Origin of the sequence: Erythrobacter sp. HKB08, from assembly GCF_004114695.1 — a bacterium.
GTDB lineage: Bacteria > Pseudomonadota > Alphaproteobacteria > Sphingomonadales > Sphingomonadaceae > Parerythrobacter_A.
Genome location: NZ_CP035310.1, coordinates 222,700 through 280,370 on the forward strand (window position 1 = coordinate 222,700; position 57,671 = coordinate 280,370).

The window sequence follows — 57,671 nt, forward strand, 5'->3', positions numbered from 1 at the left end:
CGCCGCGCTCGGCCATCCGAAGATCTATCTCGAGATCGACGAGCACGGCTATGTCGACTGCGGCTATTGCGACCGCCGCTTCGTCCTCGAAGGTGGTCCTGCCGACGGTGTCGACCAGTCGAGCCTGCCGGACATCTCCGAAGGCGCCGACCCGGGGCACCGGTGATCCGTTCCGCCCGCTCCGCCGCGCTGTTGCTGGCGGGGCTGGCACTTCCCCTATCCGGCGCGAGCGGGCAGGACCTGACCGAGGACTGCCGCGCGCTTCAGTCGCTCGCCGACCCCGACAGCCGCCACCGTGCATCGCTCGAATTCCAGCGCGACGGGACCATCGACCTTTTGGTGCGCGGCAAGCGTTTCATCCGCGGCTTCACCAATTGCGAAATCTCCGGGCCGGAGAACTTCAACGCTATCGAATGCGAGCTGGAATTCGAGACCGGGGAAGAGGCGTCCGCCTATCTCTCGGACCTCGCCAGGCGCCTCGCCCCCTGCACACCGGAAGGGCTGACCGCGCGCGGCGAGAACGTCATTTCGGAAAACTACCGGATTATCGAGCAGCACAGCGCGAGCTTCCTCGACAAGGAAGGCGAGGATGTGATCGCGGATCTCAACATCCAGCGGACCGTAAGCAGCTACGGCCCGCGCACCACTTACGACGTGCAGTTCAAAGTCGAATACGACTAGGCGATTGGCAGCCGGGCGCGCGGCTGCCTATATCGGCTCCATGACCAGCACCGACCCCCGCGCGATCCTCTATGGCGACAGGCTTTCACCCGAGATTGCCCAGCGCGTTACCGCCGACGTCCTGTCCAGCTGCGACGACGGCGAGCTTTTCCTCCAGCATTCGGCGAGCGAGAGCTTCGTGTTCGACGACGGGCGACTGAAGACTGCCGATTACTCGCGCGATTCGGGCTTCGGCCTGCGCGGCGTATCGGGCGAAATGACCGGCTTCGCCCATGCCAACGAATTGTCGGAAAGCGCCATTCGCCGTGCGGGCGAGACGCTGCGACTGCTCGATCCGGCGAAGGGCGCGAAGGCCCCGCCGCCCAAGGGGAACAACCGGCACCTCTATACCGACGCGAGCCCGCTCGACCTCGTTCCTTTCGAGGAGAAGGTCGCACTGCTCGAGCGGATCGATGCGGTTGCGCGCGCGAAGGACCCGCGCGTCGCGCAGGTCTCCGCATCGCTTTCGGGTAGCTGGAGCGTGGTCGAGATCGTGCGACCCGACGGCTTCGTCGCGACCGATATCCGCCCGCTCGTGAGGCTCGACGTGTCGATCGTCGCCGAAGCCAACGGGCGGCGCGAGAACGGTCGCCACGGTTTCGGCGGGCGCTATCTCTACGACCGGCTGTTCGACGAGGGCGCGTGGAACGAGGCGGTCGACGAGGCGGTGCGGCAGGCACTGGTCAATCTCGAAAGCGTCGATGCCCCGGCGGGCGAAATGCCCGTGCTGCTCGGCCCCGGCTGGCCCGGCGTGCTGCTGCACGAAGCGGTCGGACACGGGCTCGAAGGCGATTTCAACCGCAAGGGCACCAGCGCCTTTTCCGGCCGCATCGGCCAGCGCGTCGCGGCGCCCGGCGTCACCGTGGTCGACGATGGCAGCATGGCGGACCGGCGCGGTTCGCTCAGCATCGACGACGAAGGCACACCGACTGCCGAGACCGTGCTGATCGAGGACGGTATCCTCAAGGGATACATGCAGGATCGCCTCAACGCCCGGCTGATGGGTGTCGAGCCGACCGGCAACGGTCGCCGCCAGAGCTACCAGCATGCGCCCATGCCCCGCATGACCAATACCTTCATGCGCGGAGGGAACGACGATCCGGCCGAACTGCTTTCGCGCATGAAGCGCGGCATTTTCGCCAAGAGCTTCGGCGGAGGGCAGGTCGATATAGTCTCGGGCCGCTTCACCTTCTCCTGCACCGAGGCCTACCTGGTCGAGGACGGCAAGCTCGGCGCGCCGATCAAGGGCGCGACGCTGATCGGCGACGGGCCGACCGTGCTGACCAAGGTCGAGGGCATCGGCAACGACATGGCGCTCGACGAAGGGATCGGCGTATGCGGCAAGGGCGGGCAGAGCGTGCCTGCGGGCGTCGGCCAGCCCACGCTGCTGGTCGGCGGTCTGACCGTGGGCGGGACCGCCTGAGCGCGAAGCACCTTCCAGGCAGGATCGGGCGCTGGTTCGCCTGGCCGTCGCGAACGCACTGGCTGAAATCGCTCCCCGTCTTCCTGGGCGGCGGAGGACTCCTCGCTGCAGCCGCCTGGACGACCGGGCTCACCCAGTGGGACCCGCAGCCGCTGACGCTGGCGACGCTTGGCATCATTGCCCTGCTCTTCTTCGTTCCTTCGCTGCTCGAAGAAATGCTGTTTCGCGGCGCGCTGCATCCCGCGCCCGATGCACCGCATCGCCCCTTGCGGATACTCGTCGCTGCCGCCCTGTTCGTGCTGTGGCACCCGCTGCAAGTCTGGAGCGGTATCGGGCCGGACTGGTCGGCGCTCTTCGTGACCCCCGCATTCCTCGCCTGCGCCACCATCGCCGCGCTCACGCTCGGCCTGCTGCGCGAAATATCGGGCTCGCTGTGGCCGCCGGTCCTGTTCCACTGGGCGATGGTCGCCGCGTGGAAACTCCTGCTCGGCGGGCCGTTCTAACCGAGTCAGGCGAAGTTCAGCCCGTTGTGGTAGGATGCATGAATGAGGAAAATCGAGACTCTCACCCTCGCCGCCGCGCTTTGCGCCGCCCCCGCCTATGCCGACAACCACGGTGACAAGGCGGACAAGGACAGCAAGGGCGAAGCCGAGCTTGCCGAACTGCTCGAAGGCTATGTCGCGGGCGAGCCTGTCGACTGCCTCAGCCGTCACGAGCGCGACCGGATGCAGATCATCGACCGCACCGCCATCGTCTATCGCGACGGGGACACGATCTATGTGAACCGTCCGCGCGGCGCAGGCTTCCTCGACAAGTGGGACGTGCCGGTCTTCCGGGTCTACGGAACCACCAAGATCTGCCGCAACGACCAGGTCGAACTGGTCGACCGCGCGACGCGCATGGCCGGCCCGGTCATCGTGCTCGGCGATTTCGTCCCCTACACCAAGCCTGACAACGAGGAGGGCTGACCATGTTCAAGACTGCCGCAACCCTGATTTCCGCCGCGACGATCGCACTTGGTGCGAGTGCCGCCATGGCCGATGACCACAAGGATGCGCCCAAGACCGAGGGCGAGATCAAGCTCGAGAAAATGCTCGAAGGCCGCGTGGCCGGCGAAGCGCAGAGCTGCATCCGCATGCTGCCGAGCACCGACCTCACCGTCATCGACGGCACCGCGCTTGTCTACAAGTCGGGCGGCACGCTTTACGTCAACGTGCCGCGCAATGCCGACCAGGTCGACGACCGCGACACGCTGATGACGCGCAAGAGTTCCAACCGCCTGTGCCGGACCGACATCGTCACCACGGTCGACCGGTTCCACGGCGGCTACACGGGCAATATCCTGCTCGGCGACTTCATCCCCTATCGCCGCGCGGAGGGCTGAGGCGGGACGCCGCTAGTCGCCGTTATCGGCGGCAGCCTTGCGGCGCTTCGCCTCCGCCTTTGCTGCCAGTTTCGCTTCGAGATAGGCGAGGCGGCCCGTGCCGTCCTCGACTTCGAGCGGATAGACATCCCAGCGCCGTGACTTGGACGGCTTTTCGAGCATGTAGGCAAGCACGACCTTGCGCCCGTCGGAACGCAGGTTGATCGAGCCGTAGACCGTCACATTGGTCTTCTTCTCCTCTTCCTCCAGCGCCGCGATTTCCGTTTCCATTTCCGCGCGCTTGTCCGGGTCGGTCTCCCCCGCAAGCTTTCCGCGCAATTCCGCCGCCTGGTACCAGGGCGTGTCGTCGCGCCGGGTGAACTCCTTGGTCGAGCGCGACAGCTCGGTCGAGAAGATCAGCGGCCGCACGCCGCGCCCGGACACGCCGATCGCGCCCAGCGTGTCGCAGCGCGGGTGGGCGTGGCTTTCCTCGTCCCCGCTCGAAATAACCGTCGCCGCCGGATTGATCGCGCCGAGGAACAGGTCGGTGAAATCCGCGCTGCCGTGGTGGCACGCCTTGGTCACATCCGCCCCGTAGATCGCATTGGCATCCTGCCGGACCTGCTCCAGCTCGGCTGCACTCAGCGCATCCACATCGACGAAGGCGCGGTTCGAGGCGCGAGACATGAGGAAAGTCTCGGCGGAGGAATTGAGGTCACCGCCGAACAGCAGGGTGAACTCGCGGTACTTCAGCGACAGCAGCACCGAATGACCGTTCTTGGTCTTGCCGCTATCCATCGAAACGGTCTTTTCCGCCGGCGTCTTGCCGAATACGCGCAGCCGCGGGGCCCCCGCATTGTCCGGCTCGACCACCGGCCCGACGATCTCGATCTCGCATTCGGTCGCATTGCCCGGACCGAAACCGGGGAGGTAGGACTTGCCGCCCGACAGCTCTCCATGCGCGGTCGAGAGCATCACGATATTGGGGAAGCGCCTGTTGCCGCCCTCGTCCACCGCAGTCTGTGCGGTCGCGAGGAGGTCGGGATACTTCTTCGCATTGCCGGTCGACTGCTTGATCCAGCGCTGCGGATCGCCGAGCAGCGTGGCGAGCGCGGCATCGTCCTCGACCAGTCCGACGAGGTAATCCTGCCCGCCCTCGGCCTTTCGTTCGCCGAGCAACAGGTCGCTGTCGGTATCCTGCGACCCGTCCGCCTTCTTGCCGAATTGCTCGACCAGCCCGTTGTGCCAGACGTTGCTCGCATGGACGGCCCCGTCTTCGACCAGCCGGCGGAAGCCTTCGTAATGGTCCATGTCGGGATGGGTGACGATCAGCCCGTCGAAATCGGTATGCGCGCTCTCGAACCCGCGGAAGCGCCAGCGAAGGTAGCGATACATGTTTTCGCCCTCGCCCGCGTCGATGACATATTTCTTGTCATTGGGCGTGACGAGCAGCGCGCCGTCGCCCTGCCCGACATCGACGAACACCACCTCGAGCAGCCGTTCGCGCTCGAGGTCCTCCGGTTTCATGTATCCCGAAACGCCGCGCACCCGCACCGGCACCAGCCCGTCCAGCTTCTCCCGGACAGTCGCATGTTCTTCCGGCTTCAGCGGCGGATCGAGCTTTGCGCCGTCGCCGCTTTCGATGAAGTCGTAATCGTCGACCTTGGTCCAGTCGCCCCAGAGCAGGTGCTTCGCCCGCGACAGCGTGATCTGCTTCTTCTTGTTGCGCGCAATGTTGAGGACATGCGCGGTCGGATAGCCGGCGTAGACGATATCGCCGGGCTGGAATGCATCGGGCATGGCAGTGCTCCTGCTGCCGTGATGTCCTCATCGGCAGCGAGGATAAACAGACACTTCGAGTCGCGCCAACCGCCCCTTCGGACGGCGGGGCGCGTCCGTCAGCCTGCCTGCATGGCGTTCATGCGTGCGATGATGTCGTCGGCCTCGCCCATGATGCGGTCGATCAGTTCCTGGCAGGTCGGGATGTCGTTGATGAGGCCAGCGACCATGCCGCAGCTCCAGGCGCCGGCATCCATGTCGCCTTCGGTCATGATGCGCGGGTAGACGCCCGCGACTTCCGGCAGGATGTCCTGGATGGTGATCGCGTCGCCCAGCTCCTTTTCCTTCTCGAGCAGGCGGTCGACCGCGTCGTTCTGCATCACGCGCTCGGTATTGCGCAGCGGGCGCATGACGAGACGCGTGTCGAGCTCGCTCGCTTCGACGATCGCGCGCTTCACGTTCTCGTGCACCGGCGCTTCCTTGGTCGCGATGAAACGCGTGCCCATATTCATGCCCTGCGCGCCCATTGCGAGGCTCGCGACGAGGCTGCGCCCGTCGGCCATGCCGCCGCTCGAGACGAAGGGGATTTCCAGCTCGTCCGCCGCACGCGGCAGGAGGATGAAGTTCGGCACGTCGTCCTCGCCCGGGTGGCCGCCGCATTCGAAACCGTCGACCGAAACCGCGTCGCAGCCGATCGCCTGCGCTTTCAGCGAGTGGCGCACGCTGGTGCATTTGTGGATCACCTTGATCCCGGCATCCTTCAGCGCAGGCAGTACTTCCTGCGGGTTGCGACCGGCGGTCTCGACCACCTTCACGCCGCCTTCGATGATGACCTTCACCAGCCCGGGATAATCCGGCGGGGTGAGCGAGGGGAGGAAGGTCAGGTTCACGCCGAACGGCTTGTCGGTCATGTCCTTGCAGCGCGCGATCTCGTTCGCGAGCTTTTCCGGCGTGCCCTGCGTCAGGCCGGTGATGATGCCGAGCCCGCCCGCATTGGAAACCGCCGCCGCCATTTCGGCAAAGCCGACGTAGTGCATGCCCCCCTGGATGATCGGGTGCTTGATGCCGAACATTTCGGTGATTGCGGTTTTCATGGATCTGTCCTCCTCTTCTTGGCGTTTTCGATACTCGCACCCGCCCCATTCGCCAAGGACGCTACGGCAGCAAAGGCGCGCTCAGGCGTTCGCTGCCGACTCGGCGTAGAATTCGCACAGCTGAGACACCGGGCAGCGGTCGCATTTGGGCGAGCGGCTGGTGCAGATGCGCTTGCCGAACTGGATGAGCCAGAAATGCCCGTCGCGCATCGCCCAGTCGGGGCTGCGCTCTTCGAGTTGCTGCGCGGTCCTGTCGGCCGTTTTTGCCTGCGTCAGGCCGATGCGGTTGCACACGCGGTGGACATGGGTGTCGACCGCTATGACATCCTTCCCGAAGGTGAAGCTCATCACGATGTCGGCGCATTTGCGGCCGATGCCGGGAAGCGAGAGCAGCCCCTCGCGCGTGTCGGGCACGACCCCGCCATGCTCCGCGATCAGCGCCTCGCAGAAGCGGCGGATGTTGCGCGTCTTCATGTTGTAGAGACCGCAGGGCTTGATCGCCTGTGCGATTTGCTCGTCGCCCAGCGCCAGCATCGCTTCGGGCGTGCGGGCGAGAGTGAACAGCGCGCGCGTCGCCTTTGCGGTATTGCTGTCGAGCGACTGGGCCGAGAGCATGCAGGAAATGCACGAGCGGAACGCGTCGGGCTGGCCTTTCGGTCCCTTGGCCCCGCGCGTGCGGCCGGGCATCGCCTCGCTCAGCCGGCGATAGACTTCCTCGACCTGCGCCTCGTTCAGCATTTCCCGGCAAGCTCCGGCGGCAGCAGGATGGCGAGCCCGTTGCGCTCCTGCCCCGGCCCCATTGCGGCAAGCGTTTCGACCGTGAAATCTGGCTTGCGATGGTCGCACCACAGCAGGCGGTATCCGGCGTCGAGGAAGGGCGCGACGATCTCGCCATTGGTCGAAGCGAAGGGCGCAAGCTTCTCCGGCGAATCGCATTCGAGCAGGATCGCGGCACCGCGCCGGACCAGTTCGTCTGTGGCGGGGGGAAGGAAGCGCGCCTGCCATCCCTCGCTGTCGATCTTGAGCACATCGAGCCGCCCGTCCGCCTCTGGAAGCACCTGCAAGAGCGTGCGCTGGTCGACCTGCGTATCGGCATAGCCTTCCGGCGCAGGCGCACCCTGCGGCAGGTAGCTGAAGTTGCGCTGCGCGAGGCTAGCGGCGCCCGTCCGGTCGGACAGGAGCGTGTTCACGACTTGCACCCGCTCCAGCCGGTTCATCCCGAACAGCGTTTCGCAATAAGTCGCCAGCGCCTGCGAGGCCTCGACCGCGATGACGGAAACATCTTCGAACAGCGCATCGGCGACGAGGCCGAAATAGCCATAGGCCGCGCCGATATCGACGAAACGCACGGGTCGCTCGCCTGCAATCCCGGTCAGCCGCGCAATCGCCGCGATCATGCCGGGTTCGTGCAGCGAAGCCTCATCATGGCGCAAGACATACCAGTCAGCCGGTTCGATCGGCGCGCCGGTTTCGAGCCAGGGGATGCGGTAGGTCCGGCCCGCAATAGCCAGCTCGCCGTAGTGGTCGTGCGAGGCGAAAACCGGCGCAGCGCCGGCGAGCGCATCGTGCAGGGCCTCGCTCGTCCAGGTCATGCGCGACCCGTGGCACAATCGCCGCGCACCGGACACCCCTCGCATTGCGGAGCGCGCGGTCGGCAGTGGGTCTGGCCGAGCTTCTTCAGCAGCAGGTGATGTTCGTCCATGTCGGCGGCGGACCATTCTTCCGGTACGATCGGCATCAGCGCGTCATAGGTCTTCGCCGTGTCCGCCTTGGCCGGGACTATTCCCATGCGCTGCATGATCCGGCGGTGATGGCCATCGATCACCATCGCTCTGCGGTCGAATGTGCTCGCATTCATCACGCCCGCGCTGTTCTTGCGCGCCACGCCGGGCAGCCGCTCGAGCCAGGCCATCGCATCGCCAAGTTCGAGATTGGACAGGTGCCGCAGATCGACCGCGCCGCGCTCCTCGATGATCGCATTGAGGCAATGTTTGAGGCGCTGCGCCGCCACGCTCGGGAAGGTCTGGCGCTGAAGCTGGGCCTCCAGTTCGTCGAGAGGCGCCGCCGCCACCTTCTCCCACGACCCGTATCGCGCGAGCAGCCCATCGGTCGAGGCATTGCTCGCCGCCGTCTTGGTTTGCGCGCCGATCACCCCGTGCACCAGCACCCACTCGGGCGAACGCCGCTTGTCGGAAGGCCGCACGATCCGCCCGAACCGCTCGACCAGCGCCGCTTGCATGCGCCGCAGGATATCGATGCGCGGATCGGAGCCGAGGGGGAGTTGGTCGGTCAAAGCCCTGAACGAAATGCCTCGAGCCTCACTCCCACTCGATCGTGCCCGGCGGCTTCGAGGTATAGTCGTAGACCACGCGGTTGATGCCCTGCACTTCGTTGACGATGCGCGTGGCACAGCCTGTCAGGAATGCGGCGTCGAAGGGGTAGACATCGGCGGTCATGCCGTCGGTCGAGGTCACGGCGCGAAGGCCGCAGACGCTGTCGTAGGTGCGATAATCGCCCATCACGCCTACCGTCTTGACCGGAAGCAGCACGGCGAAGGCCTGCCAGATCGCATCGTAGAGCCCGGCCTTGCGGATTTCGTCGAGATAGATCGCGTCGGCCTTGCGCAGGATGTCGCAGCGTTCCTTGGTGACCTCGCCCGGGATACGGATCGCAAGGCCTGGTCCGGGGAAGGGATGGCGGCCGACGAACATGTCGGGCAGGCCCAGCTCGCGGCCCAGTTCGCGCACCTCGTCCTTGAACAGTTCGCGCAGCGGCTCGACCAGCTGCATGTTCATGCGTTCGGGCAGGCCGCCGACATTGTGGTGGCTCTTGATCGTGACGCTCGGCCCGCCGGTAAAGCTGACGCTTTCGATGACGTCGGGATAGAGCGTGCCCTGCGCGAGGAAATCCGCGCCGCCGACCTTCTTCGCCTCGGCCTCGAACACGTCGATGAAGGTCTTGCCGATGAACTTGCGCTTGGCTTCCGGGTCGGTGACGCCGGCGAGGCCTTCCATGAACATCTCTTCGGCGTCCACCACGACCAGCGGGATGTTGTAATGGTCGCGGAACATGGTCTCGACCTGTTCGCGCTCGTTCAGGCGGAGCAGGCCGTGGTCGACGAACACGCAGGTCAGCTGGTCGCCGATCGCCTCGTGGATGAGGATCGCCGCAACCGAGCTGTCGACCCCGCCCGAGAGGCCGCAGATCACCTTGCCGTCGCCGACCTGCTCGCGGATTTCGCGCACCTTGGTTTCGCGATAGGCGGCCATGGTCCAGTCGCCTGCGAGGCCGCAGACGTGGCGCACGAAGTTGGCGATCAGCCTGCCGCCGTCGGGCGTATGGACCACTTCGGGGTGGAACTGCGTGCCGTAGAACTTGCGTTCCTCGTCGGCGATGACCGCGAAGGGCGCGCCGTCGGAGATCGCGACGATTTCGAAGCCGGGGGCGAACTTGGTCACCTTGTCGCCGTGGCTCATCCAGACCTGGTGCCGCTCGCCGACCTGCCACAGGCCGTCGAACAGCGCGCAGTCCTTGGTGACGGTGAGGTAGGCGCGGCCGAATTCACCGCCTTCGCCGGTTTCATGGCCCGGGCGGACCTCGCCGCCGAGCTGGTGGCTCATCACCTGCTGGCCGTAGCAGATGCCGAGGATCGGGATGCCCGCCTCGAACAGCATTTCCGGCGCGCGCGGGCTGCCTTCTTCGGGCACGCCAGCGGGCGAGCCCGACAGGATGATGCCCTTGGGCTTGAGACGATGGAACGCCTCCTCTGCCTGGCTGAAGGGTGCGATTTCGGAATAGACCCCCGCTTCGCGCACGCGGCGCGCGATCAGCTGGGTCACCTGGCTGCCGAAATCGACGATGAGGATGGAGTCGGGGAGAAGGCTAGCGTCCATGGCCGCGCGTTAAGCGGCGCGGCGAAAACTGGCAAGCGAGTGGAGGGGGTTTGCGCGCGGATTCCTGCCTTTCGGCAAGTTTGTTGCCGGCTCGTGCAACCTCCTTGCGGTGTTCGACGAAATGCAACCTGAAAACCGGGTCGAATTTGCGGTCCGGAGAAACAGGAGACTTATCATGCGCTTCATCCCCACGCGCCTGTTCGCCCTCGTATTTGCGGTATCCCTCAGCGGTGTTCTGCTGAGCCCGGCCATCGCCTAACCGGGGCTGAACAAGGTGTTGCGCTTTTCTCAACACACATGGATGTTTTCTCATTTGTGAAAAGTCACGCGCAAGATTATTACAGCACTCGAGCCGGCCGACAGGAACTCCTCCTCTCCCGCCTGTCCGCCGACCGATCAGGGAATTGCCCATGTGGTAATCGACCTGGCCAGTGACATACGACCCGGATTGCGACTCCCGGTCAGTCCTGGCGAAACAGCGAGGCGCGACCGCCCGGACTTTCAGTCCTCCCCCCCCAAACCGGGTGGTCGCGTCCCTCCCCCTTTCCAAGCGCCATCGCGCCGAGACCCAAGTGGTCCGGCACGGTGGCGCTTGTCGATTCCGGGATTGCCTATTCGGGCAGGCCGCGGCGTTCGGCCTCGGCGCGAAGCTCCGTCTTCAGCAGCTTGCCGATGTGGCTGCGCGGCATCTCGTCGATCGTGTGAAGCTGTGCGAGGCGCTGGGTCTTGCCGAGCCGTGCGTTCACCGCGCCGAGGATCGCGTCCGGATCGCCGCCCTCTTCCAGCCGCACGAAGCCGACCGGCGTTTCGCCCCACTTGCGGGAGGGCACGCCCACGACCGCGGCTTCCGCGACCGCATCTTCCTTTTCGAGTTCGGCTTCGAGGTCGCTCGGGAAGATGTTGAACCCGCCGGAAATGATCATGTCCTTCGCGCGGCCGACCAGCTCGACGAAGCCCTCGGCATCGACTCGCCCGATGTCGCCCATGCGCTGCCACGTCAGCCCGGTCGCCGGATCGGTCCAGTAACCCTCGCGCGTCTTGTCCGGCTGGTTCTTGTAGCCCGCCATCATCGTCTGGCTGAGGCCGACAAGGTTGCCCGGCGTGCCCGGCGGGACTTCGTTGTCCTCGTCGTCGAGCACTTTCAGCTCGCTGCCCGGCGCGGGCCGCCCGACCGTGTGCAGCTTGTCGGGAAATTCATGGCAGGCGAGCAGGCAGACCACGCCGCCTTCGGTCATCGAATAGATCTCTATCAGCCCGCCCGGCATGCGCCTCAGCACCTCGGCCTTGAGCTCGGCGGAGAAAGGCGCGGAGGTGCAGTATTTGAGCGCCAGCGAAGACAGGTCGAACTCGTCGAAGCGCGGCTCGTCCATCAGGCGCTGGTATTGCACCGGCACCAGCATGGTGATGGTGGTCTGGTCGGCTTGCGCGAATTCGAGCCAGCGCAGCACATCGAACTTGCCCATCACGCGCACCGTACCGCCCGCCAGCAGCGGCGGCAGGAATGCGACCATGGTGGTGTTCGAATAGAGCGGCGTCGAGGCGAGCGAGCGCACCGGCAGGCCCGCTTCGAGATAGGACAGCGCGGTCGCGGCGAACTGGCGCCAGCGCATCTGGTGCGAATGCACGATGCCCTTGGGAATGCCGGTCGTCCCGCTCGAATAGATGATGTTGAAATGGTCCTTCGGGGAGGGCTCGAACGGCGGCGCCCTGGTGCCTTCGGGCGCCATCCAGTCCGACAGCTCCTCCAGCTTCACATGGTCGAGCGAGGGGAGGAAATCCTCGCCCAGCTCGGCCCGCTTGGCGGCATCGATGAAGATGTGCCGCGCGCCCGAATCGCGCGCCATGCCTTCCAGCTGCTCGCGGCTCGCGCTGGTCGTCAGCGGCGCGGCAACGCCGCCTGCGCGGACGGCGGCAAGGAAAACGAGTGCATATTCGATCGAGGAATAGCCGAGGATCGCGACCGACTGGCCTTTCTCCAGCCCCGTCTCGACCAGCCGGGCCGCGGTCCGCTCGATCCGGTCGTCGAGCTGCGCCCAGGTCAGCTCGCCCCGCTCGTCGCGCAGCGCGGGCTTGTCGGGCTGCTGGGCTGCCCATCTCGACAGGATGGCGGAGTAGTTGCCGAACGGTTCGGCAAGGAGGGCTTTGGGATCGAATGTGCTCATGGCGCACAGTTCTATGGCAAAGAACCGGCTTGTCGAGCCTCAACCGCCAGCAAGCGATCCGAGGCCGAAGGCGAGGATCACGCCGAGCGATGTCGCAATACCTGCAAGGTGGCTGTCCTCCCGATAGGCCTTGGGGAACACTTCGGTCGCAAGGCTCGCGACGACGGCACCGGCAGCGAAGCAGCGGATGATGGCTAGCCAGTGCTCGTTCACCGTGTCGAGCGCGATGTTGCCCACGATCGCCGCGGCCGACAGCAACAGCGCGGTCAGGGCCCACAGGCCCATGACCTTCGCCTTCGACCGGTCGTTCTTCACCATTTCGCGCGCACCGCCCGCAGCCTCGGGCAGGTTCGACAGGAGTATCGAGCCGGCAAGCGCCGCGGTTTCCATCGGCCCTGCGCCAATCAGCGCGACACCCAGCGCGAGGTTCTCCGGAATACCGTCGAGCGTGATCGCGGCAAGCAGCCCGCCGCCCGATTCCCCGCCCCATTTCTCGTCGATCAGGTAATCGACGCCGGTGAAGGTAATCGCGCCGAGAGCTACGCCGATCATCGCGGTGGCGACCGAGCTTTTCTCGATCGAAGGCTCGATCAGTTCGCTCACGACGGAAAGCAGGAGCGCACCCCCCGCAAGCGCAATCAGGAAGCCCTCGACGCGGTTGCCGAGCGAGCCGAACGCACCCCAGGCTGCGCCGAGGATGAGCGCGCCGGACACCACCGCCACCACGATCAGGGTCATCGTCATGGCAGGGCAACGCGCGAGGCTCGCAATCGGTTGCAGCAAGGGCGTGCGGGGCATCGTGGAAAAACCCTGCACAAAGCGGCCTGAAAGCTTGGGAATCACCCCTCCCGCGCCTATATAATCGGCATGAGCGAAAACACTTCCGACACGCCTGAAAACGCACCCGAAACCGCCAAGCTGAAGGGCGAATACGGCGCCGATTCCATCAAGGTTCTCAAGGGCCTGGACGCGGTGCGTAAGCGCCCGGGCATGTATATCGGCGATACCGACGACGGTTCGGGCCTGCACCACATGGTTTTCGAGGTGTCGGACAATGCGATCGACGAAGCGCTCGCAGGCCACTGCGACCTCGTTCTGATCGAGCTGAACGCCGACGGATCGGTCAGCGTCGAAGACAATGGCCGCGGCATCCCGGTCGACATGCACAAGGAAGAAGGCGTGTCGGCGGCAGAGGTCATCATGACCCAGCTGCACGCGGGCGGTAAGTTCGAAAACACCTCCGACGACAACGCCTACAAGGTGTCGGGCGGCCTGCACGGCGTCGGCGTTTCGGTCGTGAACGCGCTGTCGGAATGGCTCGAACTGGTGATCTGGCGCGACGGCAAGGAACACTGGATGCGTTTCGAGCACGGCGATGCCGTGAATAGCCTCGAAGTGAGGGGCGATGCCCCTCCGGTCGCCTCCAACGGCGACGACAACGGCCTCAAGAAGGGCACGCGCGTCACCTTCCTGCCTTCGACCGACACGTTCAAGAACGTCACCGAATTCGATTTCGAGAAGCTGGAACACCGCTACCGCGAGCTCGCCTTCCTCAATTCCGGCGTGCGCATCCTGCTGCGCGACAAGCGGCACGAGGAAGTGGCCGAGCACGACCTGTTCTACGAAGGCGGCATCGCGGCTTTCGTCAAATGGCTCGACCGGAACAAGCAGCCGCTGATCGCCGAACCGATTGCCGTGTCCGCCGACAAGGACGGCATCGGGATCGACGTCGCGCTGCAGTGGAACGACAGCTATTACGAAAACGTCCTGACCTTCACCAACAACATCCCGCAGCGCGACGGCGGCACGCACCTGGCCGCTTTCCGCGCCGCTCTGACGCGTACGCTGAACAACTATGCGAACGCAGCTGGCCTGCTGAAGAAGGAAAAGGTCAGCCTGTCGGGCGAGGACATGCGCGAGGGCCTGACCGCCATCGTGTCGGTCAAGCTGCCCGATCCCAAGTTCTCCTCGCAGACGAAGGACAAGCTGGTCAGCTCCGAAGTGCGCCAGCCGCTCGAAAGCCTGATGGGCGAGAAGATGACCGAATGGCTGGAGGAAAACCCGGCCGATGCGAAGGCGATCATCCAGAAGATCATCGACGCCGCCGCCGCGCGCGAAGCGGCCCGCCGTGCGCGCGAAATGAGCCGCAAGGGCGCGATGAGCGTCGCCTCGCTGCCCGGCAAGCTCGCCGATTGCCAGGAACGCGATCCGGCCAAGTCCGAACTTTTCCTGGTCGAGGGTGATTCCGCAGGTGGTTCGGCCAAGCAGGGCCGCGACCGCAAGACGCAGGCGATCCTGCCGCTCAAGGGCAAGATCCTCAATGTCGAGCGTGCGCGCTTCGACCGGATCATTTCCTCGAAGGAAGTCGGCACGCTGATCCAGGCGATGGGCACTGGCCTGCGCGACGAGTTCAATCTCGACAAGCTGCGCTATCACAAGATCGTCATCATGACCGACGCCGACGTCGACGGCGCGCATATCCGCACGCTGCTGCTCACCTTCTTTCATCGCCAGATGCCGGAGATCGTGAAGGCAGGGCACCTCTTCATCGCGCAGCCGCCGCTCTACAAGGTCGCGAAGGGCCGCAGCGAGGTCTACCTCAAGGACCAGGCCGCGCTCGACCGCTATCTCGTCGATGCCGGGCTTTCGGGCCGCGTCCTCGAAACCGCCGGCGGCGCCCGCTCGGGCGAGGATCTGCGCGCGCTGGTCGAACACGCGCTGCGCCTGCGCAACCTGCTCGGCTTCGTGCCGCGCAAGTACAATTACGAGATCATCGAGCAGATGGCACTGTCCGGCGCGCTCGACCCCGAACTCGATGCGACCACGCGCGAACAGGCGCTGGCCTTCACCGCGCAGCGTCTCGGCCTGACCGACGAGGAAGCGCGCTGGTCCGCGCAGCTGCGCGAAGACGGCTCGGTCCGCTTCGACCGGCTGTGGCGCGGTGTGACCGACGTTTACGAGATCGAGGCCGCCTTCCTCGTGAGCGCCGAGGCGCGCAAGCTCCACCGCCTCGCCTCGGAAAAAGCCGAAGCCTATGCCCAGCGCTCGCAGCTCGTGCGCGCCGGCAGCGAGGGCGCGGAGGAAGACGGCGAGGACGAGGTTGTCATCACTTCGGGCGACGCGATCACGCGCCCGACCGAACTGCTCGACGCGGTCCTCGCCGCAGGGCGCAAGGGTCTCTCGATCCAGCGCTACAAAGGTCTTGGCGAGATGAACGCCGAGCAGCTGTGGGAGACCACGCTCGATCCCGAAAACCGCGCGCTGTTGCAGGTGAAGGTCGAGGATGCCGACGTGACCGACGAGATCTTCACCCGCCTGATGGGCGACGTGGTCGAACCGCGCCGCGAATTCATCCAGGATAACGCGCTCAACGTCGCGAACCTCGACGTGTGATCGCGGGGCTGGCCCTCGCGGTCTGCCTGCTCGCGGCCGGCTGGCTGTTTCTCGTCGGGCTCTATGCCCTGCTGTTTCCCGAAAAGGCCCGCGCGGCACTTGCCGCGATGGGCAGCAACTGGCGCATCCAGCTGGGCGAGCACATCCCGCGCGCGATCGTCGGCCTCGCGATGGTGCTGCACGCGCCTTACAGCAAGCTGCCCGACCTGTTCGGCATTGCCGGGTGGTTCATTGTCGCAAGCTCTCTCGTCATCCTCGCGCTGCCGATGCGCTGGCACAACGCCTATGCCCGCTGGTGGGCCGAGCGGATTCCGACGAAGGCATTGCGCTTCCTGTCGATAGCGGCGTTTCTTTTGGCCGGCGCGATGGCTTATATCACGCTGTAATCATTCGATCCGCGGGAAGGGGCGCAAGTCATGGTTGAGACGAAAACGGGCCAGTCGATCGAGCGCGGCGGCTTCCTGCTGTTCCTCGCGCTCGTCTCCATTGCCCTGCTGATCGTGGTGCTGCCGTTCTTCAAGCCGATCCTGTGGGCGGCGCTCGCGGCGATCATGTTCCAGCCGCTCTACCAGTGGTTCCTCGCCAAGCGCCCCGGGCGCGAGAACCAGGCGGCGATCGCGACCCTGCTGGTCATCACCGTCGCGGTTATCCTGCCCGCCTTCTTCATCGGCAGCGCTGTGATCGAGGAAGCGGCGGGGCTCGTCCTCGCTTTCCAGCAGGGACGGATCGACGTGGCGGACTGGTTCACCCAGGTCTTCGCCGCGCTGCCCTCGAACATCCAGGCCTCGCTCGACGAATCCGGCTTCGGCGATTTCGGGGACCTGCAGCAGCGCGCGCAGGAATTCGCGCAGCAGTCGCTCGGGCTGATCGCCCAGCAGGCGGTTGCGCTCGGCGGGAGCGTGTTCGGCTTCGTGCTCGCCTTCGGTATCGGTCTCTATACCGCCTATTTCCTGCTGCGGGACGGCAAGACGATCGGTAATTCGATCCTCCATGCGCTGCCGTTCGAACGCTCGATCGCCAACCGGCTGGCCGAGCGGTTCCTCGGCATCGTGCGTGCAACGATCAAGGGATCGGTCGTGGTCGGCCTCGTGCAGGGCGCGCTCGGCACGATCACCTTCATGATCGTCGGCATTCCTTCCGCGCTGCTGCTCGGCGTGCTGATGGCGATCGCATCGCTGCTCCCGGCACTCGGCCCCGCGCTGATCTGGGTCCCGGCGGCGATCTACCTGCTCGCGGCCGGATATGTCTGGCAGGGCATCGTCGTGATCGTATCGGGCGTTGCGGTGATCGGCATGGCGGACAATCTCCTGCGTCCGATCCTCGTCGGCCGCGACACGGGTATCCCGGACTGGATGATCCTGCTCACGACGCTTGGCGGTATCGCCCTGCTCGGCCTGTCGGGCATCGTCGTCGGTCCGCTGGTCGCAGGCCTGTTCCTTGCCAGCTGGTCGATCATGCGCGAGCAGCGCGACGCGGGCACGGCCTGATGGCGCGCGGCTGGATCAGGCCCGGTTCGCAGGAAGAGGAAGTCGGCAGGCTGGTGATTGCGGGCGCCGTCGTGGTGCTCGTCCCCGGGCTGCCCTTCGGCAACTGGCTGATCTATCCCTTCGTGATCCTGACGACATGGTTCCACGAGATGGGCCACGGCCTCACCGCGCTCCTCATGGGCTACGATTTCGAGCGGCTGGTGCTGCTGGCGGATGGTTCGGGCTTTGCGCAGTCGAGCTATCGCGGCCAAGCCTCGGCATGGAGCCGCGCGCTGATCAGCGCGGGCGGACCGCTGGGGCCGAGCATCGTGGGCTCGCTGCTGATCCTCGCCAGTTCGCGGCGCAAATACTGGCGGCCGACGCTGTTCACGCTCGCCGGGGTCATGGCGATCTCGACGCTGATCTGGGTGCGCAGCCCGGTCGGCTTCATCGTCCTGCCCGCGCTCGCGGCAGGCATCGTCCTGCTGGCACTGAAAGCGAGCGACGCCTTCGTGCGCTTCGGCCTGCAATTCCTCGGCGTGCTCGCAGCGCTCAGCATGTTCCGCGACTGGGATTACCTGTTTTCCGAAAGCGCGACGATCGGCGGGCAGGTGCTGCTGTCCGACACCGGCGCGATCGAGGAAGCGCTGTTCCTGCCGCACTGGGTCTGGGCGATCCTCATCATCCTCGCATCCGGCCTGATGATCGGTGCGAGCCTGAAATATGCGCTCGCCCACAAGCCGACCAACGCGCGCTGGCCGAGAAGCGTGCGCTAAGCGTCTTTATTTTGCCACCGAGACAGGGCAGTGGGCTGGCCCATGCTGAGAAAACTCGTCGCACCCGCCCTTGCTCCACTCGGCGCGCTCGCCCTTTCGGCCTGCGCCGCCAGCCCCTCGGTCAATTCGGCGAGCGAAGCCGCCCCCGGCCCGGTCCCGGTGCGCATCGTCGGCCTCAACGACTTCCACGGCAATCTCGAGCCGATCCGCCGCCCGCTGCGCTTTACCGAAACCGACGGGAGCGAGGCCGAACTGCATGTCGCAGGTGCCGCCTATCTCGCCAGCGCCGTCGCCGAAACGCGCGCCAAGAACGAGCATTCGCTGGTCATCGCGGCAGGCGACCTCATCGGCGGCAGCCCGCTCATCTCCTCTATCTTCCTCGACGAGCCTGCAATCGGCGCGATGAACCGCCTCGGGCTCGACTTCAACGCGGTCGGCAACCATGAATTCGACCGCGGCTGGCAGGAACTCAAGCGCATCCAGGACGGCGGGTGCGAAATCTACACCATGCGCACCCCTTGCGCGGTCGAGCAGTACGAGGGCGCCAACTTCGCCTTCCTCGCCGCGAACGTCATCCAACCCGACGGGGAAACGCTGTTCCCGGCCTATGGCCTGCGGACTTTCGGCGAGGGTGCGGGCGAGGTGTCGGTAGGGGTCATCGGCCTCACGCTCAAGGAAACGCCCACGCTGGTTACGCCGAGCGGGGTTGCAGGCCTGACCTTCGCCGACGAAGCGGCCAGCATCAACCGCGCGGTCGAGCAGCTCGCGGGCGAGGGTGCGGACGCGATCATCGTCTCGATCCACCAAGGCCTCTACACAGAGGTCGGCTATAACGACAAAAGCTGCGGGGGCGTGGCCGGTCCGCTGATCGATATCCTCAAGCAGGTCGATCCGCGTGTCGATCTCGTCATTTCGGGCCATACGCACCGCGCCTATGTCTGCGACTTTACGGATATCGATGCAGAGCGCCGCTTCTGGGTGACGAGCGCCGGCTACGGCGGCTCGCTGCTGACCGACATCCTGCTCGAAGTCGATCCGGTCGCCGGCGATGCGCGCGTGGTCGAGGCCAACAACATCGTCGTCCAGTCGGTCGGTCCCGATGGCGAGGCGCAGGCCGATACCGGCTATCGCCAATGGGCCGCCGATCCGGAAATCGCATCCTATGTCGCGCGCTATGCCGATGCCTCGCGCGCGGCGTCCGAGCGCGCCGTCGGGCGCATTTCCGGCCCCGCACCCGATCCCGGCCCCTCGACCGAGGAGACCCAGCTCGGCAACCTCATCGCCGATGCGCAGCTCTTCGCGACCCGCGATGCGGGCGCGCAGATCGCCTTCATGAACAATTCGGGCATTCGCACCGCGCTCACCCCGGCAGCGGACGGCACGGTCAGCTACGGCGCGATCTACGCGGTCCAGCCCTTCGGCAATACGCTGGTGACCAAGACCTTCACCGGCGCGCAATTGATCGCGCTGCTCGAACAGCAGTTCGACGATGAGGGCTTCGTGCAGACTTTCAGCGCGTCGGAAGGCTTTGCCATGACTTACGACCTGAGCCGCCCGGTCGGCTCGCGGCTCGTGTCGGCGACGCTCGATGGCGCGCCGATCGATCGGGCGGCAAGCTACCGCGTAACGATGAACAGCTTCCTCGCCGCAGGGGGCGACAGCTTCACCGTGTTCGAGGAAGGGACCGAGGTCACCGTCGGTGCGGTCGATCTCGACGCGATGGAAGCCTACTTGCGGGCAGTCGACATTCGCGAACTGCCCTCGCTCGGCCGCGTCACGCGGGTGGAATAGGGGTCAGGACGCGGCGCGCAGGCCCGCGACGGGCTTTGCCCCGCGGTCGCCGCCGAGCAGGCCGGCGAAGATCGTGTCGATGATCGCGGCGAGCTTGTCTTCGTGCAGGCGCTCCGAAATCATCACCATCATCTGCGGCGAGGTGTAGCAGACCACCATCTGGTTGATCAGCGTGAGCGCCTGGTTGACCGACAGGTCGGCGAAGAAGCCTTCGTCCTGCGCCTGCGCGATCAGTTCGGACAGGTAATGGTCGGCAAGGTCGATATAGCCGCGCACCTGCTCGAAACGCTCCGAGCCCATCTCGCAATAGATCGCGTAGAGCGCCGGATCCGCATCGTGGCGCGACCGGCTGAGCTTGTAGCGGCGGCAGAAGAATTCGTAGAACTTGCGGCGGATCGGAAGGTCGGAGGCGACGACTTCTTCCATGATCGCGATTTCGTCGGCGTACCACAGCTCGACGATGGCATCGAACAGCTCGCTTTCCTCGGGGAAGATCTCGTCGACGCGCGCACGCGAAATGCGCGTTTCGGCAACGAGGTCGGCCTTGGTGATGGCAGCACCGTCCCGCGCGATGAGGTCCATCGCGAGTTCAGTCAGTTCAAGCTTGCGCGCGTCCCTCTCGGCCGCCGTCATGCCGCGCTCCCTCTTTGCCGCATTGCAACAATCTAGGGATTAACCGCGCCCGCGAAAAGGGGCGCAGCGACGAGAGCACGAAAATTCCCGTCAGAATGCGAAGGGTTTAGCCCTTCGACTTGGGCGGCCAGGGGAAGAAGGCGGAGGTCCGCTCGATGTAATCGGCATATTTGTCGCCGCGCTTCTTCTTCATACCCGCTTCGAGCAGCGCCGCGCCCGACCACTTGGTCAGGGTGAAGGTGAGGAAGATCGGGCCGATCACGGTGTAGAGCGCCCATTCCCAGCCGACCGATGCAGTGACCAGCCAGATACCCCACCACGCGCAGGCGTCGCCAAAATAATTCGGGTGCCGCGTGTAGCGCCACAGGCCGGTGTCGAGGATTTCGCCCTCGTTCGACGGGTCCTTCTTGAAGCGGGAAAGCTGCCAGTCGCCGACCCATTCGAAGAAGATGCCGACGAGGTAGAGCGCAACGCCCGCATAGGCGAGCAGCGACAAATCGTCCCGCTCGCCCGCCGCGATGATGCCGACCTGCGCCGGGCTGGAGACCGTGAAGAGCAGGAATGCCTGGCCGAGCCAGATCTTGAACAGGGCCGACAGGGCGAAAGCCACCCGCCCCTTCTCGCGCGCCTTGCGCATCATGCGCCGGTAGCGCTGGTCCTCGCCTTCCTTGCGCCAGCGCAGAAACAGGTAGCCGCCGAGCCGGAAGCCCCATGCCGCCGCCATGACCATGATCAGCGTCGCAAGCAGCCCCTCGTGCGAACCGGGCCCGTGCAGCCAACTCGCCACCGCGAGGATTCCCATGCCTGCGCCCCAGAAACTGTCGATGAAGGACACGTCGTCGATGATCACCGAGATCGCCCACAGGACGAGCACGATGCCGAGCAGGATGGCCACATTGATCAAGAGCAGGTCGATCATTTCGTTTCCCCTTCCGCGATGATCCTCAGCGCCTGAGCCTCGAGCACCTTGTAGCGTTCGTAGTCAGGCAATTTCGAGCGCATGAATTTGGCGATCTTGAGCAGGTCCTCGCCGTAATTGCCGGTCGGATAAACCGGCGGGCCGAAGCCGAGCACGTTGCGCTCGTTGCACACCCATGCCGGCACGACCGGCACATTGGCCGCCTGCGCGATATGGTAGAACCCCGATTTCCACTCGCCGTTCGAGCTGCGTGTTCCCTCGGCCGCGACGACCAGCGCGAGATGGTCGCGCCGCTCGAATTCGGCAGCGACCTGCTCGACGTAATTGGCGCGCTTGGTCCGGTCGATCGGGATGCCGCCCATGTCGAACATGAAATTGCGCATCATGCCCTGGAACAGCGTGTGTTTGCCCATGAAGTTCGGCTCGACCCCTTCCTCGGCAGTTGCGCCGATGAAGAAGACGAAATCCCAGTTCGAGGTATGGGGAGCGCCGGCGATGACGAATTTCTCGATATCGGGCAGCCGCCCGTCGAGCTTCCAGCCTTTCCAGCGATATAGCGCCATGATGATCCGTCGCACGATGCGCGACAGGATCGACCTCTTGCGATGAGGCTTGCGATCCGAAGTCCCGGACATGTTCTCTCCCTGCCTTTGCCCTAGCAGTTACGCAGGGGAAAGCGAGAGGGTTTCGCATCGCAAAGCGCCCGCCGGCGCGGTGGGCGCAAGCGGGCGCAGGGCCGGTCGGGGGAGCCGGCCAAGCTGTGGCCGGGTCAGTCCGACAGGTCCGTCGGTGCGACCGGGCTGCCGATTTCCGGCTCGCGCGTGAAGGGCGCATCGTCGTCGCGGGCATAGCGTTCGCCCGACGCGACGATGGGCGTATCAACCGTGATGTTCTCCGGCAGGCGATAGAAGGCGCCGTTGCGATAGGCGAAATAGGCCGGGCCGCCGTAATAGTCGGCAAAGGACAGGCGGTAGCCATCGTCGGCGATCGTGTAGGTGCCGGTCCGCTCGGTCCCGTCCTCGCCGGTGTAGCGATAGGTGTTGTTCGAGGAATCGAGCGAGACCGAACGCTTGGTCCCGTCCGCCGCGGTGAAGCTGTAGGTGCCGGAGTAGTCCCCGGCCTCTGCGATGGCGGTCGCTTCACCGCCTTCGTCGGCATCGGCCGGCTGGGTGGCGGTCATGTCGTCCGTTACGGCGACGTCGGTCGTGTCCTCGGCGGTTTCGCCGCAGGCCGCCAGCAGGGCGAGCGGGGCGGCAGAAGCAATCAGGATCAGTTTACGCATCGGAAATGTCTCCTTTGATGGGAGCACAACCGACGATGCGCGAATAGTTTCCTGATTAGCTTGGCGAAATTGCGTCCGGCTTACATCCTGAAAACGCCGAAGCGCGGATTCTCCGGTACCGGAGCCTCCATCGTCGCGGCGAAGGCAAGGCCGAGTACGTCGCGGGTCTGGACCGGGTCGATCACGCCGTCGTCCCACAGGCGGGCGGTGGCGTAATAGGGATTGCCCTCGTCTTCGTATTTCTGGCGGATCGGGGCCTTGAAGGCCTCGGCCTCTTCCTCGCTCCAGCTGTCGGCATCGCGGTGGACCGTGGCGAGGACGCTTGCCGCCTGCTCGCCGCCCATCACCGAGATGCGGGCGTTGGGCCAGGTGAAGAGGAAGCGCGGCTGGTAGGCGCGGCCGCACATGCCGTAATTGCCCGCGCCGAAGCTGCCGCCGATGACGACGGTCACCTTCGGCACGCTGGCGGTGGCGACCGCAGTGACGAGCTTCGCGCCATGCTTGGCGATGCCTTCTGCCTCGTATTTCCCGCCGACCATGAAGCCGGAGATATTCTGCAGGAACAGCAGCGGGATGCGCCGCTGGCAGGCGAGCTCGATGAAATGCGCGCCCTTCTGCGCGCTTTCGGAAAACAGCACGCCGTTGTTGGCGAGGATCGCCACGGGCATGCCCCAGATATGCGCAAAGCCGCACACCAGCGTCGAGCCGAAGTGCTGCTTGAACTCGTGGAACTCGCTGCCGTCGACGAGGCGGGCGATCACTTCCTTCACGTCGTAGGGCGCGCGCACGTCGTCCGGGACCAGCGCGTAAAGATCGTCCGCGTCGAATTTCGGCGGGCGCGGATCGCGCAGTTCGATGCTCTTCGCCTCGGCATAATTGTCGCCGAGATGGCTGACGATATCGCGCACGATGGTCAGCGCATGCTCGTCGTTCTCCGCGAGGTGATCGACCACGCCAGATTTCTTCGCATGGAGATCACCGCCGCCAAGGTCCTCGGCGCTGATTTCCTCTCCGGTAGCGGCCTTCACCAGCGGCGGTCCGGCGAGGAAAATCGTGCCCTGGTTGCGCACGATCACCGTCTCGTCGGACATGGCGGGAACGTATGCCCCGCCCGCGGTGCAGCTGCCCATGACGCAGGCGATCTGCGGGATCCCAAGCGCGCTCATGTTTGCCTGGTTGAAGAAGATGCGCCCGAAGTGATCGCGGTCGGGGAAGACTTCCGCCTGGTGCGGCAGGTTCGCGCCGCCGCTGTCGACGAGATAGATGCACGGCAGGCGGTTCTCCTGCGCGATTTCCTGTGCGCGCAGGTGCTTCTTGACCGTCATCGGGTAGTAGGTGCCGCCCTTCACCGTGGCATCGTTGCACACGATCATCACCTGCCGACCCGAGACGCGGCCGATCCCGGCGATCATGCCTGCCGCATTGATCTCGTCGCCATAGAGGCCGTTGGCGGCAAGCTGGCCGATCTCGAGGAAGGGCGAACCCGGATCGAGCAACCGCTCGACACGCTCGCGCGGAAGGAGCTTGCCGCGAGAGGTATGCCGCTCGCGGCTGCGTTCCGGCCCGCCGAGCGAGGCTTCGGCGACCTTGGCGCGCAGTTCCTCGGCCAGCGCCTTGTTATGCGCGAAACGCGCCTTGGCATCGGGCGCCTCGCGGTCGAGCGACGATGTGAGAACGGGTGCAGTCATGAATACTCCTTGCCAGCGCCCTAACGCCGTTGCATCACCGCGCCAAGTTTGGAGGTCGTAGTCCATGAAATTGCCGAGGATTTATCTCGCCGCCGCTGCGGCGCTGGTCGCCTTGCCGAGTGCGGCGCAGGCGGATGTCGCCGCGCGCTACGAAACCGTCGACGACAAGGCAGTGATCGACATGGAAATGACCATCGAGGCAGACGAGAATGACAACGTCCGTTTCCAAATGGCGCGAACGGGCGGCTACTTCCTCCTGCGCGATGGAGAGATGTACCAGGTCCAGAAGACCGTCGAGGGCTACGAGGTTGTTCGCACGCGCGACGCCCTGCTCGTCCAGCAGGAAGCCATGGCGAAGCTCGGCTGGAAAATACCCGATATGGTGAACGCGCCCGAACTGGCTGCGCCGCGGTTGGAGCCGATGGAGGAAGAAACCGTCGGCGGGCGGGTCGGCACGGGCTACGGCATGGTCGGTCAGGGAATGGACGGACCGATCTACGCATCCCTCGTCGTCAGCACCGACCCTGAGCTCGCGCCGATCGGCAGTGCGATGGCGAGCGCCAATGAAAACATGCTCAAGGGCATGGGCGAGATGGGGAGCATGCTTGGCATGGTCGGCGAAGACATGCTGGCCCTTATGAAACAGGGCGCGCCGCTGCGAATGCTGTCGGTCGAACTGACCGATGTGTCGTTCGACCCGATCCCCCAAGCGCGCTTCGAATTGCCTGCCGAACCGATGACGCTCGAACAGTTGCGGGCCGCGCTCGACGTCACGGTCGACGCACCGCCGACCCTGCCTGCACGGGATAGAACGGGGAAATGAAATTCCGCTGGCCCCTTGCCATTTGCCTGCTCCTTGCCGGAGGTATCGCCATGCCCGCCCATGCAGACACCTCCGCGCTCTACGAGGTGCAGACGGACGACGAGTTCGAGCAGGCGCCCGCCTTCGACCGACAGCCGAAAGGCTGACCGCTCAGGCCGGCTCGTCAGCCTCGCTGCGCAGGTCCTCGGGCACTTCGGTCCCTTCGAGCCAGCGACCTTTCATCCAGTATTTTGCAGCAGCGTGCGTTTTCGCGGCATAGTCGGGCGTGTCGAGACCGATCAGGGGCAAGTCCCACTTGGCGGCCATGTCGGCGATGCCTTCATCGTCGATCGGCCTGCCGTCCTTGACGAGATGCCGGGCGAATTCGAGTTCCTGCCCCCAGAAATAGACCATGTCCGCGCCGACATTGTCCTGCATGTCGCGCACTTCCTCGGGCCGTTCCCAGCTGACCATGTCGAGCCAGATATCGGGCATCAGCAGGTCGACATGGCTGTCCGGCTTCCATTCGAGCGCATCGCCTTCGACGATCTCGATCTTCTCGCCGACGCCGCCCGGCAGGCGGGCGAACAGGTCGAGCCGGCGGTGCATCGCCAGCACCTCGTCGTCCATTTCGACGATGGTGACTTTCTCGACTTCGGGACGCATGGCGCTCATCGCGGCAGACCAGCCCATGCCGAGACCGAAGACCGCGACATGGCCGCGCGCCAGTTCGACGCCGATCTGCTGGCTTTCGGTTTCCATCGGGCTGACCGACATCCACACGTCCTGCCGCCGCATGAGGACCGGCATGCCGAGCACCTGCTGCAGCCCGCTCCAGTATCCCGCACAGACGGAAATCGGCACGATGCGGAGCGCCCAAGCGCCCGACATCATCGGCGTGTAATAGTCGCGCAGTGGGTCGTCCGGCATGCGCGGAAGGCTGTCGAGATCGACTTGGGAAAGGTCGGGAATGCCGCTCCGGGGCGAAGGCTTGCCGCCGATCTGGTCCATGCTCAGCCGGCCGCGCCGATCAGTTCGCGCCCGATCAGCATCCGCCGGATCTCGTTCGTGCCCGCACCGATGTCGAGCAGCTTGGCATCGCGCAGGTAGCGTTCGACCGGCCAGTCCTTGGTGTAGCCCGCGCCGCCCAGCGCCTGCACCGCTTCGGCGGCGACCTTGAAGGCGTTCTCGCTGGCGAGCAGGATCGCGCCGGCCGCATCGAAGCGGGTGGTCTGGTCGCTATCGCACGCCTTGGCGACGGCATAGGTGTAGGCGCGCGCCGATTGCAGCGCGACATACATGTCGGCGACCTTGGCCTGCATCAGCTGGAAACTGCCGATGGGCTTGCCGAACTGCTTGCGTTCGCGAAGGTAGGGAATGACCGTGTCGAGGCAGGCCTGCATGATGCCGAGCTGAAGCCCTGCCAGCACCACGCGCTCGTAATCGAGCCCGCTCATCAGCACGCCGACGCCGCCGTGGACCGGGCCCATGACGTTCTCTTCCGGTACCTCGCAATCGTCGAACACCAGCTCTGCCGTGGGCGAGCCGCGCATGCCCATCTTGTCGATCTTCTGGCCGATCGAGAAACCGGGCATGTCCTTCTCGATCAGGAAGGCGGTGATGCCGCGCGACCCGGCTTCGGGCGCGGTCTTGGCATAGACCACCAGCGTATCGGCATAGGTCGCGTTGGTAATCCAGAACTTGGTCCCGTTGAGGATGTAGCCGCCCTGCACTTCCTCCGCCTTGAGCTTCATCGAAACGACGTCGGAGCCTGCCTGCGCTTCGCTCATGGCGAGGCTGCCGACATGTTCGCCGCTGATCAGCTTGGGCAGGTATTTCGCCTTCTGCTCGGGCGTGCCCCAGCGGCGGATCTGGTTGACGCACAGGTTCGAATGCGCGCCGTAGCTGAGGCCGACCGAAGCGGATGCTCGGCTGATTTCCTCGACCGCGATGACATGCTCGAGATAGCCGAGGCCGAGGCCGCCGTCGGCTTCGTCGACGGTGATGCCGTGCAGGCCGAGCTCGCCCATTTGCGGCCAGAGCTCCTGCGGAAACCAGTCTTCCCGGTCGGCCTTCTCGGCCAGCGGCGCGACCTGCTCGTCGGCGAAACGGGCAGTCGTCTCGCGGATCATTTCGGCAGTCTCGCCGAGCTGGAAATCGAAATCGGGGGTCGCGCGCATGGTTACTCCTGAAACTTGTTGCCTGCCGCATAGCGAAGCGCGACAAGGCCCGCAAACGCCGACTGAACGGCTTTGGTTCGCGGGTTAGTATTCCGCTCCAAAGGCGTTGAGTTTTTGTAACAATAGTTTATCCGGCCCCCGAGGGGAGCATGAGAAGCGCTGATTCGAACCCTTGGCCGCATGGCGAGCCACCGGACCCTGCATATTGCGGGGAGGCAACGCGCGCCTCCGTCCTGGCGACCTACCAGCTCGATGCGCTGCAGGACGATCCCGAACTGGCGGAAATCTCGCAGTTCGCAGCGAAGCTGTGCGATGCGCCGATTGCACTGGTGACACTGGTCGAGGAGGAGCGGCAGCGCTTCCTCGCCCGTGCCGGCCTCGAAGACCGCGAAACTCCGCGCCCGACATCCTTCTGCGCCCATGCGATGATGCGGCCCGAAGTGATGGTTGTGCCCGATGCGCGCGAGGACGAACGCTTCGCCTCCAACCCGCTGGTCACCGGCCATCCGCACATCCGCTTCTATGCCGGCGCGCCGCTCGTCAGCCAGGAAGGCGCCCCGCTCGGCGCGCTGTGCATCATCGATACCGAGCCGCGTCCCGACGGGCTGAGCGATTTCCAGGTCGAGGGCCTGCGCGTCCTCGCCTCGGGCGTCATGCGCCGCCTGCGCCAGCGCCGCGAAGCGCTGGTCGCGAGCGAGGAGCGCGAAGCCCAGTCGGAAAAGAACCGCAAATTCGCCGATGCCATTCCGTCGCTCGCGTTTACGGCAACGCCGGATGGCAGGTTCGACTACATCAACCGTCGCTGGCGCGAGTACACCGGCTGGGCCGACGATGAATATCCCGCGCCCGGCTTCCCGAACATCCACGACGAAGACCGCGCGGCGACGATCGAGATCTGGCGCAAGGCGGTCTCGAGCCAGGAAGCATTCGAAGCCGAGTTCCGATACAAGCGGCACGACGGGGTCTATCGCTGGATGCTCGCCCGTGCCGTCCCGGCCAAGACGAAGAGCGGACGCGTCCTGCGTTGGTTCGGCACGCTGACCGATATCGACGACCTGCGCACCGTGTCGGAACAGCGCGACCTGCTCGCACGCGAACTCAAGCACCGCATCAAGAACATATTCGCCGTGGTCGGCGGCCTGATTTCGCTGAAGTCGCGCGAATGGCCCGAAGCCGCGCCCTTCGTCGAGGACATCACCAAGACGCTCGCGACGCTTGGCCGGGCGCACGACTATGTCACCCCGGCGAGCGAAGGCCGCGCGGAGACGCTCCACGGCCTGCTCGGCTCGCTGCTCGACCCCTATCGCGTGGCAAAGGAACCGCGGCTTTCGATCGACGGCAGCGACCACCCTGTCGGCCCGAAAGCGGCCACTCCGCTCGCGCTGGTGTTCCACGAACTGGCAACCAATTCGGCCAAGTACGGCGCGCTTTCTGCTCCGAAAGGGCGTGTGATTATCGAATGCCGCATCACCGACGATACGGCCAGCATCCTGTGGAGCGAGCGCGGCGGCCCCGCAGTCAAGCCGCCGGAAACGACCGGCTTCGGTTCGCGCCTGATCGAGATGACCGTGAGCAGCCAGCTGCGCGGCACGCTCGAGCGCGATTTCGGCGAGACCGGGCTGGTCGCGACCCTGACGATACCGACCAGTTCGCTTTGACCTGCCCTTTCGCGCTGCCTAGGCTTCGCGGGTGACGGGTTCCTCGACGACAATTTTCATCCAGTCGCTGGTCAAGCGCTTCGGCGAGACCGTGGCGGTCGATGGCGTGACGATCGACATCGCGGACGGCGCCTTCATCGCGCTGGTCGGCGCATCGGGTTCGGGCAAGTCGACCCTGCTCAAGACGATCAACCGGCTGGTCGAGCCGGACAGCGGCTGCGTGCTGCTCGAAGGGGAGGACGTGCGCTGCGCCCGGCCGCACGCGCTGCGCCGGCGCATCGGCTACGTCTTCCAGGGCGTCGGCCTCTTCCCGCACATGAGCGTTGCGGAGAACATCGCGATCGGGCCGCGCCTTGCCGGGACGAAGCAGGACGCGGCGCGCACGGCCGAACTGCTCGAACTGGTCGAGCTCGATGCGAGCTTCGCGCACCGCATGCCGCACGAGCTGTCGGGCGGCCAGCGCCAGCGGATCGGCGTCGCCCGCGCGCTTGCCGGCGATCCGCATGTGCTGCTGATGGACGAACCCTTCGGCGCGCTCGACCCGGTGACGCGCGATGCGCTCTCCAAGCGGGTGCGCGCGCTGCATGACCGGCTCGGGCTGACGAGCGTGATGGTGACGCACGACATGGCCGAAGCGCTGCTGCTGGCCGACCGGGTGCTGGTGATGGATGCCGGGCGGATCGTCGCCGACTGCACGCCGCAGCAGCTGGTCGCCGGCGAAGGGGGCGAAGTGGCGCAAGGCCTCGTTGCCGTGCCGCGCGAACAGGCGCGCGCGCTTGCGGGGCTGGGCGAATGAGCGCGGTGTTCGAAGCGCTTCTCGGCCTCGGCGACAAGCTGGCGGCGCATGTCCTTCTCGCCGCGGCCGCCATTGCGCTCGGCATCGTCGTTGCCCTGCCGCTCGCGGTCTGGGCGAGCCGCAACCAGCGCGTCGGGCGCGTGGTGCTTGGCTTTGCGAGCCTCGTGCAGACGATCCCCGCACTCGCCCTGCTCGCGCTGTTCTTCCCGATCCTGCTGAGCCTTCGCGCCGTCTTCGGCGAGGGGCTGCCAACGCTCGGCTTCCTGCCCGCGCTGCTGGCGCTCGCGCTCTACGCACTGCTGCCGATCCTGCGCAATGCGGTGACCGCGCGCGAGCAGATGGCACCCGGCGTGATCGAGGCGGCGGACGGGGTCGGCATGACCGGCTGGCAGAAGCTGCGGCTGGTCGAGGCCCCGCTCGCTGCGCCCTACATCATGGCGGGCATCCGCACCGCTGCGGTCTGGACCATCGGGGCCGCGACGCTCTCGACCACCATCGGCCAGCCGAGCCTCGGCGATCCGATTTTCGCCGGCTTGCAGACGCAGAACTGGGCGCTGGTGCTGGCCGGCTGCATTGGCAGCGCAGGCCTTGCCATGGTCGCCGATGCCCTCCTCGGCACGATCGAGCGCGGCTTCGCCTCGCGGCGCAAACTGCTGGTCTGGGGCGGCGCGGGCGCGGCGCTGCTCGGCGTGCTGGCCGCCGCATGGACCCTGCGCCCGGCAGGCGAGGACGGCGATGTCGTCACCATCGGTGCCAAGCAATTCTCCGAGCAATACATCCTCGCCCGCCTGATCGGCGACCGGCTGAAGGAAGCGGGATACACGGTCGAATATCGCGACGGGCTCGGCTCGGCGGTCGTCCACCGCGCGCTGACGAGCGGCAATATCGATATCTCGATCGACTACACCGGCACGCTGTGGACCAACCAGCTCGGGCGCGAGGACAATCCGGGCCGCGAGGACATGTATCGCACCATCGCGGAGTGGGAACGCGAGACGAGCGGCACGCTGGTGCTCGGGCGGCTCGGTTTCGAGAACGCCTATGCCTTTGCCATGCGCGAGGACCGGGCAGCCGAGCTGGGCGTGCGCACGCTCGACGATCTCGCCCGCGTCGCGCCGCGCCTCGCTGTCGGCGGGGACCCGGAATTCTTCGAGCGGCCCGAATGGATCGCGGTGCGCGATGCCTATGGCCTCGACTTCGGCGAGCTGCGCAATTTCGCGCCGACCTTCATGTACAACGCCCTGCAATCGGGCGAGGCGGACGTGATCAGCGCCTATACTTCGGATGGGCGGATCGCGGCTGACCGGCTGGTGGTGATCGAGGATCCGCGCGGCGCGCTCCCGTCCTACGATGCGCTGCTGATGGTCGCGCCGGGCCGCGCGAATGACGAACGCTTACTCGAAGCGCTGCGCCCGCTCATCGGTGCGATCGACGTCGAAGCCATGCGCGAGGCCAATTTCAGCGTCGACCGGAGCGAGGACAAGAAAACCCCGGCCGAGGCAGCCGAGGCGCTGGCGGAGACGATCGGGCTCTAGCCCTCGCTCGCCGGAAAGCCCGCGCCGCCATGCCAGTTGGGCGCGGCAAGGCCCATCACCTTGAACAGCTCTCCCATCTGCCTGGGATGGGTCAGGCGCTTCATCGCGATCTCGATTTCCTCGCGATATTGCGGCGCGGTATCGGCGAGGTTCTTCGCCCGCGTCTCGATGCCGAGCGCGCGCAACCAGTCGCCCTGCGTGACCGTCCCGAGATGCCGCACGCCGCGCGACTGGGCGATGCGCGCCATGGTCGCGAAGTCGACCAACGCGGTGAGATCCGCCTCGCCCGGCGCCGCGAAGGGATCGACCTTGCGATGCTCGCGCACCGCCTGCAGCGTCGATCCGGGGGTCATTTCGGCATGGCCGTAGTCGATGAACAGCGCCGCGCCGCCCTGGTCGTTGAGCCGCCCGGCAACCTCGAACATGATGGCCGCCGATGCAGGCGAGGTTTCGAGGATCGTGCCCACTTCGGCATCGCGCCATTCGACCGGGACGGCAGCATCCATCGACTGGCCGCCCGCGACGAAGGCGAGCTGGTCGTCGGCGAGGCCGACCATGCGTTCGCGCCAGCCGTTCTCCATGCGGACCAGCTGGCGCACGGGCAGTGCATCGAGGAATTCATTGGCGACGATCAGCACCGGCCCTTCGGTCGGCACGGTCGAGAGATCGTCGTGCCAGATCGCGCCCGGAACGGCGAGAAGCTGCACGTCCTTCAATGCCTGCGAGCTTTCGACGAAATGCACCCGCGGCTCCAGCCCGTAGCGCGCCGCCGTGCGCAATGCGTCCTTCGCCAGCGTGCCGCGCCCGGGGCCGAGTTCGACGTAGTGGACCGGTTCGTCGCGCCCCGCCCTGATCCACATATCGGCCAGCCAAAGCCCGATCAGCTCGCCGAACATCTGGCTGATTTCCGGCGCGGTGACGAAATCGCCCGGACTGCCGATCGGGTCGCGGCCATTGTAGTAATGCGCGTTGCTCTCGCCCATGAAATGGGTGAGCGAAATGGGGCCGGTATTGCGGATCAGCCGGTGGAACCGCTCGCCCAAGCCTGTCGCGGCGGGATCGTTCATGATGCCTTGGGCGCTGCGCCCCCGTTGCTGCCGCCCGCGATCTCGCCGCGGCGGAAAGTCCAGATCATCACGACGACGCCGGCAAGCACCAGCGGGATCGAGAGCCACTGGCCCATCGAGAGGCCGGTCTGCTCGACCAGCCAGGCAAGCTGCGCGTCGGGCTCGCGGAAGAACTCGTTGACGAAGCGCGCAAGGCCCATGCCGGCAGCGAAGGTCGCGACGAGGAAGCCGGGCTTGAAGCGCGCCCGCGTCATCCAGAACAGGACCATCATCACGATCAGCAGCGCGAGCCCTTCGAGCGAGGCCTGGTAAAGCTGCGAGGGGTGGCGCGGCGGGCCGGCGATCAGCACGCCGTTGATATATTCCGGAAAGCTCATCGCCCAGGAAACGTCGGTCGTGCGCCCGTAAAGCTCACCGTTGATGAAGTTGGCGAGCCGTCCCAGCATCATGCCCATCGGCACGTTGACCGCCACGTAATCGCACACGCGGATGAAGCTCAGCTTGTTGCGCTTCGAGACCCAGGCGATCGCGACCAGCACGCCGAGCACGCCGCCGTGGAAGCTCATCCCGCCGTCCCACAGGCGCAGGAGGTTCCAGCTGACGAAGCCGTCACCGTCGAAGCGCACGAACAGGCTCGGGTCGTAGAACGCGGCATATCCCAGCCGCCCGCCGAGGATGACGCCGAGGAAGCAGTAGAAGAACAGGTCCTCGACATGGCGCGCGGCCATCGGCGCGCCCGGCTGCTTGATCATCTTGGAAAGATGCCAATACGCGAACAGGATGCCGAACAGATAGGCGAGCGAATAGTAGCGCAGTTCGAAAAAGCCGAGGTCGATCCCCGGTTTGAGGCCCAGCGAACTCCATTCGATCGGCTGCGCGGCTGCCGTTTCGGCCAGTAGTGACAGCAAAGACTTGACCCCCTAGAGACTTCTGCAATTCATGGGCGCGATTCACACGCCCTGACGCGAGAGCGCGCCGTATCGGTGCACTGGGCCTTTGGCATAGGCTGGGGACTGGGGGAAGTCCCGCGATGCCTGTCGGCCTGCGATGCCCCCGGACAGCGCGCTTGGTGGGACGGATTAGAGAGAGGACAGAAACCCGATGCCGACAGATCTCGACAACAAGCTGGTTGCCATCATGGACGAGCTGGTCAAACCCGGACAGCCGTTCGAGACCGAGCCGTTCGAGCGTTTCGGCACGACCATCCCCGCCTTCAAGGGCGCCCCGCCGAGCCTGGCGCATTACTTCGCGCATTTCTGCAACGAGCATAAGGATGTCGTCTTCCTCGTCGATGGCGATACCCGCCTGACCTTCGGCGAATGCTGGCAGGCCGCATCGCATGTCGCAGCCGGTCTCGTGGAAACGCACGGCATGAAGCGCGGCGACCGCGTCGGCATCGCGGCGCGCAATTCGGCCAACTGGATCATCGCCTACATGGGCATCATCATGGGCGGCGGCTGTGCGACCCTGCTTAACGGCTTCTGGTCGGGCGAAGAACTCGCCTATGGCATCCGCCTCGCCGAATGCGAGCTGGTGCTGGCCGATGCAGGCCGCGCCGCGCGCCTCGAAGGGACCGATCACAGCGCCAAGATCGTGCTGTTCAACCACGACGGTCCGCCGTCGAAGGGGCTCGCCTCGGTCTGGGGCGAAGGGCAGACCGCGATGGCGATGCTCGGCCAGCTGGGTCCGGACGACCTTGCAACCATCCTCTACACCTCGGGTTCGACCGGTCAGTCGAAGGGCGCCTATTCGGACCACCGCGGCGTGGTTCACGGCGTGATGAGCTATGTCTCGCAGAGCGCGATGGCCAAGCTGCTGCTCGAAAGCGAGGGCGAGGATACCAGCGCCCAGCCGAGCGCGCTGGTCGCCGTGCCGCTGTTCCACGTCACCGGCGAAGTGCCGCTGTTCCTCCAGAGCTTCGCGATCGGCCGCAAGCTGGTCATGATGCCGAAGTGGGATGCACGCGAGGCGATGCGCCTGATGGAAGCCGAAGCGGTATCCTATTTCGTCGGCGTCCCGCTGATGAGCTATGAAATCGCGACCCATCCGGAACGCGAGAAGTTCGACCTCAGCGCCTGCAAGAGCTTCGCCGCCGGCGGCGCGCCGCGCCCGGTCGAGCATGTCACCAAGATCAAGAAGGCCTTCCCCGAAGGCTTCCCGCTGCTCGGCTACGGCCTGACCGAAACGAACGGCGTGGGCTGCGGCAACTTCAACGAGAACTACATGGCCAAGCCCGGCTCGACCGGCCGCGCCAGCCGCCCGCTGGTCGATCTCGCGATCCTCGACGACGACGGCAATCCGCTGCCGCAGGGCAAGGTCGGCGAAGTGTGCATCCGCTCGCTCGCCAACTTCCGCGGCTACTGGAAGAACGACGAGGCAACCGACGGCGCCTTCTTCGACAACGGCTATTTCCGCACCGGCGACCTCGGCTATCTCGACGAGGACGAGTACCTCTTCATCGTCGACCGCAAGAAGGACATCATCATCCGCGGCGGCGAGAACATCTCGTGCCTCGAGGTCGAGGAAGCGATCTACGCGCATGACGCGATCGCCGAATGCTCGGTCTTCGGCCTGCCCGACGAGCGCATGGGCGAAGTGCCCGCGGCGGTGTTCTATCTCAAGAAGGGCCATGAGCTGACCCCGGGCGAACTGCGCGCTTTCCTCCTCGAGCATATCGCGTCCTTCAAGGTGCCGCTCGAAGAGCACATCTGGCAGGCCGACGGCGCGCTCCCGCGTCTCGGCACGCAGAAGATCGACAAGCGCACGGTACGCAAGGAGTTCGCCTCCTCGCTCCTCACGAGTTGAGCGAACTCAAGATCCCCAAACAGCGGCGGGTGATCGACCGCCGCGCCCTTTCCGAGGCGATCGCCTCGATCCATGGTGCACAAAGCGACAGGGGACGGCAGGCGATCGTGCAACTTCTGCGCGAGGCGCTGGACGAAGGGCGCGCGGAAATCGCCGCGCGGCTCGAGACCAAGCCGTCCTCGGGCCATGAATGCTGCGCCGCGCAGGCCTTCCTCGTCGACCAGATCGTGCGCCTGCTGCACGACCACGTGATCGAGCACGTCTATCCGCCGGGCAACCGGTCATCGAGCGAGCGGCTGACCATCATGGCGGTCGGCGGCTACGGCCGCGCGGAAATGGCGCCGCACAGCGATGTCGATATCGCTTTCCTCACCCCCACGCGCCGCACCCCGTGGTGCGAGCAGGTGATCGAGGCGATCCTCTATTTCCTGTGGGACTTAGGCCTCAAGGTCGGCCATTCGAGCCGCACGCCCGACGATGTCGTGCGCATGGCGAAGGAAGACCTGACCATCCGCACCGCGCTGCTCGAAGGGCGCTACGTGTGGGGCGACCGCGACCTCTACGAAGAAGTCCGCCGCCGCTTCTGGTCCGAAGTGGTGCAGGGGACCGAACGCGAATTCGTCGCCGACAAGCTCGAAGAGCGCAATTCGCGCCACAAGCGCATGGGCGACAGCCGCTACGTCGTCGAACCCAATGTGAAGGACGGCAAGGGCGGCCTGCGCGACCTCCACACGCTTTACTGGATCGGCAAATATATCCACCGCGTGCGCAGCGCCTCCGAACTGGTCGAGGCCGGGCTGTTCACCGCGCAGGAATACCGCAGCTTCCGCCGCGCCGAGGCCTTCATGCTGGCAGTGCGCTGCCATCTCCACATCATCACCGGGCGCGCCGAGGACCGGCTGACCTTCGACCTGCAGCGCCAGGTGGCCGAGCGGATGAACTTCGCCGACCGCACCGGCAAGAGCGCGGTCGAGCGGTTCATGCAGATGTATTTCCTGCAGGCGAAGCGCGTCGGCAGCCTGACCGGCGTGTTCCTCGCCCATATCGACGAGCAATTCGCCAAGCGGCGCGCGCGGCGCGGGTTGCTTGCCGGGTTCAAGGCGCGGGCGCGCGATTACCGGGGCTACCGCCTGTTCGGCGGGCGCATCGCCGCACCGACGTCCGACTGGTTCCGCAAGGACCCGGTGCGCCTGATCGAGATATTCCAGATCGCCGAGGCCGAGGGCTACGAGATCCACCCCGACACCATGCGGCAGGCGGACCGCGATTCGAAGCTGATCGACAACACTGTGCGCGAGGACGAACGCGCCAATGCGCTGTTCCTCGACCTGCTCGCCGGGCGCAACGATCCCGAGACGGTGCTGCGCTGGATGAACGAGGCCGGCGTGTTCGGCCGCTTCGTGCCCGACTTCGGCAAGGTCAACGCGCAGATGCAGTTCGACATGTACCACCACTACACGGTGGACGAGCACACCATCCGCGCGATCGGCCTCCTCTCCAAGATCGAGAAGGGCGAGCTGGCCGACGACCACCCGCGCGCCACCCGCCTGATCCACCGCGTCGCCTCGCGCCGCGCGATCTATGTCGCGGTGCTGCTGCACGATATCGCCAAGGGGCGCGGCGGGGACCATTCCGTGCTCGGGGCGGAGGTCGCGGAAGAGCTGTGCCCGCGCTTCGGCCTCGACGAGGCTGAGACCGAACTGGTCGCGTGGCTGGTGCGCTACCACCTGCTGATGAGCGCGACCGCCTTCAAGCGCGACCTCACCGATCCCAAGACGATCGAGGATTTCGTGACCGAGGTGCAGAGCCTCGAACGCCTGCGCAACCTCGCCATACTGACCGCGGTAGACATCCGCGCGGTCGGCCCTGGCACCTGGAACAGCTGGAAGGGCCAGCTGCTCGGCGAACTCTACGACGCCGCGCAGGAACGCCTGCGTCTCGGCCACATGCGGCACGGGCGCGAGGGCCGCATCGCGGCCAAGCGGCAGACCGTGCGCGAGCTGCTCGGCGAGAAGGAAGAGCTGCTCGAGAAATACGACGACGTCTTCACCGACGCCTACTGGATCGCAGAGCCGGAAGACATCATCCAGCGCAACATCGTGCAGTTCCATGTCGCGCGCGGGCTGGAAGAACAGCTCTCGATCCACTGCGAATTCTATCCCTCGCGCGGAGCGACGCTGGTCAGCGTGATCGCCGCCGACCATGCGGGCCTGTTCTACCGCATCGCGGGCGGCATCCACCTGGCAGGCGCGAACATCATCGATGCGCGCATCCACACGACGCGCACCGGCTGGGCGGTCGACAATTTCCTCGTGCAGGACCCGCTCGGCAAGCCGTTCAGCGAAGAGGCGCAGCTGCAACGCATCAAGCAGGCGATCGGCGATGCACTTGCCAACCGGGTCGAACTTGCCCCGCAGCTCGCCAAGCGTCCCCTGCCGCGCACCCGCGCCACGGCATTCGAAGTGCGCCCGCGCGTCATTTTCGACAACAAGGCATCGAACCGCTTCACGGTGATCGAAGTCAACGCGCGCGATCGGCCCGCATTGCTCAACCGGCTCGCCCGCAGCCTGTTCGAAAGCCAGCTGATCGTGCACTCCGCGCACATCACCGCCTATGGCGAGCGCGCGGCCGATACCTTCTACGTGACCGACCTCCTGGGGGAGAAAGTCATCGCTGCCGATCGCCTTTCGGCCATCGAGCAGGACCTGCTCTCTGCCGCCAGCGACCAGCGCCAAGCGGAGCTTGAAAGCGCTTAATCGAATTCTCGGTTGCGAAGTGAAATGCTTTCGCTAGAGGGCACGTCCCCCAATCAGAAAAGTCAGGGAGAATTTTGTGAAATCCTTCACTTCGCTCAAGGCGATGGCAATGCTTGGCGCCGGTATGGCGCTCGTCCCGCAGGTTGCATATGCGCAGGACGCCGAGGCAGATGAACCCGAGGCACGCCAGGGTGCGCTCGACAGCTTCGGCACCATCGTCGTTACCGGTACCAAGACCCGCGACGCGGAAAACGTCCAGGACGTTCCGGTCGCCGTTACCGCATTCAATTCCGAGAGCCTCGAAGCTCTCAAGGTGCGTGACGTCCAGTCGCTGACCTACAGCGCGCCGAACGTCAGCCTCGACCAGATCGGCACCAGCCGCGGCACCGCGAACTTCTCGATCCGCGGCCTCGGCATCAACTCCTCGATTCCCTCGATCGACCCGACGGTCGGCGTGTTCGTCGACGGCGTCTACCTCGGCTTCAACGGCGGCGTCGTGTTCGACCTGTTCGACCTCGACAGCGTGGAAATCCTGCGCGGTCCGCAGGGCGTCCTGTTCGGTCGCAACGTGACCGGCGGCGCAGTGCTGATCAACACCGGCAACCCGACCAACGAGTTCACCGGCAAGTTCCGTGCTGCAGTCGACGGCCCGCTGCTCGACGGCGGCCGTGGCGGCGCGAACTACACGGTCAGCGGCGTCATCTCCGGCCCGGTCGTGGAAGACACGCTGCTGTTCAAGCTCGGCGGCTACTACAACAAGGACGAAGGCTATTTCCGCAACCTGTTCGACGGTTCGAACCAGGGCGAAGCGGAAACCAAGATCCTTCGCGGCGCGCTCGAAGGCCGCTTCGGCGACCTGATGGTTCGCGGCAAGCTCGACTACTTCACCAGCGATGGCGACGGCCCGGCAGGCCAGAACCGCGGCCTCTTCCGCCGCGACACCTTCGACCTGTCGATCGACGAGCCCGGCTTCTACGACAACGAGATCTGGACCGGCTCGCTGACCGCCGAACTCGACATCGGCCCGGGCACGCTGACCAATATCTTCGGCTATCGTGAATACTCGGCCGAGACGCTGGGCGACATCGACAGCCTGCCGATCTTCGGCTTCCACTCCAGCACGGAAACCGAGCAGGACCAGATTTCGAACGAGCTTCGCTACGCGATGAGCTTCGACAATCTCGAACTGACCGTCGGCGGCTTCTACTTCGACCAGTCGATCGCCTACACCGAAGTTCGCGACCTTCCGCCGCTCAGCCCGCTGACCTTCTACGGCGGCGGCAGCCAGGACCATGAAGTCATCGGCGCATTCGCCAATGGCCAGTTCTACCTGACCGACGACCTCAGCGTCATCGCGGGCATCCGCTGGAGCGAGGAAAGCAAGGACGCAGGCGTGACCTACGTGCGTCCGCGCCCGGCATGTTCGGTAGTCGGCGGCACCTGCCCGACGAGCGGCACCAACCCGTTCATCCCGACCGAGAACAACGGCTTCACCGATTCCAACAAGTGGAGCAACTGGTCGCCGAAGCTGGGTCTCCAGTACGAATTCGCGACCGGCCAGGTCTATGCGCACTGGACCCGCGGCTATCGTTCGGGCGGCTACAACTTCCGCATCACCAACGCGAACGTGTTCGAGAACGTCGTGGTCCCGGCAACGGGCGGCAACTTCTCGTTCGATGAAGAGCGCGTCGACAATTACGAGCTGGGCGGCAAGTTCCAGACCGACGACGGTTCCTTCACCCTGAACGCGGCGATCTACCTGACGAAGATCAGCGACATGCAGCGCGAGGTGAACCAGAGCTCGCCGACCGCAGGCGTCTCGCAGTTCATCCTCAACACCGCAGACGCGACGATCCTCGGCTTCGAGGCGGAAAGCCGCATGCGCGTGTCGGATTCGCTGCTGTTCACGGCCAATGTCGGCATCATCAACGACGATTACGACAGCGTTCAGTTCGACATCTCGGGCGACGGTGTGATCAACGATGCGGACCTCGCGCTGCGCCTGCCGCGCGTGCCGGAAATCACTGCCGGTGTCGGCGCGATCCACGAACTCGACCTCGGTTCGAGCTCGATCGTCAGCCGCGTGAACCTGCAGTACCGCGACGAATTCGCCTATACCGACAACAACTTCGGTTACGTCCAGGACATCACCAACCTGGATGCGAACGTCACCTGGAACACCCCGATGGAAGGGCTTGCCGTGTCGGTTTACGGCAAGAACCTGCTCGACGGCGTCCAGGCGGGCGGCGACACGCAGCTGCCGTTCGGCGGCCCGCTGTCCAACGGCGTGAACCGTCCGTTCGACTTCTTCCCGGCAGGCGGCACGCTTTCGCCGCTGAGCAAGGGTCGCCAGGTCGGCGCGGAAGTCACCTTCGAGTTCTGATGATCGTTTGGATTTCGCACCCCATCCGGGGTGCGATTTCCTCGCTCATGCGACCTGAAGGTCGCGTCGCTGCGGGCGGGCAGTCGCCCTTGCGATCGCCAAGCGATCGAAAAACTGAGCTATGGGAAAGGGCGCTCTTCGGGGCGCCCTTTCTTTATCCCCTCTCGCCGAACAGCGCGGTGCCGACGCGGACATGCGTTGCGCCGAGCATGATGGCGGTCGGGTAATCGCCGCTCATGCCCATGGAGAGGCCCTCGATGCCGTTGTCCGCTGCCAGCTTGGCGAGCAGGGCGAAGAACGGGGCCGGCTCGATATCGGCGGGGGGAATACACATCAGGCCCGCGACCGGGATATCGGCGGCGCGGACCTTGGCGAGAAAGGTAGGCAGGTCGGCAGGCAGGCAGCCGCCCTTTTGCTCTTCCTCGCCGATATTGACCTGCACGAAGCACGGCACGCGCCTGCCCGCCTTGTCCATCGCCTTGGCGAGCGCCTTGAGCAGGCTTTCGCGGTCGAGCGAGTGGATGCAGTCGAACAGCGCGACGGCTTCGTCCGCCTTGTTCGATTGCAGCTGGCCGATGAGGTGCAACTCGGTGTCGGGATAGCGCTCGCGCAGCGCGGGCCATTTCGCCTGCGCTTCCTGCACGCGGTTCTCGCCGAAGATGCGGTGGCCCTGTTCGAGCAGAGGCTTGATCGCCTCGACCGGATGCGTCTTGCTGACCGCGATCAGCGCGATGTCTTCCGACTTGCGGCGCGAGGCCTTGCAGGCGCGCGCGATTTCGAGCCGGACCTGTTCGAGCGGAGTATCTGCCTTTTCCATCGCGGCGCGCTATAGCGTGACCGTGACGAAGATACAGGCCTTCCCTTCGCTCTGGCTGCTGTCCGACGAGCGCAACGATGCAGTGCTCGGCGATGCCCTGGCTCGCCTGCCGCGCGGTTCGGGTTTCATCTATCGCCACTACCACCTGCCCGATCCCGAGCGCTGGGAGCGGTTTCGCGCGCTGCGCCACCTTGCCCTGTCGCGCGATCACACGGTGATCCTCGCCGACAGTGCGCTCACCGCGCGCGAATGGGGAGCGCACGGCATCTATGGCGCGCCCCGCTCGCTCTACCCGCAGCGCGGCGACCTGCTGCAACTTGCGACAGCCCACGACCTGCGAGAAATCGCCGATGCGCAGCGTTTCGGCGCGGACGCCATCCTCCTCTCGCCAGCCTTCCCGACCAACTCCCATCCCGGCGCGCCCGCGCTCGGCCCTACACGTTTCCGCCTGCTCGCAGCGCGCGCTTGCGTGCCCGTCATCGCGCTCGGCGGGATGGACGAGCGGCGCGCGGCGCGGCTCGACTGGCCCTGTTGGGCGGCAATCGACGGGCTGAGCTAGGCGCTTCCGGCCGACTCGAACCACCGCAGAAGGCTTGACGCGGGAGTCCGTGCGGATTCATGGTGTTATCCGAACGGGCAAAGGGGAAGTATCCATGGCCAGCCGGGCCGCTTCGAAATCGCAGAATGCCGACTGGCGCGCCGCCTTCCGCCGCTCGCTGAGGCGCGCGAGCCAGATGGCCGGATCGGCGCTGCTCCTGGGCGGCATGGTCTTCCTCGGCCTGTCGCTTGCCAGCTACACCCAGACCGATCCGAGCCCGTCGACCGCGGCATCCGGCGCGGATATCGCGAACTGGATGGGCGCAGCCGGGGCCTGGGCCTCGGAGCGCGTACTGTTCCTGTTCGGCCTGCCCGCCGTCCTGCTGCTCCCGCTGCTATATGTCTTCGCGCGCAAGCTGTGGCGCGATGTCGAGGAAGAGGAGCAGGAGAACGAGACGCGCTGGTGGCGACCCGTCGGCATGCTCCTGCTCGCCATGGCGCTGCTATCGACCGTCCTCGCGCTCGCCTTCGACCCGCGCGGCGGCAGCCTGCCGGCCTCGCTCGGCGGGGTCACGGGCCTGCTCGGCGCAGCCGGGTTCGAGGCGATTGGCGACCGGCTCGGCGAAGGTATCGGCGGCTGGGCGATCCTCGGCCTCGCGCTTGGGAGCCTTGCGGGCAGCGCGGTGCTTGTGACCCGCGTTTTCGCGATCGACTGGGTATCGCTGCTCACCCTGCCGCAATTCCTCAAGCGCGCGCCTGCCCTGCCCGATGCGGACATTCCCTTCCTGCCCAAGCGCAAGGAAAAGCCGGCCAAGCGCACCAAGGCCGATGCCGAGCCGGTGATCGAGGAAAGCCCGCGCCGTGCGCCGCAGATTACCGACCCGAGCGCGCCGCCCAAGAAGGCTCCGCTCGCCAAGGCCAAGCAACGCGACATGTTCGCGAGCTACGATCTTCCGAGCCTCGACCTGCTCGAAGACATGCCCGAAGACAATGCGCCCAAGCTCGACAAGCTGGCACTCGAGCGCAATGCGCGCCTGCTCGAAACCGTGCTCGACGATTTCAACGTGAAGGGCGAGATTACCGCCGTGCGCACCGGCCCGGTGGTCACCATGTACGAGCTGGAGCCCGCGCCCGGCATCAAGGCGAGCCGCGTGGTCGGCCTCGCCGAGGATATCGCGCGCAACATGTCGGCCATTTCCGCGCGCGTCTCGCCCATTCCGGGGCGCACGGTGATGGGCATCGAACTGCCCAATACCAAGCGCCAGATGGTCAGCTTCAAGGAACTGGCCGCCTGCGCCGCATTCGCCGATGCCAAGGGCGCGCTGCCGATCATCCTCGGCAAGGATATCGCGGGTGAGCCGATCGTCGCCGACCTTGCCGCCATGCCGCACCTGCTGGTCGCGGGTACGACAGGTTCGGGTAAGTCGGTCGGATTGAACGCGATCCTGCTCTCGCTCCTCTACCGCTTCACGCCGGAGGAATGCCGCCTCATCCTGATCGACCCGAAGGTCCTCGAGCTGAAGACCTACGACGATATCCCGCACCTGCTCTCGCCGGTGGTGACCGAGCCGCACAAGTCGGTCCGCGCGCTCAAATGGGCGGTCGAGGAAATGGAACGCCGCTATCGCATGATGAGCAGCGTGAACTCGCGCAACATCGGCGGTTTCAACGAGAAGGTCCGCGCCGCGATCGCCAAGGGCAAGCCGCTCGGCCGCCGCGTACAGACCGGCTTCGATCCGGAAACGGGCGAGGAGCTCTACGAGGAAGAGCAGCTCGATTACGAACCGCTGCCACAGATCGTGCTGATCGTCGACGAGCTGGCCGACCTCATGGTCACCGTCGGCAAGGAAATCGAAGTCCTCATCCAGCGCCTCAGCCAGAAGAGCCGCGCGGCGGGCATCCACCTGATCATGGCGACGCAGCGCCCCTCGGTCGATGTCATCACCGGCGTCATCAAGGCGAACCTGCCGACCCGCATAAGCTTCAAGGTCACGAGCCGCATCGACAGCCGCACCATCCTCGGCGAGCAGGGGTCGGAACAGCTGCTCGGCAAGGGCGACATGCTCTACAAGCCGAATACCGGCGCGATGATCCGCGTCCACGGCCCCTTCGTGAGCGACGAGGAAGTCGAAAGCGTCGCCGATCACTGGCGCGGCCAGGGCAAGCCCGAATATGTCGATGCCGTTACCGAGGAACCGGAAGACGGCGGCTTCAGCTTCGAGGACGAATTCACCGCGAGCGACGATCCGGCCGAGCGCAAGTACCGCCAGGCCTGCCAGGTCGTGTTCGAGAACCAGAAGGCGAGCGGCAGCTGGCTCCAGCGCCAGATGGGCGTGGGCTACAACACCGCCGCCAAGTGGATCGAGCGGATGGAGGAAGAAGGCCTCGTAGGACCGGCCAACCACGTCGGCCGCCGCGAGATCTTCCGCGACCAGGACGGCAACCCGATCTGATCTTCGCGCTTGTCCTAAGGGCACAAACGAAACGGGCCGCCCCGGCAAGGGACGGCCCGTTCGCTGTTTAAGCAGTAGGCTTTAAGCTTACTTGAGCTCGCTGCCGTCCATGGTCACGAGATCGGTCGCAGCCTTTTCCATCGTGGCCATCACGTCGGCCGGCGAGGGGATGAGGCCGATCTTGGCGAGCGGACCTTCGGCAACCCAGCTCTTGCGCCATTCGGCGATGAATTCCTTCAGGCCCGGGATCGCGCCGACATGCGCCTTCTTGACGTAGACGTAGAGCGGGCGGGCACCCGGATATTCGAAGCTCGAGATGTTCTCGTAGGTCGGGGCGACGCCGTTCATCGGCAGGCCCTGCACCTTGTCGGAGTTCTCTTCGAGGTAGGAGTAGCCGAAGACGCCGACAGCCTTGGGGTTGTTGGTGATCTTCTGGACGATCAGGTTGTCCTGCTCGCCCTGGTCGACATAGGCGCCGTCGCCGCGCACTTCGGTGCAGACGCGGTCATAGGCGTCTTCGTCGCTTTCCTTGAGCGCTTCCATCTCGGCATTGGCCTTACAGCCCACTTCGAGGACGAGTTCCTTGAGCGCATCGCGCGTACCCGAGGTCGACGGCGGGCCGTAGACGAGGATCGGTTCGGCCGGGAGCGATGCGTCGACATCGGCCCAGGTCTTGGCGGTCTGCGGCTGCCCGTATGGGTTGGCCGCGATTGCGCGGTACACGATCTCGGGCGAGAGGTTCATCATGATGCCGCCCTGCGCCGAAGCGAAGGCGATGCCGTCGAGGCCGACCTGCAGTTCGATGATGTCGGTAACGCCGTTTTCCTGGCAGGTGGCGAATTCGCTCGCCTTCATGCGGCGCGAAGCGTTCGCCATGTCCGGCGTGCTCGGGCCGACGCCGCTGCAGAACAGGTTCATGCCGCCACCGGTGCCGGTCGATTCGATCAGCGGCGAGCCGAACTGCGGGTTCGACTGGGCGAAGGTTTCGGCGACCTTCTTGGCGAACGGATAGACGGTCGACGAGCCGACGACACGGACCGTGTCACGCGCGCCGCCATCCGAACCGGTGTTGTCGCAGCCGGCGAGGGCCAGGGCCGAAACGGCAGCGAAAGCGAGAGTCTTGGTAAGTTTCATCATGTGATCCCTTATCGGTGATGATGGGCCATTATGCGGACATTGTGACACGCAAGTGACACGCCCGCGGGCGGCTCGTTAGAAGTCGATCTGCGCGCGGATGCCGAATGCGTCGACGCTGTAGTTGCGGTCGCCGCCAGCTGCCGGGAAGGCCGCGTCGTCATAGTCGAGGACGCCGTAGTTCGCGAGCAGCATGGTGTAGTCGGTCGGCTTCCAGACCAGCGACAGGAAGTAGCCGTTCTGCTTGCCGCCGAAGATGCCGGCATCGTTGAGGTCGAGGTGGTCGTAGCGCAGGTTCAGCTGCACCGAGCCAGCACCGCCTTCACCGACCGGATTGGCGGGCTTCGTGCGGTCGAACTTGCCACCCTTGTAGCCGCGCGTGTCGCCTGCGGTGAGGAAGTAGCCGACTTCGGCATAGCCGCCGAAGAAGGTCGGATCGTCCATGCCGACCGGCATGTCGACGTTCTGCCAGTAACCTTCGGCAACCGCGTGGAACGGACCGGCGATGACCGCGCCCTCGAGGCCGAAACCGAATTCGGACGAAGCGGGCAGGTTGCCGGTGTTGACGAAACGCTCGGAGGTGAAGTGAACCAGCGGACGCTGGCGGTAGCGCACCGTGTCGCCGCTTTCGAGGTCGGCGTAGTGGACCGAGGCGCCGAAATGGAGCTGCGCATCGCCCGCCTTGGGCATGTAGACCACGCGGCCGTCGGTGCTCCAGCTCTTATTCGAAAGGTCTTCCATGTTGTCGGAGAAGACGCCCGCCTGGACCAGCACGTCACCGGCCGAGAACTGGGCGGCGGCACCGACGCGGCGCTCGAAACCGAAGGCATCGGTGAAGGCAGCGCGTTCGATGAAGCTGGTGTGCAGGCTGCTGGTCAGCTCTTCGAGCGACTGGAAGTTGTTGAACTGGCCGACACTGATTTCGGCATTGCCCGTTTCGTAGGAGATGAGTGCATCGGTCACGGCGACGTCGTTGCCCGCAAAATCGACTTCGAACTTGTAGCCGAAGCCGCCCGGCATATCGCCCGACACGCCGAGACGCGCGCGGCGTGCCTCGCTGCCCCAGCCGTCGCTTGCACCGGTCGCATCGGGAGCGGAGGTGAAGCCCATGTCGTACTGCAGGCGGCCGCGCGGCTTGAAAGTCCAGCCGCCTTCGCCCTTGATTTCCGGCGCGCCCTTGAAGGCGATGTTCGTGCCGTCGTCCTTCTTGGCAGCTTCGTCGGCCACGGCGCGGGCGGCGACAGCCGTCTCGTTCGCCTGGATGGCAGCGGTGTTGGCCGTAGCGGCCTGCGACTTGGCAGCGTCGAGCTCGGCTTCGAGCGATTCGACCCGCTCGGCCATCTGGCTGAGCTGCGCGCGAAGCTCGGCGAGTTCCTGCTTCACCGGATCGTGCGCGTCGGCGTGAGCCGGAACGGCCCAACCGAGGCTGGCGGCAACGGCAGTTGCGGAGGCGAGGTATTTGCGTTTCATTTGCATTGCGAAATCCCGACAGTTCGTTGTCACGTTCGCGACGCCTCTATGGCCCTTGTGTGACAGGCCCGTGACACATTCCACAGCTGCGTTTTCCGGCCCTCTCCGCCTTGCTCCGAACAAGTTTCAATTGTAACGGACTGCCGCCTCAAACGGAGTCAAAGTCATATGCGCATCGGCTGCCCCACCGAGATCAAGAACCACGAATACCGCGTCGGACTGACGCCCGAGAGCGCGCGCGAACTGATATCGCGCGGCAACGAGGTGTGGATGCAGAGCGGTGCCGGGCTCGGCATCGGTGCGACCGACGAGGAATACAAGGCAGCCGGCGCGACGATCGTCGATGGGCCGGACAAGATCTTCGCCGAGTGCGAGATGGTCGTGAAGGTCAAGGAACCGCAGGCCGAAGAACGCGCCAAGCTGCGCGAAGGCCAGATCCTCTACACCTACCTCCACCTCGCGCCCGATCCCGAGCAGACCGCCGACCTCGTGAAGTCGGGCGTCACCGCGATCGCTTACGAAACCGTCACCGGTCCGGGCGGATCGCTGCCCCTTCTCAAGCCGATGAGCCAGGTCGCCGGGCGCATGAGCATCCAGGCGGGCGCGACCGCGCTCGAGAAGGCGCATGGCGGGCGCGGCGTGCTGATCGGCGGCGTGCCGGGCGTTCTCCCGGGCAAGGTCGTCGTCATCGGCGGCGGCGTGGTCGGCTTCAACGCGGCGCAGATGGCCGTCGGTCTTGGCGGCGATGTCGAAATCCTCGACCGCGATCCGGAAGTGCTCGAAAAGGTCGGCACCTTCTTCGAAGCGCGCGCAGCAACGCGCTTCTCGAACAAGACCAACCTCGAAGATGCCGTGTGCCAGGCGGACCTCGTCATCGGCGCGGTGCTGATCCCGGGCGCGGCAGCACCCAAGCTCGTCACGCGCGACCTGCTCAAGCGCATGAAGCCGGGTGCGGTGCTCGTCGACGTGGCGATCGACCAGGGCGGCTGCTTCGAGACCTCCAGGCCGACGACCCATGCCGACCCGACCTTCGTGGTCGACGACATCGTGCATTACTGCGTTGCGAACATGCCGGGCGCGGTTGCGCGTACCAGCACCTATGCGCTGAACAACGTCACCCTGCCGCACGCGCTGCGCATGGCGAAGCTCGGCTGGCGCGAGGCGATGCGCGAGAACGCACATCTCGCCGAAGGGCTCAACGTCCATGCCGGCAGCGTCACCTACAAGGCAGTCGCAGACGAACTGGGCTATGATTACACGCCCGTTTCAGACGTTCTCGGCTGAATTTAGGTAACCGGAGGAAGGGTAATTCCTCCTGCGAAATTAACTTTAGTATAAGCCATCTCGAATAGTCCCCGCCCATGGACGGGAGACTAATGGCAATTCGTAAGGCAATCGCCCTTGCGTTTACGGCGTTTCTCGCCGCCTTCCTGCCGTCCGCCGCGATGGCCGGGGAGAGCGCGCAGGCGTGCTATGCCGCCGGGTCCGTCGACCTGGCGCGGCAGGCCGACCCGGCAGCCGCTGCCGCCTGGGATTGCACGTCGAACAAGCCGACCACCGCCGAATACGCCGCACGCAAGTTCGAGCTTGGAGAGGGCAGCGACTTCCCGCGCTATCTCGCCACGCGGATCGGCGGGTTCGAGCGGCTCGACCTGATGGTCGTGGACGCTTCGGGCACCTGGCACCGCGCAAGCTACACGATGGACGAGGTCGAGCCGGTCAGCGACGGCCCGTTCTTCATCGCCGCGCTTCCGGTCGGTGAAGAAGCGCCGCAGACCGTCATCGCGCAGTTCTCGGCCCTCAGCCATAACCCGACGCTTTCCGCAGCGAGCCTCGAAGAGGCCGATCCCGGAACCACGCCGGAGCGGATGCGCGAGTTGCTGTTCATCGCCGCGCTGTTCGGCATGCTGCTGATCCCGATCATCTTCGATCTCGCCTTCTGGCGTGCGCTGCGCCAGTCCTTCCCGCTCTGGCACCTGCTGCTGACTGCGTGTTTCGGCATGATGATCGGCCTGCGCTCGGGCCTCGTGCATCTCTATTTCGACCTCGACCTCGCCACCACGCGCGTCCTGCTGACGATGAATTTCGGCCTCGTGTGCGCGGTCGGCCTGATGTTCACCCGCAGTTTTGCCGAAGCGGGCAAGCTTCCGCGCTGGCTCTACCGGGTCATTCCCTGGGTCGCGGTGTGGGCGCTCATGGTCTCGGCAATCCACGCGGCGCGATTCGAAATTCTCCAGCCGCTTGGCGGCGATTTCCATTCCTATGGCCTGCTTCCCGTGCTTGCCGCCTACTTCGGCGCCATCGGTTTCGCACTTTACCGTGGCAGCCGTTCGATCCGCTACCAGGTGGTCGGGCTCGCACCGATCTTCGTCGCGGTTTTCGTGCAGCTGGCTACCGACGTCGTGAGCCTGACGGTTCCAACGAGTTCGCTGACCTTCCTCTATCTCGGCGTGCTGACAGAGACGATCGCGACCGCCATGGGCGTGACCGACCGATTCCTCGCCCTGCGCCGTGAGCGCGACAGCGCGGTCGCCCGCTCCGATGCGATGGCGCGCCTGACCGAACTCGACCCGCTGACCGGCCTGATGAACCGCCGCGCGATCGACAGCCGCTTCCGCGAGCTGCACCAGGAGGGATACCGCACCTTCGCCGTGCTCGATCTCGACAAGTTCAAGGCGGTCAACGACACGCTCGGCCATGCGACCGGCGACAATGTCCTCGTGAGCGTGGCTGGAGTACTGCGCGAGGATCCGACCGACATGATTGCGATCCGCATCGGCGGCGAGGAATTCCTCATCATCCTGCGCGGCGAGGGCGCGGTCGAACGCGCGGAGCAGCTGCGCGAAGCGATCCCAGGCCGCATCGCGCGCGATGTATCAGGCCTGTCCGCCCCGCTCACCGCGAGCATGGGCCTGCTCGTCCTGCCGCCGCACTCCAAGAAGCAGGTGTCCTTCACCCACGCCTATGCGCGGGCCGACAAGCTGCTCTACGAAGCCAAGGCCTCGGGCCGCAATCGCATGGTCATGGAATATGTCGACCGGCAGGCGGACGCACCGAGCAGCTGGCGCGCCCGCGCAGCCTAGAGCCTCACGCGAAAGTCACGACGCGCCGCACTGCTGGCGCCATTCACGGTAGCGCTTGGCCCGCTTGTTCGCGCGCATCTGGTCGGCGAGCAGCGCCTTGACCGGCCAGCCGCCCATGCCGGGCTGCTTGCCCGCCGCCATCCGTTCGATCTGAGCCTTGGTCAGCGCCATGGTCGCAAGGCCCTTGAGCGAGGCGTTCTTCCAGCCGACCTGCGGCAGCTCCGCTTCGGCATTGCTCTGCTCGCGCCAGTGATTGGGCAGGTCGGGATCGCTCGCCATGGCCCGCGCGATGCCGAGAAGCTCGACCCCGAAGCCCTGCTCGTCATGCTCGAGCGCTGCCTCGGCGGTCGAAAGTTTCGTGATGCCGCCGGTGACCATGATCGGCATGTCGGCGACCTTCGCGATGTCGCGGGCGAAATCGATGAAATAGGCCTCGCGCTCGCCGGTCGAGCCTTCCTGCGGATTGCCCTGCATCGCCGGGCTCTCGTAGCTTCCGCCCGACAGTTCGACGAAATCGAGCCCGTGGCCATTGAGCCATTCGACGACCTGGCGCGCATCCTCGAACGCGAAGCCGCCGCGCTGGAAGTCCGCCGAGTTGAGCTTGAGGCCGACGCCGAAAGACAGCTTCACCCGCTGGCGCACTTTCTCGACGATCTGCAGCAGGAAACGCGCGCGGTTTTCGAGGCTGCCGCCCCATTCATCCTCGCGCCGGTTGGTCAGTGGCGAGAGGAACTGGCTGACGAGATAGCCATGCGCGCCGTGAATCTGGATACCGTCGAAGCCCGCGTCCTGCGCTGCTTCCGCAGTGTCGGCGAAGCGGGTGATGATCGTCTCGATCTCGCGCACGGTGAGCGCGCGGACCGGCGCGAAGAGATCGGAGAACTTGCCGAGATCGAGCGCCACGCCCGAAGGCGACACCGCCGTCTCGCCGAGGCTCTTGTACATCTGCCGTCCCGGGTGGCTGATCTGCAGCCAGAACTGCGCGCCGCCCGCCTTGCCGATTTCAGCCCATTTGCGAAACGGCTCGAGATCGGTGCCTTTCTCCAGCACTACGCCGCCCGGTCCGGTGAGGGCGGAAGGATCGACCATGACGTTGCCCGACAGGAGCATCCCCACCCCGCCCTTCGCCCAGCGATCATAGAGCGTGAACAGCCGCTCGCCGGGATACTGGCCCGGCTGCTCGGCAAGGTTCTCCTCCATCGCCGCCTTGCACAGGCGGTTGGACAGCGTGCTGCCGTTGGGCAGGTCGAGCGGCGTAAAAAGCGGCGAATTCGCCATGTGTCAGTTCCCCTGTTCGACCCTGAAAGGCGCGATGATTTCGGGCCGGACGCGCGCCAGCCGCCCGGTCTCGCGATGGAGCATCGCCCATGTGGTAAGCGCCGAGACGATGACCTTGCCCGCATCGTTGCGGAAGTCGACCCGGCGGGTGGACTTCGCCCCATGCGCATCGCCTTCGATCCAGGTTTCGCCGGTCACGCTTTCGCCTTGCGAAATATTGCCCCGGTAATCGATCTCGTGACGCACCACGAGCCAGACGAAATCGCGCGCATCCTCGGGCCGCGCGACCGCGTCCCAATGCGCGGTCGCCATGTCCTGGATCCACTGCACCCACACGGCATTGTTGACGTGACCCATCACGTCGATGTGCTCTGCCCCGGCGGTGAAGGTCTTTGCGAACTTGCCGCTCAATTGTCCTCTTCCGTCAGGCCGAGCTGCCACAGGATGAAGGCGTATTCCTCTGCCGTTTCGTAAAGCGAGGAATAGCGCCCCGACTTGCCGCCGTGGCCTGCGCCCATGTTGGTTTTGAGCAGCAGTTCGTTGTCGTCGGTCTTCACGTCGCGCAGCTTGGCGACCCACTTGGCCGGCTCCCAATAGGTGACGCGCGGGTCGTTCAGCCCGGCGGTGACAAGCATCGGCGGGTAATCCTGCGCGACGGTCTGGTCGTAGGGGCTGTAGCTCAGGATGTAGGCGAAGGCCTGCTTGCTCTCGATCGGGTTGCCCCATTCCGGCCATTCGCCCGGCGTGAGCGGCAACGTCGTATCGAGCATGGTGTTGAGCACGTCGACGAAAGGTACGTCGGCAACCACTGCGCCCCACAGGTCGGGATCGGTGTTGACGATCACGCCCATCAACTCGCCCCCGGCCGAACCGCCGCTGGCGGAAAGCTTGCCTTTCTCGGTGTAGCCCTTGTCGACCAGGCCCTTGGCGACGTCGACGAAGTCGTTGAACGTATTGGTCCGCTCGTTGAGCTTGCCCTGCAGATACCAGCGCCGTCCGAGGTCGTCGCCGCCGCGAATATGCGCGATGCCATAGGCCATCCCGCGATCGAGCAGGCTGAGGCGCGAGGAGGAAAAGCCCGGCGGTACGGCATAGCCGTAGGCGCCATAGGCATAGAGATGCAGCGGTCCCGGGCCGTCCGGGCGATCCTTGCGATAGACCACGCTGACCGGGACCATCGTGCCGTCGCGCGCCTCGATCGTCAGGCGCTCGGTCGCATAGAGCGAGGGATCGTAGCCGCTCGGGATTTCCTGCTGCTTGAGCAGTTCGAGCCGCGCATCGGCGACATGGTAGTCATAGACCGAATCCGGCGTGACCATGCTCTCGTAAGTGAGGCGCAGCTTGCCGACATCGTATTCGGGATTGTTCGACAGGCCGGTCGAATAGCTCGCTTCGGGGAAGGCGATCGGCGTCACTTTCGATGCATCGTCGTAGGAACGGATCTGCACCTGGTCGAGGCCTGCAAGGCGGCCTTCGGTGACGTAGAAGTCCTTGAACAACTCGAAATCGGTCAGGTAGAATTCATCCGATCCGGCGATCAGCGTGCTCCACTCGCCCGGCGTTTCCAGCGGGGCGGTCGCGAGGCGGAAGTTCACATGCTCGTCGTTCGTGTGGACAAAGACCGTGCCGTCACGGATGTCGAGCGAGTATTCGACGCCCTTCTTGCGCGGCCTGACGAGGATCTGTTCGCCCAGCGGGTCGTCCGCACGCACGAGGCGAACTTCGCTGGTCTCGTTGTCGCCTGCGCCGATGATCAGCCAGTCTTCCTGCGCGGACAGGCCGGTGCCGACGCTGAAGCCTGCGTCTTCCTCGTGATAGATCTCGACGTCCTCGTCGGCATCGGTGCCGACCGAGTGGACGCGCACATTGTCGACGCGCCAGTTGGCATTCGCCTTGCCGTAGACGATCACGCTGTCCCCCGCCGCCCACACGAGGCCGGTGCGCGTGTCGGGAATCGCATCGTCCAGCAGCTCGCCGGTCTGCAGATCCTTGATCCGCGCGATGTAGCGCTCGGCCCCGCTCGTATCGGTCGAATAGGCGAGATAGCGGCCGTTCTTGCTGACCGAGAAGGCCCCGAGGCGGAAATATTCCTGCCCTTCGGCAAGCTCGTTCTCGTCGAGAATCAGTACCGGATCGCCGCCCGCTACGGGCCGGCGGTAGTGCTTGCGGTATTCCTTGCCCTCTTCGAATTCGGACCAGTAGACCCAGTCGCCGTCCTTCTGGGGCACGGTCGAATCGTCTTCCTTGATCCGGCCCTTAAGCTCTTCGAAGATCGTCTCGACCAGCTGCTTGCGCGGTGCCATGCGCGCTTCGAACCAGGCATTCTCCGCCTTGACGTAATCGAGCACGTCCTCGTCATCGACCGTCGGGTAGGACTGGTCCTTGAGCCAGAAATACGGGTCTTCGATGGTGATGCCGTGATAGCTGTAGCTGTGGTCGCGCTTTTCGGCGACGGGCGGCGCGCTGGGCTGTTGCTCGCTCAAGCTTGCGGTGTCCTCTTGGGCTGCGACCGTCACGCTGCCTGCCGGGATGGCGGCAATGCTCGTGGCAAGGGCAATGGCGGTCAGGGAAATCTGCGTCATGGATGGTTCGTCCTGTGGCGGAAGATTCGGCGGGTGGAAAGCCCCGCCCGGGAAGCCTATGTTGGCCCGCATCAAGCGGCAAGACCGCTCGCACGCGAACACGCAAGATTACAGGACGTACCCCCATGCTGATGCAAACCCACGAAGCCCGACTCGCCGCCCTGCGCGAGGAACTGAAGAAACGCGATCTCGACGGTTTCGTGGTGCCGATCAGCGACGAGCATATGAGCGAATATATCGGCAGCTATGCCCAGCGCCTCGCCTGGCTGACCGGTTTCGGCGGCTCGGCGGGTGCGGCGATCGTGCTGCGCGACCATGCCGCCATGTTCGTCGACGGGCGCTACACCATCCAGGTGCGCGACCAGGTCGACGGGAAGCTCTACGACTATTGCCAGATCCCGCAGGAAAGCATGGGCAAGTGGCTGCTCGCCAATGCTCCGGAAGGCGCGAAGATCGGCTATGACGCATGGCTCCACACGCGCGGCTGGGTCGAGGCGACGTCGAACGCGGTGGCGAAGAAGGGCATCACCCTCGTCGCGACCGAGGGCAATCCGGTCGACAGCGTGTGGCAGGACCGCCCCGAACCCTCCAAGGCGCAGGCCGTCGTCCACCGCGACGAATATGCCGGCCGCTCGAGCGCGGAGAAGCGCAGCGAGGTCGCCGACTGGCTCAAATCCGAAGGCTATGATGCAGCAGTGATCTCGGCGCTCGATTCGATCGCATGGCTGCTCAACATCCGCGGCAACGACGTCGATCGCACGCCGGTCGCGCTGTCCTATGTCATCGCCCATGCCGACGGCACGGCGGAGCTCTTCATCGCTTCCGAGAAAGTCACGCCCGAGCTGGAAAAGCACCTCGGCAATGCAGTGACGATCCGCGAGCGGACCGAGTTCGAACCCGCGCTTGCGCAGATGAAGGACAAGACCGTCAGTATCGATCCCGATTTCGGCGTCGAGGCGATCTTCCAGGCGCTCGAGACAGCCGGCGCCAAGCCAGTGAGCGAGCGCGATCCGGTGATCGTGCCCAAGGCGGTCAAGAACGAGGCCGAACAGCAGGGCCACCGCGATGCGCAGGCGCGCGACGGCGCGGCGCTGGCGAAGTTCCTCTACTGGCTCGCGACCGAAGCGCCCAAGGGCGGCGAGACCGAGCTATCCGCCGTCGCCGCACTGCGCGCATTCCGCGAGGAAACGGGCCTGCTCAAGGACCAGAGCTTCGACACGATTTCCGCCGCCGGTCCGCATGCCGCGATCCCGCATTACCGGGTGGACGAAGAATCGAACCTGCCGATCGCGCCGGGCAGCATCTTCCTGTGCGATTCGGGCGGCCAGTATCTCGACGGCACGACCGACATCACCCGCACCGTTTGGATCGGGACAGAGGACGGCAGCGCCGAACCGACCCCCGAACACAAGGACCGCTTCACCCGCGTCCTCAAGGGCCATATCGCGCTCGCCATGGCGCGCTTCCCCGACGGGACGAGCGGCGGCCAGCTCGACGCGCTCGCCCGCCAGTTCCTGTGGCAGGCAGGGGTCGATTATGCCCACGGCACCGGCCACGGCGTCGGCAGCTATCTCGGCGTGCATGAAGGCCCGCAGCGCATCGCCAAGGCGACCGGCCCGCAACCGGGAACCGGCGAGCCGCTGCGCGCTGGCATGATCCTCTCGAACGAGCCGGGCTACTACAAGGGCGGCGACTACGGCATCCGGATCGAAAACCTCGTCCTCACCGTCGCGCAGGATATTCCCGGCGCGGAAGGCGACTATCTCGGCTTCGACACGCTCACTTTCGTGCCGATCGACCGCACGCTGGTCGATACCGACCTGCTGACCGCAGAGGAGATCGGCTGGTGGAACCGCTACCACGCCAAGACCCTCGAAATCCTCGCGCCGCAGCTGTCGGGCGACGTGCTCGCCTTTGTCGAGGATGCCTGCCGTCCGCTGTGATGCCTTGCGGCTTGTGACCGCTCCGATGTTCTAGTAATGTTCTCTTTGGTCGCGAGTCGCCTGAGGAGGATTACCAATGATCGGATATGTAACGCTGGGCACGAATGACTTGCCGCGTGCCGCCAAGTTCTACGACGCCGTCGCCAAGGAAATGGGCGTCGGGCGGATGATGGATTTCGACACTTTCATCGCATGGGGCGAATGGGACGGCGGCGCGGGCATCGCCGCGACCAAGCCGTTCGACGGCAAGGAAGCGAGCGTCGGCAACGGCACGATGGTCGCGATCCAGGCCAAGGATGCCGACCATGTGAAGCGCATCTACGATACCGCGATGGCCAATGGCGGCAGCGACGAGGGCGCGCCGGGTCCGCGCGGCGAGGCGGACGAGCGCGGCAATGTCTTCTACGCGGGCTATTTCCGCGATCCGGACGGCAACAAGCTCAACGCCTTCTGCATGGTCCCGGCAGGTGGCTGAGCCGCGCAGGCTGGCGGACAACTGGCTCCACCTCGGCCTCGGCGCGAGTGCCGAGGTGCTCGAACCGTTCGACGGCATGGAATGGTACGAGCGCTACGGCGCCGCCCATGCCGCCGACGGGAAAGAAGGCAGGCTCGTCTCGCAGCACAGCTTCACCGAAGGCTGGCCGACATGGGAAATGCATCCCCACGGTCACGAGGTCGTCATCTGCACCGATGGCGAGATGCTGCTGACGCAGGAATTTCCCGATGGCCGGCGCGAGCAGGTGACGCTCACCGCGGGCGAATATGCGATCAATCCGCCCGGCGTGTGGCATATCGCCGACATCGAAAACTCTGCGACCGCGATCTTCATAACTGCAGGCGAAGGGACCGAGCACCGCCCGCGCTGACTGTCGGGCAGGTGAACGGGCCGACCGGCACGACACAATTCGTTACAAACAAGCTGCGAACCGGGATAAAGCTGCGACATTGCAGGCCTAGAAGGACATCACGAGCTGCGGCGACCCTCCCAGTCCCCTCCCCCTCCCGAGAGGTTGCCGCAGCTCAAATGTTTCGACGAACCGGAGAGCACATGATGCGCAAACTGACCCTTACCCTTTCCGCCGCCGCGCTGGTCCTGACCGGCGCAGGCGTCGCCTATGCCGACCATCACGGCAAGACCAACCCCGACACCAATTCAGACGGCGTCGTCTCCACCGCCGAGCACAAGGCGCATGCAACCGCCATGTTCGAGAAGATGGATGCGAACGGCGACGGTGTCCTCAATGCCGCCGACCGCCAGGCCCACCAGGCCGAGCGCTTCGCCAAGGTCGACACCAATGGCGATGGCGAACTGTCGCAGGCCGAAATGCAGGCCGCACGCGAAGCCCGCCGCGCCCGCATGGAAGAACGCCGCGCCAACCGCGCCGAACAGCGCTTCGCCCGTCTCGACACGGACAACTCGGGCGGCGTGAGCCAGGCCGAGCTCGAAGCCGGCCGGGAAATGATGAAGGAACGTCGCGGCGATCGCCGGGGCCATGGAATGCGCGGCCGTCGTGGCGGCCACGGCCCGATGGCGATGCTCAAGCGTGCCGACACCAATAACGACCAGGCCGTCTCGCTCGCCGAATTCACCGCCGCAGCCGACCAGCGCTTTGCCCGCATGGACGCCAATGGCGACGGCCAGGTGAGCGCCGAGGAACGCCAGGCCGCCCGCGAAGCGCGCAAGGCCGCCCGCATGGAACGCCGGGGCAACCGGTAAGCCTTGTCGCTCGGCCTGTCGGCCAGCTAGGCAGGATCTGAATGGTGGACGATCACGCACCCGTGACCCTGCTGCTGGTCGATGACGAAGCGACCCTGCGCGAACCCCTGGCCGAGTATCTCGCTCGCCAGGGGTTCGTCGTGCATGAAGCCGAAAGCGCTGCGCGTGCGCGAAGCTCGCTCGTCGAGCTGACCCCCGATCTCGTCCTGCTCGATATCATGATGCCTGGCGAGGACGGGCTTTCGCTGTGCCGCCACCTCGTCGAAACGCGCGAGCTGCCGGTCATCCTCCTC

50 protein-coding genes (2 of these 50 only partly in view) are annotated in these 57,671 nt (G+C 65.5%); 27 read left to right on the forward strand and 23 right to left on the reverse strand.

The window, feature by feature from the left end; all coding sequences use genetic code 11:
- The 6 genes in view from EO245_RS01125 to EO245_RS01150 are tightly spaced (at most 42 nt apart) and all read left to right on the forward strand, a layout consistent with a single transcriptional unit that may run on beyond the window.
- On the forward strand, positions 1-166 hold the 3' portion of the coding sequence (locus tag EO245_RS01125) for a zinc-finger domain-containing protein (protein WP_128891203.1). Its footprint begins 95 nt before the window's first position; the window shows 166 of its 261 coding nt (coding positions 96-261); the start codon falls outside the window, past its left edge; the stop codon is at positions 164-166.
- Complete coding sequence (locus tag EO245_RS01130) at positions 163-681, forward strand: hypothetical protein (protein WP_128891204.1); 519 nt, start codon at positions 163-165, stop codon at positions 679-681. Before EO245_RS01125 ends, EO245_RS01130 begins: the two co-directional genes overlap by 4 nt.
- A 40-nt stretch (positions 682-721) precedes the next feature.
- A complete protein-coding gene (gene tldD, locus EO245_RS01135; protein ID WP_128891205.1) occupies positions 722-2,143 on the forward strand; it encodes a metalloprotease TldD in 1,422 nt (473 codons plus the stop codon).
- On the forward strand, positions 2,056-2,646 hold the full coding sequence (locus EO245_RS13515; RefSeq protein ID WP_128891206.1) for a type II CAAX prenyl endopeptidase Rce1 family protein: 591 nt from the start codon (positions 2,056-2,058) through the stop codon (positions 2,644-2,646). Before tldD ends, EO245_RS13515 begins: the two co-directional genes overlap by 88 nt.
- Before the next feature lie 42 nt (positions 2,647-2,688).
- Positions 2,689-3,111, forward strand: coding sequence for a hypothetical protein (locus EO245_RS01145; protein ID WP_128891207.1), 423 nt, complete (start codon positions 2,689-2,691; stop codon positions 3,109-3,111).
- A 2-nt stretch (positions 3,112-3,113) separates the two neighbouring features.
- The gene (locus EO245_RS01150; protein WP_128891208.1) at positions 3,114-3,527 is read left to right on the forward strand and encodes a hypothetical protein; all 414 of its coding nucleotides are present in this window, start codon (positions 3,114-3,116) and stop codon (positions 3,525-3,527) included.
- 12 nt (positions 3,528-3,539) lie between these two features.
- Here EO245_RS01150 and EO245_RS01155 read toward each other — a convergent pair whose 3' ends face one another.
- From EO245_RS01155 to EO245_RS01190, 8 genes are all read right to left on the reverse strand, one after another.
- Positions 3,540-5,306, reverse strand: a complete 1,767-nt coding sequence (locus EO245_RS01155) for a ComEC/Rec2 family competence protein (RefSeq protein ID WP_128891209.1) — start codon at positions 5,304-5,306, stop codon at positions 3,540-3,542.
- Positions 5,307-5,404: 98 nt separating this feature from the next.
- Positions 5,405-6,379, reverse strand: coding sequence for a nitronate monooxygenase family protein (locus tag EO245_RS01160; RefSeq protein WP_128891210.1), 975 nt, complete (start codon positions 6,377-6,379; stop codon positions 5,405-5,407).
- 81 nt (positions 6,380-6,460) lie between these two features.
- Positions 6,461-7,117: an endonuclease III gene (nth, locus tag EO245_RS01165; RefSeq protein ID WP_128891211.1), complete on the reverse strand. Its 657-nt coding sequence runs from the start codon at positions 7,115-7,117 to the stop codon at positions 6,461-6,463.
- Positions 7,111-7,971, reverse strand: a complete 861-nt coding sequence (locus tag EO245_RS01170) for an FkbM family methyltransferase (protein ID WP_164931233.1) — start codon at positions 7,969-7,971, stop codon at positions 7,111-7,113. Before EO245_RS01170 ends, nth (EO245_RS01165) begins: the two co-directional genes overlap by 7 nt.
- Complete coding sequence (gene nth, locus EO245_RS01175) at positions 7,968-8,672, reverse strand: endonuclease III (protein ID WP_234026921.1); 705 nt, start codon at positions 8,670-8,672, stop codon at positions 7,968-7,970. The genes EO245_RS01170 and nth (EO245_RS01175) overlap by 4 nt, the downstream gene beginning before the upstream one ends.
- Before the next feature lie 25 nt (positions 8,673-8,697).
- Complete coding sequence (gene guaA / locus EO245_RS01180) at positions 8,698-10,272, reverse strand: glutamine-hydrolyzing GMP synthase (RefSeq protein WP_128891213.1); 1,575 nt, start codon at positions 10,270-10,272, stop codon at positions 8,698-8,700.
- A gap of 611 nt (positions 10,273-10,883) precedes the next feature.
- Entirely contained in the window at positions 10,884-12,434 is a 1,551-nt protein-coding gene (locus tag EO245_RS01185; protein WP_128891214.1) for a class I adenylate-forming enzyme family protein, read from the reverse strand.
- Positions 12,435-12,473: 39 nt separating this feature from the next.
- A complete protein-coding gene (locus tag EO245_RS01190; RefSeq protein ID WP_128891215.1) occupies positions 12,474-13,178 on the reverse strand; it encodes a ZIP family metal transporter in 705 nt (234 codons plus the stop codon).
- 123 nt (positions 13,179-13,301) lie between these two features.
- Here EO245_RS01190 and gyrB point away from each other — a divergent pair, with 123 nt between their 5' ends.
- From gyrB to EO245_RS01215, 5 genes are read left to right on the forward strand one after another with little or no spacing between them, the layout of a single operon-like run.
- On the forward strand, positions 13,302-15,827 hold the full coding sequence (gene gyrB / locus EO245_RS01195) for a DNA topoisomerase (ATP-hydrolyzing) subunit B (RefSeq protein WP_128891216.1): 2,526 nt from the start codon (positions 13,302-13,304) through the stop codon (positions 15,825-15,827).
- Entirely contained in the window at positions 15,824-16,213 is a 390-nt protein-coding gene (locus EO245_RS01200) for a hypothetical protein (RefSeq protein WP_128891217.1), read from the forward strand. The genes gyrB and EO245_RS01200 overlap by 4 nt, the downstream gene beginning before the upstream one ends.
- A gap of 30 nt (positions 16,214-16,243) precedes the next feature.
- Positions 16,244-17,314 carry an AI-2E family transporter gene (locus tag EO245_RS01205; RefSeq protein WP_128891218.1) on the forward strand — a complete coding sequence of 357 codons (1,071 nt, stop codon included), beginning with the start codon at positions 16,244-16,246 and terminating at the stop codon, positions 17,312-17,314.
- Positions 17,314-18,069, forward strand: a complete 756-nt coding sequence (locus EO245_RS01210; RefSeq protein WP_128891219.1) for a M50 family metallopeptidase — start codon at positions 17,314-17,316, stop codon at positions 18,067-18,069. The genes EO245_RS01205 and EO245_RS01210 overlap by 1 nt, the downstream gene beginning before the upstream one ends.
- Before the next feature lie 42 nt (positions 18,070-18,111).
- A complete protein-coding gene (locus EO245_RS01215; protein ID WP_128891220.1) occupies positions 18,112-19,860 on the forward strand; it encodes a bifunctional UDP-sugar hydrolase/5'-nucleotidase in 1,749 nt (582 codons plus the stop codon).
- A 3-nt stretch (positions 19,861-19,863) separates the two neighbouring features.
- On the opposite strand, the gene EO245_RS01220 is transcribed toward EO245_RS01215, so the two are convergent.
- The 5 genes from EO245_RS01220 to EO245_RS01240 all read right to left on the reverse strand — a co-directional run bounded on the left by EO245_RS01220 (position 19,864) and on the right by EO245_RS01240 (position 24,382).
- Positions 19,864-20,493 carry a hypothetical protein gene (locus EO245_RS01220; RefSeq protein ID WP_128891221.1) on the reverse strand — a complete coding sequence of 210 codons (630 nt, stop codon included), beginning with the start codon at positions 20,491-20,493 and terminating at the stop codon, positions 19,864-19,866.
- Between the two features lie 106 nt (positions 20,494-20,599).
- The gene (locus tag EO245_RS01225) at positions 20,600-21,412 is read right to left on the reverse strand and encodes a DUF1295 domain-containing protein (protein ID WP_128891222.1); all 813 of its coding nucleotides are present in this window, start codon (positions 21,410-21,412) and stop codon (positions 20,600-20,602) included.
- On the reverse strand, positions 21,409-22,047 hold the full coding sequence (locus EO245_RS01230) for a lysophospholipid acyltransferase family protein (protein ID WP_128891223.1): 639 nt from the start codon (positions 22,045-22,047) through the stop codon (positions 21,409-21,411). The genes EO245_RS01225 and EO245_RS01230 overlap by 4 nt, the downstream gene beginning before the upstream one ends.
- Positions 22,048-22,181: 134 nt before the next feature.
- The gene (locus tag EO245_RS01235) at positions 22,182-22,694 is read right to left on the reverse strand and encodes a hypothetical protein (RefSeq protein ID WP_128891224.1); all 513 of its coding nucleotides are present in this window, start codon (positions 22,692-22,694) and stop codon (positions 22,182-22,184) included.
- Positions 22,695-22,774: 80 nt separating this feature from the next.
- Positions 22,775-24,382, reverse strand: a complete 1,608-nt coding sequence (locus EO245_RS01240) for a carboxyl transferase domain-containing protein (protein WP_128891225.1) — start codon at positions 24,380-24,382, stop codon at positions 22,775-22,777.
- Between the two features lie 64 nt (positions 24,383-24,446).
- On the opposite strand from EO245_RS01240, the gene EO245_RS01245 reads away from it, so the two are divergent.
- Positions 24,447-25,205, forward strand: a complete 759-nt coding sequence (locus EO245_RS01245) for a hypothetical protein (RefSeq protein WP_128891226.1) — start codon at positions 24,447-24,449, stop codon at positions 25,203-25,205.
- A 150-nt stretch (positions 25,206-25,355) separates the two neighbouring features.
- Here the strand turns inward: EO245_RS01245 and EO245_RS01250 are convergent, their stop codons facing one another.
- Both EO245_RS01250 and EO245_RS01255 read right to left on the reverse strand, forming a co-directional pair.
- A complete protein-coding gene (locus tag EO245_RS01250) occupies positions 25,356-26,195 on the reverse strand; it encodes a hypothetical protein (RefSeq protein ID WP_128891227.1) in 840 nt (279 codons plus the stop codon).
- Between the two features lie 2 nt (positions 26,196-26,197).
- The gene (locus EO245_RS01255) at positions 26,198-27,364 is read right to left on the reverse strand and encodes an isovaleryl-CoA dehydrogenase (protein ID WP_128891228.1); all 1,167 of its coding nucleotides are present in this window, start codon (positions 27,362-27,364) and stop codon (positions 26,198-26,200) included.
- A gap of 149 nt (positions 27,365-27,513) precedes the next feature.
- Between EO245_RS01255 and EO245_RS01260 the strand changes: the two genes are divergently transcribed.
- The 3 genes from EO245_RS01260 to EO245_RS01270 are packed head-to-tail and all read left to right on the forward strand — an operon-like array spanning position 27,514 to position 31,353.
- Positions 27,514-29,022: a sensor histidine kinase gene (locus tag EO245_RS01260; RefSeq protein ID WP_128891229.1), complete on the forward strand. Its 1,509-nt coding sequence runs from the start codon at positions 27,514-27,516 to the stop codon at positions 29,020-29,022.
- Positions 29,023-29,053: 31 nt separating this feature from the next.
- Positions 29,054-29,818: an ABC transporter ATP-binding protein gene (locus tag EO245_RS01265; protein WP_234026922.1), complete on the forward strand. Its 765-nt coding sequence runs from the start codon at positions 29,054-29,056 to the stop codon at positions 29,816-29,818.
- The gene (locus tag EO245_RS01270) at positions 29,815-31,353 is read left to right on the forward strand and encodes a glycine betaine ABC transporter substrate-binding protein (RefSeq protein WP_128891230.1); all 1,539 of its coding nucleotides are present in this window, start codon (positions 29,815-29,817) and stop codon (positions 31,351-31,353) included. Before EO245_RS01265 ends, EO245_RS01270 begins: the two co-directional genes overlap by 4 nt.
- Here the strand turns inward: EO245_RS01270 and EO245_RS01275 are convergent.
- Positions 31,350-32,420, reverse strand: coding sequence for a class I SAM-dependent methyltransferase (locus tag EO245_RS01275; protein WP_128891231.1), 1,071 nt, complete (start codon positions 32,418-32,420; stop codon positions 31,350-31,352). The genes EO245_RS01270 and EO245_RS01275 overlap by 4 nt on opposite strands.
- Positions 32,417-33,328 carry a prolipoprotein diacylglyceryl transferase gene (gene lgt / locus EO245_RS01280; RefSeq protein ID WP_128891232.1) on the reverse strand — a complete coding sequence of 304 codons (912 nt, stop codon included), beginning with the start codon at positions 33,326-33,328 and terminating at the stop codon, positions 32,417-32,419. Before lgt ends, EO245_RS01275 begins: the two co-directional genes overlap by 4 nt.
- Positions 33,329-33,521: 193 nt before the next feature.
- Between lgt and EO245_RS01285 the strand changes: the two genes are divergently transcribed.
- The 3 genes from EO245_RS01285 (at position 33,522) to EO245_RS01295 (ending at position 40,364) form a co-directional block, all read left to right on the forward strand.
- Positions 33,522-35,225 (forward strand): class I adenylate-forming enzyme family protein, encoded by a 1,704-nt coding sequence (locus EO245_RS01285; protein ID WP_128891233.1) that lies wholly within the window; start codon positions 33,522-33,524, stop codon positions 35,223-35,225.
- A complete protein-coding gene (locus tag EO245_RS01290; protein WP_128891234.1) occupies positions 35,222-37,981 on the forward strand; it encodes a [protein-PII] uridylyltransferase in 2,760 nt (919 codons plus the stop codon). Before EO245_RS01285 ends, EO245_RS01290 begins: the two co-directional genes overlap by 4 nt.
- Positions 37,982-38,057: 76 nt before the next feature.
- Positions 38,058-40,364 (forward strand): TonB-dependent receptor, encoded by a 2,307-nt coding sequence (locus EO245_RS01295; protein WP_234026923.1) that lies wholly within the window; start codon positions 38,058-38,060, stop codon positions 40,362-40,364.
- 154 nt (positions 40,365-40,518) lie between these two features.
- On the opposite strand, the gene EO245_RS01300 is transcribed toward EO245_RS01295, so the two are convergent.
- Positions 40,519-41,181, reverse strand: coding sequence for a YggS family pyridoxal phosphate-dependent enzyme (locus EO245_RS01300; protein WP_128891235.1), 663 nt, complete (start codon positions 41,179-41,181; stop codon positions 40,519-40,521).
- Positions 41,182-41,203: 22 nt separating this feature from the next.
- On the opposite strand from EO245_RS01300, the gene EO245_RS01305 reads away from it, so the two are divergent.
- A complete protein-coding gene (locus EO245_RS01305; RefSeq protein WP_234026924.1) occupies positions 41,204-41,740 on the forward strand; it encodes a thiamine phosphate synthase in 537 nt (178 codons plus the stop codon).
- 94 nt (positions 41,741-41,834) lie between these two features.
- The gene (locus tag EO245_RS01310; RefSeq protein WP_128891237.1) at positions 41,835-44,171 is read left to right on the forward strand and encodes a DNA translocase FtsK 4TM domain-containing protein; all 2,337 of its coding nucleotides are present in this window, start codon (positions 41,835-41,837) and stop codon (positions 44,169-44,171) included.
- An 87-nt stretch (positions 44,172-44,258) separates the two neighbouring features.
- Here the strand turns inward: EO245_RS01310 and EO245_RS01315 are convergent, their stop codons facing one another.
- Both EO245_RS01315 and EO245_RS01320 read right to left on the reverse strand, forming a co-directional pair.
- Positions 44,259-45,305, reverse strand: coding sequence for a substrate-binding domain-containing protein (locus tag EO245_RS01315; RefSeq protein WP_128893407.1), 1,047 nt, complete (start codon positions 45,303-45,305; stop codon positions 44,259-44,261).
- A 78-nt stretch (positions 45,306-45,383) separates the two neighbouring features.
- Positions 45,384-46,775, reverse strand: coding sequence for a porin (locus tag EO245_RS01320; protein ID WP_128891238.1), 1,392 nt, complete (start codon positions 46,773-46,775; stop codon positions 45,384-45,386).
- A 168-nt stretch (positions 46,776-46,943) separates the two neighbouring features.
- Between EO245_RS01320 and ald the strand changes: the two genes are divergently transcribed.
- Both ald and EO245_RS01330 read left to right on the forward strand, forming a co-directional pair.
- Positions 46,944-48,059, forward strand: coding sequence for an alanine dehydrogenase (ald, locus tag EO245_RS01325; RefSeq protein WP_128891239.1), 1,116 nt, complete (start codon positions 46,944-46,946; stop codon positions 48,057-48,059).
- A 92-nt stretch (positions 48,060-48,151) separates the two neighbouring features.
- Complete coding sequence (locus EO245_RS01330; protein ID WP_164931234.1) at positions 48,152-49,858, forward strand: diguanylate cyclase; 1,707 nt, start codon at positions 48,152-48,154, stop codon at positions 49,856-49,858.
- Positions 49,859-49,873: 15 nt separating this feature from the next.
- Here the strand turns inward: EO245_RS01330 and EO245_RS01335 are convergent, their stop codons facing one another.
- Genes EO245_RS01335 through EO245_RS01345 form a run of 3 tightly spaced genes read right to left on the reverse strand, consistent with a single transcriptional unit; the run spans position 49,874 to position 53,718 of the window.
- The gene (locus EO245_RS01335) at positions 49,874-51,136 is read right to left on the reverse strand and encodes an NADH:flavin oxidoreductase/NADH oxidase family protein (protein WP_128891241.1); all 1,263 of its coding nucleotides are present in this window, start codon (positions 51,134-51,136) and stop codon (positions 49,874-49,876) included.
- Between the two features lie 3 nt (positions 51,137-51,139).
- Positions 51,140-51,547, reverse strand: a complete 408-nt coding sequence (locus tag EO245_RS01340) for a thioesterase family protein (RefSeq protein ID WP_128891242.1) — start codon at positions 51,545-51,547, stop codon at positions 51,140-51,142.
- A complete protein-coding gene (locus tag EO245_RS01345; protein ID WP_128891243.1) occupies positions 51,544-53,718 on the reverse strand; it encodes a S9 family peptidase in 2,175 nt (724 codons plus the stop codon). The genes EO245_RS01340 and EO245_RS01345 overlap by 4 nt, the downstream gene beginning before the upstream one ends.
- Positions 53,719-53,843: 125 nt before the next feature.
- On the opposite strand from EO245_RS01345, the gene EO245_RS01350 reads away from it, so the two are divergent.
- From EO245_RS01350 to EO245_RS01370, 5 genes are all read left to right on the forward strand, one after another.
- Entirely contained in the window at positions 53,844-55,661 is a 1,818-nt protein-coding gene (locus EO245_RS01350) for an aminopeptidase P family protein (RefSeq protein ID WP_128891244.1), read from the forward strand.
- A 76-nt stretch (positions 55,662-55,737) separates the two neighbouring features.
- Positions 55,738-56,136, forward strand: a complete 399-nt coding sequence (locus EO245_RS01355; RefSeq protein WP_128891245.1) for a VOC family protein — start codon at positions 55,738-55,740, stop codon at positions 56,134-56,136.
- Positions 56,129-56,527, forward strand: a complete 399-nt coding sequence (locus tag EO245_RS01360; protein ID WP_199798666.1) for a cupin domain-containing protein — start codon at positions 56,129-56,131, stop codon at positions 56,525-56,527. The genes EO245_RS01355 and EO245_RS01360 overlap by 8 nt, the downstream gene beginning before the upstream one ends.
- Before the next feature lie 182 nt (positions 56,528-56,709).
- Positions 56,710-57,378: a hypothetical protein gene (locus EO245_RS01365; RefSeq protein WP_128891247.1), complete on the forward strand. Its 669-nt coding sequence runs from the start codon at positions 56,710-56,712 to the stop codon at positions 57,376-57,378.
- Positions 57,379-57,419: 41 nt separating this feature from the next.
- Positions 57,420-57,671, forward strand: the 5' end (the start) of a protein-coding gene (locus EO245_RS01370; protein ID WP_128891248.1) for a response regulator. The gene runs 486 nt beyond the window's last position; only the first 252 of its 738 coding nucleotides appear in the window; the start codon lies at positions 57,420-57,422; its stop codon lies off the right edge, out of view.

Excerpts from the sequence above, each read along its gene's own strand:
- EO245_RS01220 (WP_128891221.1), bottom strand. The coding sequence starts at position 20,493 with ATGACGGCGGCCGAGAGGGACGCGCGCAAGCTTGAACTGACTGAACTC.
- EO245_RS01335 (WP_128891241.1), bottom strand. The coding sequence starts at position 51,136 with ATGGCGAATTCGCCGCTTTTTACGCCGCTCGACCTGCCCAACGGCAGC.
- EO245_RS13515 (WP_128891206.1), top strand. The coding sequence starts at position 2,056 with ATGCGGCAAGGGCGGGCAGAGCGTGCCTGCGGGCGTCGGCCAGCCCAC.
- nth (WP_128891211.1), bottom strand. The coding sequence starts at position 7,117 with ATGCTGAACGAGGCGCAGGTCGAGGAAGTCTATCGCCGGCTGAGCGAG.
- EO245_RS01315 (WP_128893407.1), bottom strand. The coding sequence starts at position 45,305 with ATGAAACTTACCAAGACTCTCGCTTTCGCTGCCGTTTCGGCCCTGGCC.
- ald (WP_128891239.1), top strand. The coding sequence starts at position 46,944 with ATGCGCATCGGCTGCCCCACCGAGATCAAGAACCACGAATACCGCGTC.
- EO245_RS01225 (WP_128891222.1), bottom strand. The coding sequence starts at position 21,412 with ATGATCGACCTGCTCTTGATCAATGTGGCCATCCTGCTCGGCATCGTG.
- EO245_RS01345 (WP_128891243.1), bottom strand. The coding sequence starts at position 53,718 with ATGACGCAGATTTCCCTGACCGCCATTGCCCTTGCCACGAGCATTGCC.
- EO245_RS01235 (WP_128891224.1), bottom strand. The coding sequence starts at position 22,694 with ATGCGTAAACTGATCCTGATTGCTTCTGCCGCCCCGCTCGCCCTGCTG.
- EO245_RS01285 (WP_128891233.1), top strand. The coding sequence starts at position 33,522 with ATGCCGACAGATCTCGACAACAAGCTGGTTGCCATCATGGACGAGCTG.
- EO245_RS01245 (WP_128891226.1), top strand. The coding sequence starts at position 24,447 with ATGAAATTGCCGAGGATTTATCTCGCCGCCGCTGCGGCGCTGGTCGCC.
- EO245_RS01155 (WP_128891209.1), bottom strand. The coding sequence starts at position 5,306 with ATGCCCGATGCATTCCAGCCCGGCGATATCGTCTACGCCGGCTATCCG.
- EO245_RS01365 (WP_128891247.1), top strand. The coding sequence starts at position 56,710 with ATGATGCGCAAACTGACCCTTACCCTTTCCGCCGCCGCGCTGGTCCTG.
- EO245_RS01150 (WP_128891208.1), top strand. The coding sequence starts at position 3,114 with ATGTTCAAGACTGCCGCAACCCTGATTTCCGCCGCGACGATCGCACTT.
- EO245_RS01230 (WP_128891223.1), bottom strand. The coding sequence starts at position 22,047 with ATGTCCGGGACTTCGGATCGCAAGCCTCATCGCAAGAGGTCGATCCTG.
- EO245_RS01260 (WP_128891229.1), top strand. The coding sequence starts at position 27,514 with ATGAGAAGCGCTGATTCGAACCCTTGGCCGCATGGCGAGCCACCGGAC.
- EO245_RS01275 (WP_128891231.1), bottom strand. The coding sequence starts at position 32,420 with ATGAACGATCCCGCCGCGACAGGCTTGGGCGAGCGGTTCCACCGGCTG.
- EO245_RS01255 (WP_128891228.1), bottom strand. The coding sequence starts at position 27,364 with ATGCGCGCGACCCCCGATTTCGATTTCCAGCTCGGCGAGACTGCCGAA.
- gyrB (WP_128891216.1), top strand. The coding sequence starts at position 13,302 with ATGAGCGAAAACACTTCCGACACGCCTGAAAACGCACCCGAAACCGCC.
- EO245_RS01240 (WP_128891225.1), bottom strand. The coding sequence starts at position 24,382 with ATGACTGCACCCGTTCTCACATCGTCGCTCGACCGCGAGGCGCCCGAT.
- EO245_RS01210 (WP_128891219.1), top strand. The coding sequence starts at position 17,314 with ATGGCGCGCGGCTGGATCAGGCCCGGTTCGCAGGAAGAGGAAGTCGGC.
- tldD (WP_128891205.1), top strand. The coding sequence starts at position 722 with ATGACCAGCACCGACCCCCGCGCGATCCTCTATGGCGACAGGCTTTCA.
- EO245_RS01170 (WP_164931233.1), bottom strand. The coding sequence starts at position 7,971 with ATGACCTGGACGAGCGAGGCCCTGCACGATGCGCTCGCCGGCGCTGCG.
- EO245_RS01310 (WP_128891237.1), top strand. The coding sequence starts at position 41,835 with ATGGCCAGCCGGGCCGCTTCGAAATCGCAGAATGCCGACTGGCGCGCC.
- EO245_RS01190 (WP_128891215.1), bottom strand. The coding sequence starts at position 13,178 with ATGACGATGACCCTGATCGTGGTGGCGGTGGTGTCCGGCGCGCTCATC.
- EO245_RS01350 (WP_128891244.1), top strand. The coding sequence starts at position 53,844 with ATGCTGATGCAAACCCACGAAGCCCGACTCGCCGCCCTGCGCGAGGAA.
- EO245_RS01215 (WP_128891220.1), top strand. The coding sequence starts at position 18,112 with ATGCTGAGAAAACTCGTCGCACCCGCCCTTGCTCCACTCGGCGCGCTC.
- EO245_RS01160 (WP_128891210.1), bottom strand. The coding sequence starts at position 6,379 with ATGAAAACCGCAATCACCGAAATGTTCGGCATCAAGCACCCGATCATC.
- EO245_RS01320 (WP_128891238.1), bottom strand. The coding sequence starts at position 46,775 with ATGAAACGCAAATACCTCGCCTCCGCAACTGCCGTTGCCGCCAGCCTC.
- EO245_RS01355 (WP_128891245.1), top strand. The coding sequence starts at position 55,738 with ATGATCGGATATGTAACGCTGGGCACGAATGACTTGCCGCGTGCCGCC.
- EO245_RS01270 (WP_128891230.1), top strand. The coding sequence starts at position 29,815 with ATGAGCGCGGTGTTCGAAGCGCTTCTCGGCCTCGGCGACAAGCTGGCG.
- EO245_RS01185 (WP_128891214.1), bottom strand. The coding sequence starts at position 12,434 with ATGAGCACATTCGATCCCAAAGCCCTCCTTGCCGAACCGTTCGGCAAC.
- EO245_RS01205 (WP_128891218.1), top strand. The coding sequence starts at position 16,244 with ATGGTTGAGACGAAAACGGGCCAGTCGATCGAGCGCGGCGGCTTCCTG.
- EO245_RS01250 (WP_128891227.1), bottom strand. The coding sequence starts at position 26,195 with ATGGACCAGATCGGCGGCAAGCCTTCGCCCCGGAGCGGCATTCCCGAC.
- EO245_RS01145 (WP_128891207.1), top strand. The coding sequence starts at position 2,689 with ATGAGGAAAATCGAGACTCTCACCCTCGCCGCCGCGCTTTGCGCCGCC.
- EO245_RS01330 (WP_164931234.1), top strand. The coding sequence starts at position 48,152 with ATGGCAATTCGTAAGGCAATCGCCCTTGCGTTTACGGCGTTTCTCGCC.
- guaA (WP_128891213.1), bottom strand. The coding sequence starts at position 10,272 with ATGGACGCTAGCCTTCTCCCCGACTCCATCCTCATCGTCGATTTCGGC.
- EO245_RS01300 (WP_128891235.1), bottom strand. The coding sequence starts at position 41,181 with ATGGAAAAGGCAGATACTCCGCTCGAACAGGTCCGGCTCGAAATCGCG.